Annotated in this window: 68 protein-coding genes and 2 pseudogenes (1 of these 70 running past the window's edge); 18 read left to right on the plus strand and 52 right to left on the minus strand. The window is 39.6% G+C overall.

Annotated features, from left to right (window positions below; all coding sequences use genetic code 11):
- Positions 1-481, minus strand: the 5' portion of a protein-coding gene (locus tag BST97_RS08040) for a tetratricopeptide repeat-containing sensor histidine kinase (RefSeq protein ID WP_169711554.1). Its footprint begins 1013 nt before the window's first position; 481 of the gene's 1494 nt are visible here — the first part of the coding sequence; it begins with the start codon at positions 479-481; its stop codon lies beyond the left edge, outside the window.
- A gap of 672 nt (positions 482-1153) precedes the next feature.
- Here BST97_RS08040 and BST97_RS08045 point away from each other — a divergent pair.
- Positions 1154-1504 (plus strand): hypothetical protein, encoded by a 351-nt coding sequence (locus BST97_RS08045; protein WP_085766752.1) that lies wholly within the window; start codon positions 1154-1156, stop codon positions 1502-1504.
- A gap of 190 nt (positions 1505-1694) precedes the next feature.
- On the opposite strand, the gene BST97_RS08050 is transcribed toward BST97_RS08045, so the two are convergent.
- From BST97_RS08050 to rpsL, 39 genes and pseudogenes are all read right to left on the minus strand, one after another.
- Positions 1695-2222 (minus strand): hypothetical protein, encoded by a 528-nt coding sequence (locus BST97_RS08050; protein WP_085766753.1) that lies wholly within the window; start codon positions 2220-2222, stop codon positions 1695-1697.
- A 141-nt stretch (positions 2223-2363) separates the two neighbouring features.
- Entirely contained in the window at positions 2364-4256 is a 1893-nt protein-coding gene (locus BST97_RS08055; RefSeq protein ID WP_085766754.1) for a M61 family metallopeptidase, read from the minus strand.
- Positions 4257-4334: 78 nt separating this feature from the next.
- Positions 4335-5264, minus strand: coding sequence for a citrulline utilization hydrolase CtlX (ctlX, locus tag BST97_RS08060; protein ID WP_085766755.1), 930 nt, complete (start codon positions 5262-5264; stop codon positions 4335-4337).
- A gap of 23 nt (positions 5265-5287) precedes the next feature.
- Positions 5288-6208, minus strand: a complete 921-nt coding sequence (locus tag BST97_RS08065) for a dimethylarginine dimethylaminohydrolase family protein (RefSeq protein ID WP_085766756.1) — start codon at positions 6206-6208, stop codon at positions 5288-5290.
- Between the two features lie 167 nt (positions 6209-6375).
- Complete coding sequence (locus tag BST97_RS08070) at positions 6376-7662, minus strand: citrate synthase (protein WP_085766757.1); 1287 nt, start codon at positions 7660-7662, stop codon at positions 6376-6378.
- Between the two features lie 255 nt (positions 7663-7917).
- Positions 7918-9204 (minus strand): phosphopyruvate hydratase, encoded by a 1287-nt coding sequence (eno, locus tag BST97_RS08075; protein WP_085766758.1) that lies wholly within the window; start codon positions 9202-9204, stop codon positions 7918-7920.
- A gap of 4 nt (positions 9205-9208) precedes the next feature.
- On the minus strand, positions 9209-10318 hold the full coding sequence (gene carA / locus BST97_RS08080) for a glutamine-hydrolyzing carbamoyl-phosphate synthase small subunit (protein WP_085766759.1): 1110 nt from the start codon (positions 10316-10318) through the stop codon (positions 9209-9211).
- 80 nt (positions 10319-10398) lie between these two features.
- Entirely contained in the window at positions 10399-10869 is a 471-nt protein-coding gene (gene rplQ / locus BST97_RS08085) for a 50S ribosomal protein L17 (protein WP_085766760.1), read from the minus strand.
- A gap of 28 nt (positions 10870-10897) precedes the next feature.
- Positions 10898-11890: a DNA-directed RNA polymerase subunit alpha gene (locus BST97_RS08090; protein WP_085766761.1), complete on the minus strand. Its 993-nt coding sequence runs from the start codon at positions 11888-11890 to the stop codon at positions 10898-10900.
- 22 nt (positions 11891-11912) lie between these two features.
- Entirely contained in the window at positions 11913-12518 is a 606-nt protein-coding gene (rpsD, locus tag BST97_RS08095; protein ID WP_085766762.1) for a 30S ribosomal protein S4, read from the minus strand.
- Between the two features lie 79 nt (positions 12519-12597).
- The gene (rpsK, locus tag BST97_RS08100) at positions 12598-12987 is read right to left on the minus strand and encodes a 30S ribosomal protein S11 (RefSeq protein ID WP_085766763.1); all 390 of its coding nucleotides are present in this window, start codon (positions 12985-12987) and stop codon (positions 12598-12600) included.
- Positions 12988-12999: 12 nt separating this feature from the next.
- Positions 13000-13374, minus strand: coding sequence for a 30S ribosomal protein S13 (rpsM, locus tag BST97_RS08105; RefSeq protein ID WP_085766764.1), 375 nt, complete (start codon positions 13372-13374; stop codon positions 13000-13002).
- Positions 13375-13377: 3 nt separating this feature from the next.
- On the minus strand, positions 13378-13494 hold the full coding sequence (gene ykgO / locus BST97_RS08110; RefSeq protein WP_015361145.1) for a type B 50S ribosomal protein L36: 117 nt from the start codon (positions 13492-13494) through the stop codon (positions 13378-13380).
- A gap of 2 nt (positions 13495-13496) precedes the next feature.
- Positions 13497-13712: a translation initiation factor IF-1 gene (gene infA / locus BST97_RS08115; protein WP_015361146.1), complete on the minus strand. Its 216-nt coding sequence runs from the start codon at positions 13710-13712 to the stop codon at positions 13497-13499.
- On the minus strand, positions 13712-15052 hold the full coding sequence (gene secY, locus BST97_RS08120; protein WP_085766765.1) for a preprotein translocase subunit SecY: 1341 nt from the start codon (positions 15050-15052) through the stop codon (positions 13712-13714). The genes infA and secY overlap by 1 nt, the downstream gene beginning before the upstream one ends.
- A 9-nt stretch (positions 15053-15061) precedes the next feature.
- On the minus strand, positions 15062-15514 hold the full coding sequence (gene rplO, locus BST97_RS08125; protein ID WP_085766766.1) for a 50S ribosomal protein L15: 453 nt from the start codon (positions 15512-15514) through the stop codon (positions 15062-15064).
- Between the two features lie 10 nt (positions 15515-15524).
- The gene (rpmD, locus tag BST97_RS08130) at positions 15525-15704 is read right to left on the minus strand and encodes a 50S ribosomal protein L30 (RefSeq protein ID WP_085766767.1); all 180 of its coding nucleotides are present in this window, start codon (positions 15702-15704) and stop codon (positions 15525-15527) included.
- 11 nt (positions 15705-15715) lie between these two features.
- The gene (rpsE, locus tag BST97_RS08135; RefSeq protein ID WP_085766768.1) at positions 15716-16240 is read right to left on the minus strand and encodes a 30S ribosomal protein S5; all 525 of its coding nucleotides are present in this window, start codon (positions 16238-16240) and stop codon (positions 15716-15718) included.
- Positions 16241-16257: 17 nt separating this feature from the next.
- A complete protein-coding gene (rplR, locus tag BST97_RS08140) occupies positions 16258-16605 on the minus strand; it encodes a 50S ribosomal protein L18 (RefSeq protein WP_085766769.1) in 348 nt (115 codons plus the stop codon).
- Positions 16606-16616: 11 nt separating this feature from the next.
- A complete protein-coding gene (rplF, locus tag BST97_RS08145) occupies positions 16617-17159 on the minus strand; it encodes a 50S ribosomal protein L6 (RefSeq protein WP_085766770.1) in 543 nt (180 codons plus the stop codon).
- A 16-nt stretch (positions 17160-17175) separates the two neighbouring features.
- Positions 17176-17574 carry a 30S ribosomal protein S8 gene (gene rpsH / locus BST97_RS08150; RefSeq protein WP_085766771.1) on the minus strand — a complete coding sequence of 133 codons (399 nt, stop codon included), beginning with the start codon at positions 17572-17574 and terminating at the stop codon, positions 17176-17178.
- A 19-nt stretch (positions 17575-17593) separates the two neighbouring features.
- Positions 17594-17863 carry a 30S ribosomal protein S14 gene (gene rpsN / locus BST97_RS08155; protein WP_085766772.1) on the minus strand — a complete coding sequence of 90 codons (270 nt, stop codon included), beginning with the start codon at positions 17861-17863 and terminating at the stop codon, positions 17594-17596.
- A 3-nt stretch (positions 17864-17866) separates the two neighbouring features.
- Positions 17867-18418 carry a 50S ribosomal protein L5 gene (gene rplE, locus BST97_RS08160; RefSeq protein WP_085766773.1) on the minus strand — a complete coding sequence of 184 codons (552 nt, stop codon included), beginning with the start codon at positions 18416-18418 and terminating at the stop codon, positions 17867-17869.
- Positions 18419-18420: 2 nt separating this feature from the next.
- The gene (gene rplX, locus BST97_RS08165; RefSeq protein WP_085766774.1) at positions 18421-18732 is read right to left on the minus strand and encodes a 50S ribosomal protein L24; all 312 of its coding nucleotides are present in this window, start codon (positions 18730-18732) and stop codon (positions 18421-18423) included.
- 9 nt (positions 18733-18741) lie between these two features.
- A complete protein-coding gene (gene rplN, locus BST97_RS08170; protein ID WP_085766775.1) occupies positions 18742-19110 on the minus strand; it encodes a 50S ribosomal protein L14 in 369 nt (122 codons plus the stop codon).
- Positions 19110-19367 (minus strand): 30S ribosomal protein S17, encoded by a 258-nt coding sequence (gene rpsQ / locus BST97_RS08175; protein WP_085766776.1) that lies wholly within the window; start codon positions 19365-19367, stop codon positions 19110-19112. Before rpsQ ends, rplN begins: the two co-directional genes overlap by 1 nt.
- Before the next feature lie 5 nt (positions 19368-19372).
- Complete coding sequence (gene rpmC / locus BST97_RS08180; protein WP_085766777.1) at positions 19373-19561, minus strand: 50S ribosomal protein L29; 189 nt, start codon at positions 19559-19561, stop codon at positions 19373-19375.
- A 7-nt stretch (positions 19562-19568) separates the two neighbouring features.
- The gene (rplP, locus tag BST97_RS08185) at positions 19569-19988 is read right to left on the minus strand and encodes a 50S ribosomal protein L16 (RefSeq protein WP_085766778.1); all 420 of its coding nucleotides are present in this window, start codon (positions 19986-19988) and stop codon (positions 19569-19571) included.
- An 11-nt stretch (positions 19989-19999) separates the two neighbouring features.
- Positions 20000-20716 (minus strand): 30S ribosomal protein S3, encoded by a 717-nt coding sequence (gene rpsC / locus BST97_RS08190; RefSeq protein WP_085766779.1) that lies wholly within the window; start codon positions 20714-20716, stop codon positions 20000-20002.
- A 6-nt stretch (positions 20717-20722) separates the two neighbouring features.
- The gene (gene rplV, locus BST97_RS08195) at positions 20723-21133 is read right to left on the minus strand and encodes a 50S ribosomal protein L22 (RefSeq protein WP_085766780.1); all 411 of its coding nucleotides are present in this window, start codon (positions 21131-21133) and stop codon (positions 20723-20725) included.
- A gap of 5 nt (positions 21134-21138) precedes the next feature.
- Positions 21139-21417 (minus strand): 30S ribosomal protein S19, encoded by a 279-nt coding sequence (gene rpsS, locus BST97_RS08200; protein WP_085766781.1) that lies wholly within the window; start codon positions 21415-21417, stop codon positions 21139-21141.
- 3 nt (positions 21418-21420) lie between these two features.
- Positions 21421-22244 (minus strand): annotated as a pseudogene (gene rplB / locus BST97_RS08205) (50S ribosomal protein L2).
- 12 nt (positions 22245-22256) lie between these two features.
- The gene (gene rplW / locus BST97_RS08210) at positions 22257-22547 is read right to left on the minus strand and encodes a 50S ribosomal protein L23 (protein WP_085766782.1); all 291 of its coding nucleotides are present in this window, start codon (positions 22545-22547) and stop codon (positions 22257-22259) included.
- A 2-nt stretch (positions 22548-22549) separates the two neighbouring features.
- Positions 22550-23179: a 50S ribosomal protein L4 gene (gene rplD / locus BST97_RS08215; protein WP_085766783.1), complete on the minus strand. Its 630-nt coding sequence runs from the start codon at positions 23177-23179 to the stop codon at positions 22550-22552.
- Positions 23179-23796, minus strand: a complete 618-nt coding sequence (gene rplC, locus BST97_RS08220; RefSeq protein WP_085766784.1) for a 50S ribosomal protein L3 — start codon at positions 23794-23796, stop codon at positions 23179-23181. The genes rplD and rplC overlap by 1 nt, the downstream gene beginning before the upstream one ends.
- A gap of 70 nt (positions 23797-23866) precedes the next feature.
- On the minus strand, positions 23867-24172 hold the full coding sequence (rpsJ, locus tag BST97_RS08225; RefSeq protein WP_085766785.1) for a 30S ribosomal protein S10: 306 nt from the start codon (positions 24170-24172) through the stop codon (positions 23867-23869).
- Between the two features lie 10 nt (positions 24173-24182).
- Complete coding sequence (fusA, locus tag BST97_RS08230) at positions 24183-26324, minus strand: elongation factor G (protein ID WP_085766786.1); 2142 nt, start codon at positions 26322-26324, stop codon at positions 24183-24185.
- Between the two features lie 3 nt (positions 26325-26327).
- Positions 26328-26804: a 30S ribosomal protein S7 gene (gene rpsG / locus BST97_RS08235; protein WP_085766787.1), complete on the minus strand. Its 477-nt coding sequence runs from the start codon at positions 26802-26804 to the stop codon at positions 26328-26330.
- 59 nt (positions 26805-26863) lie between these two features.
- Positions 26864-27238 (minus strand): 30S ribosomal protein S12, encoded by a 375-nt coding sequence (gene rpsL, locus BST97_RS08240; protein WP_055412060.1) that lies wholly within the window; start codon positions 27236-27238, stop codon positions 26864-26866.
- A 227-nt stretch (positions 27239-27465) separates the two neighbouring features.
- Here rpsL and BST97_RS08245 point away from each other — a divergent pair, with 227 nt between their 5' ends.
- The 5 genes from BST97_RS08245 to rlmB all read left to right on the plus strand — a co-directional run bounded on the left by BST97_RS08245 (position 27466) and on the right by rlmB (position 35370).
- Positions 27466-29034 carry a BamA/TamA family outer membrane protein gene (locus BST97_RS08245; RefSeq protein WP_157111544.1) on the plus strand — a complete coding sequence of 523 codons (1569 nt, stop codon included), beginning with the start codon at positions 27466-27468 and terminating at the stop codon, positions 29032-29034.
- A 118-nt stretch (positions 29035-29152) separates the two neighbouring features.
- A complete protein-coding gene (locus BST97_RS08250) occupies positions 29153-32224 on the plus strand; it encodes a SusC/RagA family TonB-linked outer membrane protein (RefSeq protein WP_085766789.1) in 3072 nt (1023 codons plus the stop codon).
- A gap of 7 nt (positions 32225-32231) precedes the next feature.
- Positions 32232-33740 (plus strand): RagB/SusD family nutrient uptake outer membrane protein, encoded by a 1509-nt coding sequence (locus tag BST97_RS08255; protein ID WP_085766790.1) that lies wholly within the window; start codon positions 32232-32234, stop codon positions 33738-33740.
- 16 nt (positions 33741-33756) lie between these two features.
- Positions 33757-34566: a hypothetical protein gene (locus BST97_RS08260; RefSeq protein ID WP_085766791.1), complete on the plus strand. Its 810-nt coding sequence runs from the start codon at positions 33757-33759 to the stop codon at positions 34564-34566.
- Positions 34567-34632: 66 nt separating this feature from the next.
- Complete coding sequence (gene rlmB, locus BST97_RS08265; RefSeq protein WP_085766792.1) at positions 34633-35370, plus strand: 23S rRNA (guanosine(2251)-2'-O)-methyltransferase RlmB; 738 nt, start codon at positions 34633-34635, stop codon at positions 35368-35370.
- Between the two features lie 9 nt (positions 35371-35379).
- Here the strand turns inward: rlmB and BST97_RS08270 are convergent, their stop codons facing one another.
- Together BST97_RS08270 and BST97_RS08275 are read right to left on the minus strand one after the other, a co-directional pair.
- Complete coding sequence (locus tag BST97_RS08270) at positions 35380-35817, minus strand: hypothetical protein (protein ID WP_157111546.1); 438 nt, start codon at positions 35815-35817, stop codon at positions 35380-35382.
- Between the two features lie 41 nt (positions 35818-35858).
- On the minus strand, positions 35859-36530 hold the full coding sequence (locus tag BST97_RS08275) for a rhomboid family intramembrane serine protease (RefSeq protein ID WP_157111547.1): 672 nt from the start codon (positions 36528-36530) through the stop codon (positions 35859-35861).
- Positions 36531-36607: 77 nt separating this feature from the next.
- Here BST97_RS08275 and BST97_RS08280 point away from each other — a divergent pair.
- A pseudogene (locus BST97_RS08280) lies at positions 36608-37887 on the plus strand (replication-associated recombination protein A).
- Here BST97_RS08280 and BST97_RS08285 read toward each other — a convergent pair.
- The 6 genes from BST97_RS08285 to BST97_RS08310 all read right to left on the minus strand — a co-directional run bounded on the left by BST97_RS08285 (position 37884) and on the right by BST97_RS08310 (position 43147).
- Positions 37884-38573, minus strand: a complete 690-nt coding sequence (locus BST97_RS08285; protein ID WP_085766795.1) for a YjjG family noncanonical pyrimidine nucleotidase — start codon at positions 38571-38573, stop codon at positions 37884-37886. The pseudogene BST97_RS08280 and the gene BST97_RS08285 sit on opposite strands and share 4 nt — an antisense overlap.
- Positions 38563-39867, minus strand: a complete 1305-nt coding sequence (locus tag BST97_RS08290; protein WP_085766796.1) for a DUF7033 domain-containing protein — start codon at positions 39865-39867, stop codon at positions 38563-38565. The genes BST97_RS08285 and BST97_RS08290 overlap by 11 nt, the downstream gene beginning before the upstream one ends.
- Positions 39864-40562, minus strand: coding sequence for a RadC family protein (gene radC, locus BST97_RS08295; RefSeq protein ID WP_085768197.1), 699 nt, complete (start codon positions 40560-40562; stop codon positions 39864-39866). The genes BST97_RS08290 and radC overlap by 4 nt, the downstream gene beginning before the upstream one ends.
- 35 nt (positions 40563-40597) lie before the next feature.
- Positions 40598-41359 carry a peroxide stress protein YaaA gene (yaaA, locus tag BST97_RS08300; protein WP_085766797.1) on the minus strand — a complete coding sequence of 254 codons (762 nt, stop codon included), beginning with the start codon at positions 41357-41359 and terminating at the stop codon, positions 40598-40600.
- Between the two features lie 143 nt (positions 41360-41502).
- Entirely contained in the window at positions 41503-42549 is a 1047-nt protein-coding gene (locus BST97_RS08305; protein WP_085766798.1) for an RluA family pseudouridine synthase, read from the minus strand.
- Positions 42542-43147, minus strand: coding sequence for a PASTA domain-containing protein (locus BST97_RS08310; RefSeq protein ID WP_085766799.1), 606 nt, complete (start codon positions 43145-43147; stop codon positions 42542-42544). The genes BST97_RS08305 and BST97_RS08310 overlap by 8 nt, the downstream gene beginning before the upstream one ends.
- Before the next feature lie 132 nt (positions 43148-43279).
- Between BST97_RS08310 and BST97_RS08315 the strand changes: the two genes are divergently transcribed.
- Genes BST97_RS08315 through BST97_RS08325 form a run of 3 tightly spaced genes read left to right on the plus strand, consistent with a single transcriptional unit; the run spans position 43280 to position 46532 of the window.
- Positions 43280-44263 carry a D-alanine--D-alanine ligase gene (locus BST97_RS08315; RefSeq protein ID WP_085766800.1) on the plus strand — a complete coding sequence of 328 codons (984 nt, stop codon included), beginning with the start codon at positions 43280-43282 and terminating at the stop codon, positions 44261-44263.
- Positions 44260-44712, plus strand: coding sequence for a pantetheine-phosphate adenylyltransferase (coaD, locus tag BST97_RS08320; protein ID WP_085766801.1), 453 nt, complete (start codon positions 44260-44262; stop codon positions 44710-44712). The genes BST97_RS08315 and coaD overlap by 4 nt, the downstream gene beginning before the upstream one ends.
- A gap of 50 nt (positions 44713-44762) precedes the next feature.
- Positions 44763-46532 (plus strand): M14 family metallopeptidase, encoded by a 1770-nt coding sequence (locus tag BST97_RS08325; protein WP_085766802.1) that lies wholly within the window; start codon positions 44763-44765, stop codon positions 46530-46532.
- Here BST97_RS08325 and BST97_RS08330 read toward each other — a convergent pair.
- Positions 46529-47116: an NUDIX hydrolase gene (locus BST97_RS08330; RefSeq protein WP_211277424.1), complete on the minus strand. Its 588-nt coding sequence runs from the start codon at positions 47114-47116 to the stop codon at positions 46529-46531. The genes BST97_RS08325 and BST97_RS08330 overlap by 4 nt on opposite strands.
- Before the next feature lie 7 nt (positions 47117-47123).
- On the opposite strand from BST97_RS08330, the gene pyrE reads away from it, so the two are divergent.
- On the plus strand, positions 47124-47777 hold the full coding sequence (pyrE, locus tag BST97_RS08335; RefSeq protein ID WP_085766804.1) for an orotate phosphoribosyltransferase: 654 nt from the start codon (positions 47124-47126) through the stop codon (positions 47775-47777).
- Positions 47774-48160, plus strand: a complete 387-nt coding sequence (locus BST97_RS08340; protein WP_085766805.1) for an orotate phosphoribosyltransferase — start codon at positions 47774-47776, stop codon at positions 48158-48160. The genes pyrE and BST97_RS08340 overlap by 4 nt, the downstream gene beginning before the upstream one ends.
- On the opposite strand, the gene BST97_RS08345 is transcribed toward BST97_RS08340, so the two are convergent.
- The gene (locus BST97_RS08345) at positions 48157-48873 is read right to left on the minus strand and encodes a biotin--[acetyl-CoA-carboxylase] ligase (RefSeq protein WP_085766806.1); all 717 of its coding nucleotides are present in this window, start codon (positions 48871-48873) and stop codon (positions 48157-48159) included. The genes BST97_RS08340 and BST97_RS08345 overlap by 4 nt on opposite strands.
- Positions 48874-48951: 78 nt before the next feature.
- Here BST97_RS08345 and rsfS point away from each other — a divergent pair, with 78 nt between their 5' ends.
- The 6 genes from rsfS to BST97_RS08375 all read left to right on the plus strand — a co-directional run bounded on the left by rsfS (position 48952) and on the right by BST97_RS08375 (position 53814).
- A complete protein-coding gene (gene rsfS / locus BST97_RS08350) occupies positions 48952-49323 on the plus strand; it encodes a ribosome silencing factor (protein WP_085766807.1) in 372 nt (123 codons plus the stop codon).
- Positions 49324-49335: 12 nt separating this feature from the next.
- A complete protein-coding gene (gene ftsH / locus BST97_RS08355; protein ID WP_085766808.1) occupies positions 49336-51384 on the plus strand; it encodes an ATP-dependent zinc metalloprotease FtsH in 2049 nt (682 codons plus the stop codon).
- A 65-nt stretch (positions 51385-51449) separates the two neighbouring features.
- Positions 51450-52076 (plus strand): LUD domain-containing protein, encoded by a 627-nt coding sequence (locus BST97_RS08360; RefSeq protein WP_085766809.1) that lies wholly within the window; start codon positions 51450-51452, stop codon positions 52074-52076.
- Between the two features lies 1 nt (position 52077).
- Complete coding sequence (locus BST97_RS08365) at positions 52078-52896, plus strand: phosphatidate cytidylyltransferase (protein ID WP_085766810.1); 819 nt, start codon at positions 52078-52080, stop codon at positions 52894-52896.
- The gene (locus tag BST97_RS08370; protein ID WP_085766811.1) at positions 52886-53536 is read left to right on the plus strand and encodes a phosphatidylserine decarboxylase family protein; all 651 of its coding nucleotides are present in this window, start codon (positions 52886-52888) and stop codon (positions 53534-53536) included. The genes BST97_RS08365 and BST97_RS08370 overlap by 11 nt, the downstream gene beginning before the upstream one ends.
- The gene (locus BST97_RS08375; protein ID WP_085766812.1) at positions 53536-53814 is read left to right on the plus strand and encodes an acyl-CoA-binding protein; all 279 of its coding nucleotides are present in this window, start codon (positions 53536-53538) and stop codon (positions 53812-53814) included. Before BST97_RS08370 ends, BST97_RS08375 begins: the two co-directional genes overlap by 1 nt.
- Before the next feature lie 268 nt (positions 53815-54082).
- On the opposite strand, the gene BST97_RS08380 is transcribed toward BST97_RS08375, so the two are convergent.
- Entirely contained in the window at positions 54083-54754 is a 672-nt protein-coding gene (locus BST97_RS08380) for a response regulator transcription factor (protein ID WP_085766813.1), read from the minus strand.
- Position 54755: 1 nt separating this feature from the next.
- Positions 54756-55517, minus strand: coding sequence for a sensor histidine kinase (locus BST97_RS08385; protein ID WP_085766814.1), 762 nt, complete (start codon positions 55515-55517; stop codon positions 54756-54758).
- Positions 55518-55975: the final 458 nt, after the last annotated feature.

Raw genomic sequence — 55975 nt, forward strand, 5'->3', positions numbered from 1 at the left:
CGGCGTTCGAGAGATCAAGCATTGATTCAGCGTGACCTAAATCATCTAAAAATCTAGCTGTAAGCTCTGGCTTATCTAGATTTTCTGAAAGATTTAAAGCTTTCTCATAATGAGAAATAGCTAAATTATATTCCTCTAACTTAGTATATACGAGCCCTATATTACCATAAACACCAGCTAAATAGGCAGGATCGTCTGTTAAGGTTAATACTTTACGATAATACTTCAGAGACTTCTCATATTCTACCAATTCTTTTTTTAAAATTCCAAGTATATTATAAGTTCTTATACGAGCGAAGTTCATCCAGCCCGATTCCTCTGAACTGTCCATCATCTTCAACACATTAATAGAACTTGCTTCACTTTCCCTCAACTCGCCTAATTTGTATTCTATGGCAGATTTAATTGTCCATAAATATATTTCAGTATCAATACTTTTAGCAGGTTTTCTTTCAAGGGAATCTAAACTTTTCAGAAGCAACTGATATTGATCTAGTATTACCGTCCTTTCCGAAGTTTCATAGACTTGGTTTTCAATTTTAGTTAAGTGTGAAATAGTGCCCTGTGCTTGACATATTGAGCCTATTAGAAAAAAAAAGTAGGGGAATGTTGATCGCAATGAAATCATTCCCCTAAAATACGATGTGAAATATTTATTTATGTTTTGTATATATCAATTCTCATCCGAATTTTCTTTTGGCGGAGGCGTTCTCATTAAAGTTTCATTGGAATAACTGTCATGTTGCTCATCTAATTCCTCCGTGATTCGTTCTGGAGTGCATGAAAAAAGTGTAGTCATCAATAGTCCGCACGCTAGTAGCATAAAGGGCTTTCTCATAATAATAGTTTTTAAATGGACATACTCGTGGCTGTCCGATTAGTAATCAGATTTTTGAAATTGAAATTAAATTGTGTTGGGGAGATTAATTCCCTCAACCCTGAGAAGTGATAAGGGTCATAAATAAGAATCAACGCCACTTCTCAACCAGCGGTTTTTCTTACTTGACGCCTTACGGCTAAAACCTCGATTACTTGATATCTATGATTTGCGCAGATGAACGAGATTTAGATTACAAATAAACAAGTGTTTTGAGAGATTTGAAAGAAATTTACCAGAAACTAATTGGAAGATATTTTCCGTACTTTTTAGTCGATGAAAACCTCGGTACTAGAATCGCATAGGCTTTTGATTGTTAACGCTTTCGCGAAAGCGGAAACTGAACTCAGAGAAGCCAATATCACAAAAATATCGAAGTATAAAATGGCTGAGCGGGTATCCCATTATTTAACTTCTAATGGTTTTTCCTACGGTTATAGATCTTTGACCAATCTTTACAATGATGCGATGACTGAGGGCCAAATAGTTGTTATCAAGCAAACTCAAGTGATTGAACTGTTATCCATGTATTTAGGATATGAAGAGTTTGCTGAATTCAGGCTCTACACCAAAAAGAATACATCCGATCCCTCCAAAACCAATCATGAACCCGTTGATCCAAACTAGGTGTTTGATATAAATTCTAGGTATGTAGAAAAACATTTTAATGGCTGCGACCTATTAAAACTTCAGCCTCTAGATTTGAAAATAGATTGCATGTGCGGAAGATCCCGGTAACTTCTCAACTCACAAGTTTATGACATAAAATCCGCTCGACTTGAGAGTAGGCTTTGTTCTTCCCTTAAAATAAATTCGTCTAATCAGGGCAATGTTTGTTGAAGAAAAGAATCAGATCAGGCAAATTTTTGTAATTGAACTTACTTCCTTCATCAAACTCTAGTTTGAGGGGTTTGCAAGAGCTCAGGCATGTCAACATATTATTAATCTCAAACTCGCTTTCCAGATAACCTGTGTAGAACAGACTCTCCACATAGAGCCATGAATTTGCTTCGTGCCATTCACGCAATAGGGTGATTTTGCCGCGATCTATGATTTCCATTTCCCTTAAATACCTTGAACCACTAGGTCGTTGTACCTCTACAATTTTATAGATGATAGGCCGTCTATTTTCGAGTTTACCATACGATGAGATGTCTGAAGCCAGTAATTTTTTCTTAGCGCCATTTGGAAGCTTTAAGACATACCTTCGTTCCTTTTGCCAGAAATGGTGATGATCTTTGATTCCCAGAACATAAATAGTATCACCAGATTTTGTTTCAACAAAAGGCTTCAGTACGTCTTCCTGAGCAATAGAAGCCAATGTTGTGAAGAGTAAATAGATCATAATTAAGCTCGTGCGAATCAAATTCATATTTAGCTATTTGTATCCAAACTTAAACGCTCTTTATTTCCAAAACCATTAGACATTTGCCTTAAAAAAAAGGGTCGCAAATTGCGACCCTTTTCAAATAGATTTTGATCTAAATTAGATATTCAACCAGGCTTTTCTGACTGCAATTTGCTCAGCAGTTGCATCTGGGTCTTCAACTAAACTTTTACTTGTTGCCATAGGCGTGGTAAGTGTAGCCTTTCTCTCGATCTTCTTGCCATCACGTTCTATGGTATAAGTAATTTCATCGCCAGCTTTCCATTGAAATACTTGACCTATTACAGTTTGAGCGTTTGCAAGATTCAGATCTGAGCCGTTGATCTTCAGGATTATATCATCTGCCTGAACTTTCTGCTCTCTCCAGAATGAGTTTTCAAGAGCCATAGCGCTGAATTTGATCAACTGGCGCTCGCGATCTGCATCAAAGATGATGTTTTGTCCTCCAGCGAAAATATAAGTAGTCTCCACTTCTTCTTCAGCCAGCATCAAGCCTGCTTTATTAAAAAACTTCTCGTAGTCGATAGGTGTATCACCTGCTACGTGAGTTCTTAAAAACTCTCCTATCGATGGATACGTCATTTTAGTGATTTCCTCGATCAAGGAATCGTCGGCAAAGGGCTTGTCCTTTCCATATTTAGTAGAAAGCTCTTTCATCAAGCTCAACATACTGCGGTTTCCATGACTCTCTTCACGCATCATGATGTCTATGCACATTCCTATCAAAGCTCCTTTTGAATACACGTTGATGTAATTGTCCTTATAAGGTTCTTCAAGAATGTTTTCACTCATTGTAGTAAAACTCATCGCGTCATCATAATTCATGGAACTAGCGATCTTACCCATGATCTCCTGATAGAATTCATCTGGAGTTACAAGTCCTTCAGCAACCTGGAAGTGTTGAGCAAAATACTCAGTAACACCTTCATACATCCACAAGTGCTTTGAGAAGGTGGGCTGATTATAATCAAAATAATGTACGTCTTCTGAATGTACAGAAAGCGGAGTAACGATGTGGAAAAACTCATGAGCAACAACATCTGTCATGCTAGAAGCTAATCGTTCTGAATCCATCATCTCTGGAAGCACTACAACGGTAGATGTATGGTGTTCCAGAGCTCCGAAGCCTTTGGGGGCAGTCTCAGACCCATCTGATAGGTACAGGTAGATATCATAACGAGCTGTGCTGTTGATGTCCCCTAGGTAAGCTTTCTGCGCTTGCATGGTTTTAAACATGTTATCCTTTTGACTAGCAGCAGTGTGAGTTCCATTAGGAGAATAAACGCTTAGGACGATTTTAATATCTCCTACCATAAATTCCTCAACATCGAGCTTCCCATACATCATAGGATTATCTGTAATATCAAAATAACGATCAGCACGATAGCTAGTTGTCATTTTTGAGCCATCTTCAGACATTGATGTTGCCACCTCTTGCAATGCTGATGTACGCACAAAATCAGCTGGAGCGGTAACGTCTAGGTTGTATGCGTTATTTTTAAGAGAATCAAAATACCCTATGAAACCATGAAGGTTTAAAACATAATTTGAATCTTCAATATTCGTTCCTGATGGAGAAAATGGCTGCTCATTCCCTATTCCGCCTGTTTGCTCGATATCAAATGTATCATTTACTAAATAAGTAATGTAATCTAAGTCTTGGGCATTTGCCACAGTCCATGTGTTGTCATCTGCTCTGTTAACAGCCATCTCTTTCCCAGTATAATCATAGGCTACGAGATCGTCCACATATTTACCAAAATCACTCACAGAATAAGTCCCTTGAACAACTCTAGGCAATCTATAAGTAACCATATCTTGAGTAAATCTACCTGGGTTAATCGTGACCGGTAATTTATCATTGACAACCATGGTAAGATCCATGGAAGTCATAATGGGATTTGCCGTGGCAAGATCATTTTTTTTCTGTTTTGTGGAACTACAGCCCGTCAACAATAAAATTGCGAGAACTGAGGAAAATACATATTTCATAAACTAAATTAAGTGGGATAATCCCGTTTAAAATTCAATGATTGGACTGATAGTCTAATTAAATGTTACTAATTACTATCAAGATTTTGGAAGAAAGACCTCTGCCATCATACACCTTACAGATCCCCCACCTAAAGTTTCAATTGTAGTAATGTCTGGATGAATGATCTCATTATAAATACTCAACTTTTGAATTTGCTCACCTGTTAAAGATCTATAAGCTTGATCACTCATCACTAGATAGCGTTCTCCTTTATTATTGTGAACCTGCATCATATTACCTGCAAAAGAGGCTACTTGTTGTTCTGTAATAGCGATCACCTCTTTACCGCTTTCTTTGATGTTTCTCAGAAGGTTTTTCCGTTCTTTTTTATCATCAACACTATCGAGACAAACTACAGCAAATTGCTCTCCCAGCGCCATCATCACATTTGTGTGATATATAGGCATACGCTGGTCACCCACACTTTGATTTGCAGTAAATATTACGGGAGTGTATTCCATATCCTCGCAAAATTCTATCAGCAACTCTTCATGGGCACGATCTGAAAGAGAGCAATAAGCCAGCTCGTTCTGGCGATCCAGCAATAAACTACCTGTTCCTTCTAGATAAACACCCTCTTCCTCTGCGCTGGAGTAATCTAAAACGTTGCTTATTTTAAATCCTTGCTCCTCTAGGGTGTCAAGAACCTCCGGTCTCCTTTCAAGTCTACGATTCTCTGCAAACATGGGATAGAGAACGACGTCCCCATTCTCGTGCGTAGATATCCAGTTATTAGGAAATATGGAGTCTGGCGTATCGTGTTTGTTATCGTCTTCTATGATGATGACGTTAATGCCTTTTGATTGTAACGCTTTCGCGAAAGCGTCAAACTCTTTCTGCGCCTTGCTGTTTTGATCATTGATCTCAGCATCTTCATCTTGGTAAAAATTATTTACGGCAGTCTGTTCATTCAACCGGAAACGCACCGGACGGACCATAAAAACGGTATCTGTAATTTGCTTCATAACTTTAATACTAGAAAGACTTTTCAATCTCTTATCAAAGGTAAGGTGGAACAGCGCAGCAGTCCTTCTTGTTTTGCAATCTCTGCATAAGGTACTTCCTCAACGGTTATGCCGTGGGAGCGCAACCATGTGTTGAGTCTAGTGAAATTACGCTCGCTGATGACCACATCTGGAGCAATGGAGAAAATGTTAGAATTCATGTGAAACATTTCTTCCTTTGTAATCTCAAAACAATTCTCCTTGCCAAAAAAATCTACCAGATAATGATATTCCTCCTCCTGCAAAAATCCATTTTTGTGAATAATGCATTTATCCTTACCAACAGGCTGGAAACAACAATCTAAATGCAAGGCATTACTATAGGGATCTTCATTATCTTTTCTCAAATTGAATGAAACTACTTTCTTCTGTGGAAAAGTTTTTTCAAGCCATTCAATAGCCTCCGGATTAGTCCTTGCGATAATGTAGTCTGCATAATCAGCTCCACGATAGGTACCTACAAAAATATGATCACCATAAAGCATGACGTCCCCACCTTCAATGTGCACTTCCTCTGGAGGCCTGATTACATTTTGAGGATCAATCTGGTCTATAACGTATTGAATGGCATCAATCTCATTCTCCCGATCGGGAAGAATATTAGATTTAACGAACTTATTGTCAATTACAAAACCTATATCGCGCGTGAAAATTTGATTACAATCTTCTATGGTTTTTGGTCTAAAAACCTGAACGTCATATTTTTCAAACACGGCAGCGACAGCAGTCATTTCTTCTACCATATCCACAATCTGCGGATAAGTTCCCTGTTTAATGTGTAATTTACTTTTAGGATCATAAGCATCTTCTAGCGATGGTGTGGGCCCATTACTGGCCGCCGTACCTAGAATAACGCTACGTAAACGTGAGGTCTCATCGTTTACGTGAACATTGATTTTATTCATGCCACAAAGGTAGCGATAACGTTATAGGATGTGAAATAGTAACTGGTATAAATAATAAAAATTCCACCTGCTATAAAGCATTGAAAAATTTAAGTAAAGGAAACAACACAAACCAAAAAACCCCCTGAAAAACAGAGGGTTTAAGTATATATTTTTACTATCAAATTCTATCGCTCAGAAACTTCTTTAAATGCTCTGTGATTTTCTCCTGTATAGATTTGTCTAGGTCTACCTATAGGTTCTTTATTCTCGCGCATTTCTTTCCATTGTGCGATCCATCCTGGCAGACGACCCAATGCAAACATTACTGTAAACATCTCTACTGGGATTCCCATGGCACGGTAAATAATACCTGAGTAAAAGTCTACGTTAGGATACAATTTGCGATCTACAAAATAGGAATCTTCTAGCGCTTCTTTCTCGAGACCTTTAGCAATATCTAGGATAGGATCTTCTACACCTAGGTCACCTAAAACTTCATCAGCAGCTTTTTTGATGATTCTTGCTCGTGGGTCAAAGTTTTTATACACTCTGTGACCGAAGCCCATCAAACGGAAAGGATCCTCTTTATCCTTGGCTTTGGCCATATATTTCTTAGTGTCACCACCATCTTCTTTGATGGCCTCAAGCATTTCCAGTACCGCTTGATTAGCACCACCATGCAATGGCCCCCACAAGGCGTTAATTCCAGCACTTAAACTTGCATATAGACCTGCATGAGAAGATCCTACAATGCGCACAGTACTGGTAGAACAGTTTTGCTCATGGTCTGCATGGAGAATTAATAGTTTATCTAATGCATTTACGACAACCGGGTTGATGTCGTAATTTTTGTTAGTCTTTTTGAACATCATTTGCAAAATGTTCTCCACATAACCTAGATTGTCGTCTCCATAATCAAGCGGCTGACCTGTTCGTTTTCTCAACGCCCATGCTACAAGAACTGGGAATTTACCCATGATCTTAACGATTGCGTTATACATATCATCTTCATTCTCGATATTTACAGATGAAGGATTGAATGCGATTAGAGCACTAGTCAGTGAAGAAAGCACTCCCATAGGATGGGCAGATTTTGGGAAACCGTCCAAAATTTTCTTCACATCCTCATCGACATGAGAATTTTCTTTAATGTCTGAATGGAATTTATTCAGTTGAGATTCCGTAGGCAACTCTCCAAAAATCAATAAATATGCAACTTCAAGAAAATCTGCTTTATCTGCAAGATCTTCAATAGAATATCCACGGTAGCGCAAGATCCCTTCTTCTCCATTCAAAAAAGTGATCGCACTTGTACAGCTACCAGTATTTTTATAACCTGGATCTAGAGTCACGAGACCGCCCGTTACACCGCGCAAAGCCTTGATATCTATTCCTTTTTCATCTTCTGTTCCAGTTATAATAGGAAATTCATACTTCTTCCCATCGAACTCTAAAGTTGCCTTATCTGCCATTTGATTTCTAAAATTTTAACCAATTACGAAAATACGTTACAGCCTTCTTATTTGATAATTTAGGAGCTCCTGATTTACGATTTTAGCATAATTTTTTGTAGAAAAAGATGTATTTGATGGTTTGTATTAAACATCTGTCAAAAATAAAGCCACCCCTTAAATATAGAGATGGCCTGAAAATGATATTTGAATAAAATTTATTGAATGTTACGCTTTCGCGAAAGCGTGCCAAACAACATCAATTCTCATCACATGCTAAAATTGAAACGCCTTTCTACCCGGATAGAAGGCATTTTCAGCTAGTTCCTCTTCTATGCGCAGTAACTGATTATATTTTGCCATACGATCTGATCTAGATGCAGAACCAGTCTTGATCTGTCCCGTAGTTAAAGCTACGGCTAGATCAGCAATCGTGTTGTCTTCAGTTTCTCCACTACGGTGCGACATCACAGATGTATAGCCAGCTTTATGTGCCATATTTACCGCTGCGATGGTCTCCGTAAGTGTACCGATCTGGTTCACCTTGATCAAGATACTGTTTGCAATATCGTTATCGATTCCTTTACTCAGGCGCTCTACATTTGTCACAAATAAGTCATCTCCTACTAGCTGGACTTTATCACCGGCAAGATCAGTAAGCTGTTTCCAACCTTCCCAGTCGTTTTCATCCATACCGTCTTCAATAGAAATGATGGGGTATTTCTCAACTAGATCAGCAAGGTATTGCGCTTGTTCTTGAGAAGATCTTACTTGTCCTTTGTCCCCTTCAAACTTTGTATAATCATACTTACCATCTACATAAAACTCTGCAGCTGCACAATCTAGCGCTATCATCACATCCTTTCCAGGATTGTAACCTGCATTTTTAGTAGCTAATAAAATTGTGTCCAAAGCATCTTCAGTACCATCAAGGGCAGGAGCAAAACCACCCTCATCACCTACTGCAGTGCTCAAACCTCGATCATGCAATGCTTTTTTGAGATGGTGGAAAATCTCTGTCCCCATTTGCAATGCATGTGAGAAACTTTCAGCTTCTACCGGCATGACCATAAATTCTTGAAATGCGATGGGTGCATCTGAATGTGATCCACCATTTATAATGTTCATCATGGGAACAGGTAGTGTTGAAGCACTCATCCCACCGATGTATTTGTAAAGTGGTTGACCCAGTTCTGCAGCAGCAGCTTTTGCGCAAGCAAGAGAAACTCCCAAGATTGCGTTTGCTCCTAATTTTGCCTTATTGGAAGTACCGTCAAGCTCGATCATTTTATTGTCGATAAACGCCTGCTCAAATACCGATACGCCCAGAAGTTCCTCAGCGATGGTTTCATTTACGTTTGCGACCGCTTTAGTCACTCCTTTACCCATATAAGAATCACCTCCATCACGCAATTCAACCGCTTCATGCTCACCGGTAGAGGCTCCTGATGGCACAGCTGCACGTCCCATTACTCCATTTGAAGTCAAAACATCTACCTCTACCGTAGGATTTCCACGGCTATCAAAAATTTGTCTAGCATGTACTTCTATAATCGTACTCATACTTTTAGTTCTTTGGATTGTTAATTAGTGAAATAAAATCGTCAAATAAATATGTGGCATCATTAGGCCCAGGACCTGCCTCTGGATGGTATTGCACTGAGAAACAAGGAGCATTTTTCAACTTGATTCCAGCAACGGTATCATCATTTAAGTGGTAGTGAGTTACCTCTACATTTTCGGTTTTCTCTGCCTCCTCACGGTTAATTGCAAAACCATGATTTTGTGATGTAATCTCACCCTTCCCGGTTAAGATATTTTTAATGGGATGGTTGATGCCACGGTGCCCATTGTGCATCTTATACGTTGAAATTCCTTGAGCTAAGGCAATAACTTGATGCCCTAAACAAATCCCAAACAGAGGTTCTCGAGCAGCGATAATATTTTGAGCTGTCAAAATAGCATCAGTCAAAGGTTGTGGATCACCTGGTCCATTTGAAATAAAATATCCATCTGGCTCAAACATCTTCATCTCTTCAAAACTTGTATTGTACGGAAAGACTTTGATGTACACATCACGTTTTGCAAGGTTTTTAAGAATATTGGTTTTAATACCAAGATCCAAAGCTGCCACTTTATATTTGGCCGATGGATCTCCAAAAAAATAAGGCTCTTTACAACTCACTTGTGAAGCAAGCTCTAACCCCTTCATACTTGGAACATCCTTCAATTGTTGATGCAAAGCTGGAAGGTCATTGACTTGAGTAGAAACAATAGCATTCTGAGCACCATTCTCGCGTATGTAAGCAACTAAAGCTCTCGTGTCAACGTCAGTTATAATTACCAAATTATTTTTAGATAAGTAACTCAGTAAATCTTCATCAGCTAGTGAACGGCTAAAGGTTTCAGAAAAATTTTTGCAGACCAATGCGGAAATCGTAACACCTGACGATTCACTTTCTTCGATTGAAGTCCCGTAATTACCGATGTGAGCATTTGTAGTAACCATAATCTGCCCAAAATAGGAGGGATCGGTAAAGATTTCTTGATATCCCGTTGTACCGGTGTTGAAACAAATTTCTCCAGTAGCGGTACCCCCTAACCCAACTGCCTTTCCATAAAACGTGGCTCCATCATTTAGGATGACAACCGCGGCTTTTTTATCTATATATGCCATAATTCAGAATCAAAAATAACGATAAAAAAAAGGATCAATGCAAGAACATTGATCCTCTAAATAAAGATGAAATGAAGATTTTATTCTTCTTCATTTGTGTTTTCAGTATTTGTCTGTGCTGCCTTTTTAGAACGACTACGTCTGCTTCTACGTGTTGATCCAGATTTTTTCTTCTCACCCACGCTGTATAGCTCGTTAAAGTCTACCAACTCAATCATAGCCATATCAGCATTATCACCAAGTCTATTACCCAATTTAATAATACGAGTATAACCACCAGGACGATCAGCAACTTTTGCAGATACTTCTCTAAACAAGGTTGTCACAGCCTCTTTACTTCTAAGTTTAGCAAAAGTTAATCTACGATTGTGTGTAGTATCTTCCTTTGACTTAGTAATAAGTGGCTCTACATATTGTTTAAGAGCTTTTGCCTTTGCTACGGTAGTATTGATTCGCTTATGCTCGATAAGAGAACAAGCCATATTTGACAACATGGCCTTGCGGTGAGCCGTCTTTCTACTTAAATGATTTACCTTCTTTCCGTGTCTCATTATAATCTATTTATGAACTAGGCTTTACCTAGTCACGGTCTAATTTATATTTTGAAAGATCCATTCCGAAATTAAGACCTTTAACGTTTACCAATTCCTCCAACTCAGTCAATGACTTTTTACCGAAGTTTCTGAACTTCATAAGATCATTTTTATTGAAAGAAACTAGATCTCCCAAAGTTTCTACTTCAGCAGCTTTAAGACAATTCAATGCTCTTACAGAAAGTTCCATATCGACAAGCTTAGTTTTAAGCAATTGTCTCATGTGAAGGCTTTCTTCATCGTATGTTTCAGTCTGAGCAATCTCATCAGCCTCAAGAGTTATTCTCTCATCAGAGAACAACATGAAGTGATGGATTAAGGTTTTAGCCGCTTCGGTTAAAGCTTGCTTTGGATGAATACTACCATCAGTTATGATTTCAAAAACCAATTTTTCATAATCAGTTTTCTGCTCGACACGGTAGTTTTCTATGCTGTACTTTACATTCTTGATAGGTGTAAAGATGCTGTCAATTGCAATAGTACCGAGCGCTGCACTAGGATTCTTATTCTCCTCTGCCGGTACATAGCCCCTCCCTTTCTCTATAGTCAATTCAAGATTAAGGTTAACGCTTTTTTCAGTATTGCAAATCACCATGTCTGGATTCAAAACTTGAAAACCAGAGATGTATCTTTGTAGATCACCAGCAGTAAACTGATCCTTACCAGAGAAAGAAACATTTACTACTTCACTGTCAACTTCATCAATCTGTCTCCTAAAACGAACTTGCTTAAAATTAAGAATGATTTCAGTTACATCTTCAACGACACCTTCGATAGTGGTGAACTCATGATCCACACCTTCAATTCTGATTGAAGTAATTGCGAAACCTTCTAACGAAGAAAGTAAGACCCTTCTAAGTGCATTACCAACAGTAAGTCCATAGCCTGGTTCAAGGGGTCTAAATTCGAATTTGCCTTCAAAATCGGTTGAATCAATCATGATCACCTTATCCGGCTTCTGAAAATTTAATATTGCCATTTGATTACTTTCTTGTTGGTTATTATTTAGAGTACAATTCTACGATCAACTGCTCCTTAATATTTTCAGGAATCTGAATTCTCTCAGGAACTGAAACAAAAGTTCCAGACATGGAAGCTTTGTTGAAAGTTATATAGTCATAAACCTTATCGTTAGAACTAAGTGCATCATCAATCGCAGTAAGTGACTTCGACTTTTCCCTTACAGACACTTCATCACCAGGTTTCAATTGATAAGATGGGATATTTACTAACTCACCATTAACAGTAATGTGACGGTGAGAAACTAGTTGACGTGCTCCGCGTCGAGTACGAGCTAATCCCATGCGATAAACCACATTGTCCAAACGTGATTCACAAAGACCTAGAAGAACTTCACCAGTAATTCCAGTACTTCTTACAGCTTTTTCAAACATCAATCTAAATTGACGCTCAAGAATACCATAAGTATATTTTGCCTTTTGTTTCTCTTTGAGCTGAACAGCATATTCAGACTCTTTTCCACGGCGACGGGCGTTACCGTGCATTCCTGGAGGATAATTTTTCTTCTCCAGCGCTTTACTAGGGCCAAAAATAGGCTCTCTAAATCTACGAGCTATTTTTGCCTTAGGACCTCTATATCTAGCCATTTATAAAAATTTGATACGGTGTACTATGAATTCAGGTCAATATCCTTCGATAGTCTGGTAACCGCAAAGTTAAAATTGATTATACTCTTCTTCGTTTAGGTGGACGACACCCATTGTGTGGTAAAGGGGTAACATCTATAATCTCAGTCACTTCGATGCCTGAGTTATGAATAGTTCTTATAGCACTTTCACGACCGTTACCTGGACCCTTAACGTAAGCCTTAACTTTACGTAGACCTGCTTCATGTGCAACTTTTGAACAATCCTCAGCAGCAAGTTGCGCTGCATAAGGAGTATTCTTTTTAGACCCCCTGAAACCCATCTTTCCTGCAGACGACCATGAAATTACTTCTCCCTTTTTGTTAGTTAAAGAAATAAGGATATTATTGAATGAAGATGAAATGTGTGCCTCTCCAGTACTGTCAACTATAACCTTACGCTTCTTAGCAACTGTTTTAGACTTTGCCATAATGTTTACTTATTATTTAGTTGCTTTCTTCTTGTTAGCAACAGTCTTACGTTTTCCTTTTCTGGTACGTGAGTTATTCTTGGTACGCTGCCCTCTGAGTGGAAGTCCAGATCTATGACGTATACCTCGATAACAACCAATGTCCATCAACCTCTTGATATTCATTTGGGTCTCAGAACGCAATTCACCCTCAATAGTAAACTCACCTATAGCATTACGGATCTTACCTATTTCGTCGTCATTCCATTCATTCACTTTCTTGTCAACACCTACTCCAGTAGATTCTAGAACTTCTTTAGCACGACTTCTACCTACACCGTAAATGTAAGTTAAGGCGATCTCGCCTCTCTTGTTTTTTGGTATATCTACCCCTGCAATTCTAGCCATAGCTTAACCTTGTCTTTGTTTAAATTTTGGGTTTTTCTTGTTGATGACATAAAGACGACCTTTTCTACGAACAATCTTACAGTCAGCACTCCTTTTTTTAATTGACGCTCTTACTTTCATAATTAGTATCTATAAGTGATCCTTGCTTTAGTCAAATCGTAAGGACTCATTTCTAATTTCACTTTATCCCCTGGTAAAAGTTTAATATAGTGCATACGCATCTTACCAGAAATATGCGCAGTCACCACGTGACCATTTTCTAACTCTACTCTAAACATTGCGTTAGATAAAGCCTCAATGATCGAACCATCTTGTTCTATTGCTGATTGCTTCGCCATTATGCTACTTGTTGTTTTCTATTTTTTCCTGATTTTATCAAACCATCATAGTGTCTGTTCAATAAATAGGAGTTAATCTGTTGCATTGTGTCGATGGCTACACCTACCATAATCAAAAGAGATGTTCCACCATAGAATAGGGCCCATGCCTGGGTGACGCCCATTAGAGAAACAACAGCAGGAAATATCGCTACCAATGCCAAAAATATGGATCCAGGAAGAGTTATCTGAGACATAATACGATCTAAATACTCAGAAGTTTCGGTCCCTGGACGGATCCCTGGGATAAAACCACCATTCCTTTTGAGGTCATCAGCCATCTTATTAGTTGGAACTGTAATAGCCGTGTAAAAATATGTAAAGACAATAATCAAAAGTGCGAACACCAGATTATACCAAAAGCCAAAAATATCAGCAAATAAAGCCGCGACTTCTTTAGCCCAGCCTTGTTCAAGTGAACCTAAGGCAGCAGGAACAAACATTATAGCTTGAGCAAAAATAATAGGCATAACTCCAGAAGCATTCAGCTTCAATGGAATATATTGCCTTGCTCCGAAGGCATTCTTTTCGTATCCACCAGTGGCAGTTCTCCTTGCATACTGAACTGGGATTCTTCTGGTCGCCATTACTAACATAACACAAGCCAAGATAATCACCAACCAAATTACGACCTCAATAAGAACAACAAAGGCTCCACCACCATCAGTCCACTGCGTGTTCAATTCCTGAAGGAAAGCTTGGGGAAGAGTAGCTATGATACCAACCATAATTAATAAAGAAATCCCATTACCAATTCCTTTATCAGTAATTTTTTCTCCTAACCACATTGCAAAAACACAGCCGGTGACTAGTATGATGGTACTTATAACTACAAACAATGTCATGTTATCCTGCATCATGTATGCGGATCTAGGTACACCTAGTGTTTCAAGACTTAGTAAATAACTAGGTGCTTGAATCAAACAAATACCGATCGTTAACCACCTAGTAATCTGATTGATTTTTCTCCTACCTGACTCTCCCTCTTTTTGTAATTTCTGCAAATAAGGAATCGCGATTCCCATTAATTGAACCACAATACTTGCAGAAATATAAGGCATGATACCTAAAGCAAACACAGAAGCATTAGCGAATGCTCCTCCTGTAAATGCATTTAAAATACTTCCTATTCCTCCTCCTTCAAAGTTTGATGAAAAACCACCTAACTGAGTAGAATCGATTCCAGGAAGAACTACTTGGGCACCAAAACGGTAAACGAGGAGTAAAGAAAAGGTCATTATAACCCTATTCTTGAGCTCCTCAATCTTCCAGATATTTTTAATGGTTTCGATCAATTTCATTTGATTGGTTTAAATAGTTGTCACTGAACCACCAGCAGCTTTAATAGCCTCAGCAGCAGAGGCCGAAAATTTATGGGCAGTTACATTTACTGCCTCTTTGATCTCACCATTACCTAAAATCTTAACAAGATCATTCTTTCCAACCAGACCAACATTAACTAGATCTTCAAAACCAAAATCCTTCTCTAAACGATTGGCCTCCAAATAAGACTGAATAGTAGCAAGATTAATCCCTTGATATTCTGTTCTGTTGCGATTTGTGAAACCGAACTTAGGAACACGTCGCTGAAGTGGCATCTGTCCACCTTCAAAACCTATTTTCTTAGAATATCCCGATCTTGACTTAGCACCTTTGTGACCACGAGTGGCCGTACCGCCCTTTCCCGAACCTTGACCTCTACCTATTATTTTACCGGCCTTCTTGTTAGAACCTTCAGCAGGTTTTAGATTATTTAAACTCATGTTACAACTTTTATGCCTTCTCTACAGAGACTAGGTGTTCAACTTTAGCTATCATACCAAGAACAGCAGGGCTATCCTCGTGTACACGAACTTGATTCATTTTATGAAGACCTAAGGCTTCAAGTGTTCGTTTTTGACGTGCGGTACGATTGATCGCACTTTTAACTTTTTTTACTTTTAACTTAGCCATTACCAACAATCTTAACCGTTAAAAACTTTTTGAAGAGAAATTCCTCGTTCCTTAGCAATAGCCTCAGGACTTCTCAATTGTAGCAATGCATCAAAGGTAGCCTTAACCACATTGTGGGGGTTAGACGAGCCTTGATTTTTACTTAGTACATCATGAACACCGACTGCTTCCAGAACAGCGCGTATTGCTCCACCGGCAATAACCCCAGTACCTTCAGAAGCTGGCATCAATAGAACTCGCGCGCCACCAAATTTACCTTTTTGCTCATGAGGGATAGTACCTTTTTGTAATGGAATACGTACTAGGTTTTTCTTAGCATCCTCAACAGCTTTTGAAATAGCTTCAGAAACTTCTTTTGATTTACCTAAACCATGACCGACAACTCCATTCTCATCACCTACCACGGTAATTGCAGAGAAACCAAATGCACGACCACCCTTAGTTACTTTAGTTACACGCTGTACACCTACCAAACGATCCTTCAAATCAAGACCTCCTGGCTTTACGGTTTCTACATTTTTATATTTTTGATACATCAAATGTGTGTTTTCGATTAAAATTTAAGGCCAGCCTCTCTTGCACTATCAGCAAGAGCTTTAACGCGTCCATGGTACAAGTATCCGCCACGATCAAAAGCAACAGCTTCAACACCTGCTTTTTGAGCACGATCAGCTATCAACTTACCGACCTCTTTTGCTTGTTCAGTTTTCGCGGAAGCGGAATCTAAATCTCTTGAAGAAGCAGCTGCTAGAGTCTTACCATCAACATCATTAATGACTTGAGCATAGATTTCTTTGTTACTTCTATATACCGCCAAACGAGGGCGAGTAGCATCACCAGAAACAACTTTTCTGATTCTTGACCGTATTTTATTTCTACGAGCTGACTTTGAAAATGCCATAATTATTACTTTTAAGCTGACTTACCAGCCTTTCTTCTTATTTCTTCTCCTACAAACTTGATCCCTTTACCTTTGTATGGTTCAGGTTTTCTAAACTCTCTAATCTTGGCAGCAACTTGACCAACTAACTGCTTATCATAAGATGTCAACTTGACGAGCGGATTCTTACCTTTCTCAGAAACCGTCTCAACTTTAACCTCAGGCGCTATATCAAGAACAATGTTGTGAGAAAATCCAAGAGCTAGATCAAGCTTTTGACCTTGATTGGAAGCTCGATAACCTACTCCAACGAGCTCTAACTCCTTAGTCCACCCTATTGAGACACCGTGGATCATATTATTAATCAAGGCTCTGTACAAACCGTGTTTAGCGCGATGATCCTTGGAATCTGTAGGACGATCAACAATTACTTTGTTATCTTCTACCTTTACATTTACTCCATCTACGGGTTGCGTTAATTCACCAAGTTTTCCTTTAACCGAAACCTCACCGTTATTAACTTTAACCTCTACTCCTGAGGGTATATCGATTGGATTTTTACCTATTCTAGACATAACTTAAATACTTCTTTTAGTAAACGTAACAAAGAACCTCGCCACCTACATTCTCAGTACGAGCCTGTTTATCTGTCATGACTCCCTTACTAGTAGACACAATAGCAATACCGAGACCATTTAAAATACGCGGTAGCTCTTTTGCTCCAGAATACTTACGTAATCCAGGTTTAGACAATCTTTGAAGATCCTTAATTACGGACTCTTTTGTTTCTTTATTGTATTTGAGAGCAATTTTAATTACCTCTTGAGCTTTCCCCTGCTCGAACTTGTAACTGAGGATGTAACCCTGATCAAATAAGATCTTAGTTATTTCCTTCTTAACATTTGAAGCCGGTACTTCTACAACTCTATGACTTGCTCTTACTGCGTTTCTTATTCTAGTAAGATAATCTGCGATAGGATCTGTATTCATAATAAAATTTATTTGCTGATTACCAACTAGCTTTTTTTACTCCAGGGATTAAACCTTTATTAGCCATCTCACGGAACATTACACGAGAAATTCCAAACTGTCTCATATAACCCTTGGGACGACCCGTTAATTTGCAACGGTTATGAAGGCGTACCTTAGAACTATTTTTGGGTAATTTTTGCAACGCTTCGTAATCACCAGCCTCTTTTAGCGCTTTACGCTTTTCAGCATATTTATCCACTAAAGCTTGGCGTTTGCGCTCACGCGCTTTCATTGATTCTTTTGCCATATCTTAATTCTTTTTGAAGGGTAAACCTAATTCTTTTAGCAAAGATTTAGCCTCATTATCAGTCTCAGCAGTTGTAACGAATGTAATATCCATTCCAGAGATCTTATTGACCTTATCAATGTTTATCTCTGGAAAGATAATTTGCTCTGTTATACCTAGATTATAGTTACCACGTCCATCAAAACCATCGGCCTTGATACCTTGAAAATCACGAACACGTGGAAGAGCAACGGTTACCAACCTATCCAAGAATTCATACATCTTTTCACCACGCAAGGTCACTTTGACACCGATAGGCATACCTTTTCTCAACTTAAAAGATGCTACATCCTTCTTAGAAAGCGTAGCAACGGCCTTTTGACCAGTGATAGCAGTGAACTCTTCGAGTGAATAATCGATTAATTTCTTATCAGCAACTGCAGCACCTACTCCACGGCTGAGTACGATTTTTTGTAATTTTGGAATTTCCATGACATTTATGTAGTTGAATTCTTCCTTCAACGACTGAGTCACTTTTTCCTGATACTCCTTCTTGAGCCTTGGTACGTATGACATGATTAAATTACTTCTTTATTTGTTTTAGCAAATCTAACTTTCTTACCGTCTTCTGTACGATATCCAACCTTTGTAGGATTACCGTCTTTATCTAACAGTGTTAGATTTGAAATATGTAATGGAGCCTCCATTTCAACAATTCCACCTTGAGGATTTGAAGCACTAGGCTTTTGATGTTTTGAAACCATATTAACACCCTCTACAATGGCCTTATTCTTTTCACGAAGTACTTTCTTAACTACTCCTTGCTGACCTTTATTCTCACCTGCTAATACCTTGACGGTATCTCCAGTCTTTAATTTTATTTTAGTCATAGTTTATACTTAAAGCACCTCTGGCGCTAGTGAAACAATTTTCATGAATTGCTTATCACGCAATTCACGTGCCACAGGTCCGAAAACACGCGTACCTCTCATCTCCGAAGTAGGATTCAACAAAACGCAAGCATTATCATCAAATCTGATGTAAGACCCATCAGCTCTTCTCACTTCCTTCTTTGTCCTTACAACTACCGCCGTAGAAACAGCTCCTTTTTTAATGTTACCATTAGGTGTAGCCTCCTTAACAGAAACAACAATTTTATCACCTACGGATGCATATCTACGCTTTGTTCCGCCTAATACCCTGATACAAAGAACCTCTTTAGCACCTGTATTATCAGCGACCTTTAATCTTGACTCTTGTTGTACCATTACTTAGCTCTTTCTATGATTTCAACTAATCTCCAATTCTTAGACTTACTCAACGGACGGGTCTCCATAATACGCACAGTATCCCCCTCGTTACACTCATTTTTCTCATCATGAGCCACATATTTTTTAGTCTTAAGAACAAACTTACCATACATGGGGTGCTTCTGTCTTTTGACCTCTGCAACCACGATGCTTTTATCCATCTTATTGCTGCTTACAACACCAATACGTTCTTTACGTAAACTTCTACCTTCCATAACTATTAGGCTTTGTTGTTATTTAATGCTGTGCTAAGACGAGCAATAGTCTTTCTTGTTTTAGTTATCTGAGAAGGATTGTCTAAAGGCGACATTGCATGCATTCTTTTCATTTCTGCATAACTTGCTCTAGCTTCTGTGAGCTTTTGCGCTACCTCCTCTTGAGACAAACCTTTAATTTCTGACTGCTTCATGATAATTTTATTCTTGATAATCGCGAGCCACGATAAACTTAGTTTTTACAGGTAACTTCTGAGCTGCAAGCCTCAGGGCTTCACGTGCAGTTTCTAATGGAACACCAGAAACTTCAAAAAGAATACGACCTGGCTTTACTACCGCTGCCCAATATTCTACATTACCTTTACCCTTACCCATACGTACCTCTAGAGGTTTTTTAGTGATAGGCTTATCTGGGAAAATTTTTATCCAAAGAGAACCTTCTCTTTTCATATAACGAGTAGCTGCGATACGAGCTGCCTCAATTTGACGAGAATTTATGAACTCTGAGTCTAACGATTTGATTCCAAAAGTTCCATAAGCCAACTGGTTACCCCTTCCAGAGTTACCTTTCATACGACCCTTTTGTTGCTTTCTAAATTTTGTCTTTCTAGGTTGTAACATCTTCTATCCCCTTATTTTCTACGTCTGCGGTTATTACCACCTCGACCTGCGTTAGACTTACCTTGCTTCTTAGACATTCCTACAAGAGGAGAAAGATCTCTTTTACCGTAAACCTCTCCTTTCATAATCCATACCTTAACACCAATTCTACCATAAGTAGTGTGGGCCTCTACCAGCGCATAATCAATATCTGCTCTAAAGGTAGATAAAGGGATACGTCCATCTTTGAAAGACTCTGAACGTGCCATTTCAGCACCATTTAACCTTCCGGATATCTGGATTTTGATACCTTCAGCATTCATTCTCATCGCTGCTGCAATAGCCATTTTAATAGCGCGACGGTAACTGATACGATTCTCAATTTGACGTGCAACACTAGCTGCAACTAAGTGAGCATCTAGTTCTGGTCTTTTGATTTCAAATATGTTGATTTGAACCTCTTTTCCTGAAATCTTCTTAAGCTCTTCTTTTAAGCGATCAACTTCCTGTCCTCCCTTACCAATTATAATACCTGGACGAGCTGTTGTAATTGTGATCGTAACCAACTTAAGCGTGCGCTCAATAATAATTCTTGAAACACTAGCTTTTGCCAGACGAGCGTGAATGTATTTTCTAATCTTATCGTCTTCGGCTAATTTATCTCCGTAATCGTTACCACCATACCAGTTAGATTCCCAACCTCTGATGATTCCTAGACGATTTCCTATTGGATTTGTTTTTTGTCCCATTTCTTCTTAGTTAGACGTTGCCGTTTTTGCTTCACCCAAAATGAGGGTCACGTGATTAGATCTCTTTCTTATTCTGTGAGCCCTTCCCTGAGGAGCTGGACGTAATCTTTTAAGCATAGAACCACCATCTACTCTTATCTCCTTAACAAATAAATTTGCTTCAGAAACATCGCCATCCTCGTTTTTAGCTTGCCAGTTTGCGATGGCAGAAACTAAAAGCTTATCCAGCTTTCTCGCAGATTCTTTAGAACTAAACTTCAAGATATTTAAAGCATCCTCAACTCTTTTACCTCTAATAATGTCAGCAACGAGTCTCATCTTTCTAGGAGATGTAGGACAGTTATTCAATTTCGCGATAACCAGGTTCTTGTTCTCCTCCTTGCGTCTGAGCGCAGATTCTTTCTTACGTACTCCCATGACAATTACCTTTTACCTTTATTTTTAGAACCACCATGACCTCTATAGGAGCGAGTAGGAGAAAACTCTCCAAGCTTATGACCCACCATGTTTTCCGTAACATATACAGGGACAAATTGACGACCATTGTGGACAGCTATTGTTTGACCTACGAAATCAGGAGTTATCATAGACGCTCTAGACCATGTCTTGATTACACTCTTTTTACCAGACTCAACATTTTGAGCCACCTTAGCTTCCAGCTTATGAAAAACGTAAGGTCCTTTTTTTAATGAACGAGCCATAACTTATTTCTTTCTACGTTCTAAAATATATTGAGTACTAGCCTTATTTACATCACGTGTACGGAAACCTTTAGCTGGTATACCATTACGTGAGCGTGGGTGACCACCAGAAGCTCTACCTTCACCACCTCCCATAGGGTGATCCACAGGGTTCATTGCTACCGGTCTTGTCCTAGGCCTTCTACCTAACCAGCGACTTCTACCAGCTTTACCACCTACGATTAATTGGTGATCGCTGTTTGATATGGCGCCTATAGTAGCCATACATTCTTGAAGAATCAATCTTGTTTCTCCAGAAGGCATTTTCACGGTCGCATACTTACCATCACGAGCCATAAGCTGAGCAAATGAACCCGCACTACGCGCAATGATAGCACCTTGACCCGGTCTTAATTCTATACAACTGATGATTGAACCTAGAGGTATATTCGCAAGTTTCATAGCGTTACCCACTTCTGGAGCAACATTTTCACCTGAAACTATATTCTGACCTACGGTCAAACCGTTCTGAGCGATCACATAACGCTTTTCTCCATCCTGATAATTTACCAAAGCGATAAAAGCAGTCCTGTTAGGATCATACTCTATGGTTGCTACAGTAGCAGGTATACCATGACGATCACGTTTAAAATCTATCATACGGTAGCGGCGCTTATGCCCCCACCTTTATACCTCATAGTCATACGACCTGAAGCATTTCGACCACCTGAACGTTTTTTCGGACCAAGAAGGCTCTTCTCCGGCTTATCAGTAGTGATGGCGTCGAACCCATTCACAACTCTAAAACGCTGCCCAGGAGTAACTGGTTTTAATTTTCTAACTGACATTGAATGTCTCTATTATAAATTACTATATAAATCGATGGTATCACCATCCTTAAGTTGTACAAATGCCTTTTTAACAGCACCTGTTTTACCAACCTGCATTCCTGATTTTGTGTATTTGGCTTTACGCTCGATACGAGTATTCATAGTCAATACTTTTACCACGTCAACTCCATAAACTCGCTCTACCTCGTTTTTAATCTCAACCTTATTAGCCTTAGGAGACACCACAAAACCATATCTATTATACAGCTCACTATCTCTAGTAGCCTTTTCTGTAATGATGGGTTTTATAAGAATACTCATGACTAGTTTGTTAAATTTTTGACCACTTCTTCTAGAGCATCCTCTAGAAGAACAAGATTTGTTGCGTTTACTATCTTGTAAGTGTTTAATTCTGAATGTGTTAGCACTTCAACACCCTCCAAATTTCGCGAAGACAAATATACATTATTATTTGATCCACCCAACACAAACAAGGATTTTTTATCTACAAGCCCTAAATCCTTTAAAACTGCCACAAAATCCTTTGTTTTAGGAGCATCTATCGAGATGCTATCCAAGACGGTAATATTACCTTCTTGAGCTTTCAAGCTCAAAGCACTTTTTCTGGCTAATCTCTTTTGATTTTTATTCAATTTGAAAGAATAGCTACGCGGTACAGGACCAAAGATTCTACCACCACCTCTAAAGATGGGAGACTTTATGGAACCTGCTCTCGCAGTACCTGTTCCCTTTTGTTTTTTAATCTTCCTTGTACTACCTACTATCTCAGCTCTTTGCTTAGCCTTGTGTGTACCTTGACGCTGATTAGCTAGATATTGTTTAACATCCAGATAAATCGCATGCTCGTTAGGCTCAACACCGAAAACGTCTGCAGAAAGCTCTACTTCACGTCCAGTATCTTTTCCCTTGATGTCTTTTACTGCTACTTTCATTACTTCTGAACGATTACGTAAGAGTTCTTGTGTCCTGGAACACAACCTTTAACTACAAGTAGGTTCTTATCTGCAACCACTTTAAGTACTCTTAAATTTTCAACTTTAACTTTCTCGCTTCCCATCTGACCTGCCATGCGCATTCCCTTGAATACACGAGCAGGATAAGATGCAGCACCGATAGATCCCGGAGCTCTCAAACGGTTGTGCTGACCATGCGTTTGCTGACCTACACCACCAAAACCGTGACGCTTTACCACACCTTGAAAACCTTTACCCTTTGAAGTTCCAGAAACATCTACAAACTCACCTTCGGTAAACATCTCAACCGTGATGCTATCACCTAATTTGTACTCCTCATCAAAACCTTTGAATTCAGCAACTTTTCTTTTGACAGCAGTACCAGCTTTCTTAAAGTGACCCTGGGCCGCCTTAGAAGCATTTTTGTCTGATTTGTCATCGAAACCGAGCTGAAGGGCAGCATAGCCATCCGTTTCTTCAGTTCTGACTTGGGTAACTACACAGGGGCCTGCCTGTATAACGGTACAAGGGATATTCTTCCCGTTCTCGTCATAGATGCTGGTCATACCTATTTTTTTTCCTATTAACCCAGACATATTTATTGATTTAAAATTTATTGAGATCCCGCTTTCGCGAAAGCGGGAATCTTTTAACTCTATCTATTAATTACACTTTGATCTCTACTTCCACACCGCTAGGCAACTCAAGCTTCATCAACGCATCAATGGTTTTTGAAGATGAACTGTAGATGTCGAGTAATCTTTTGTAAGAACTAAGTTCAAACTGCTCTCTCGACTTCTTGTTCACGTGTGGAGAACGTAAAACAGTAAAGATCTTTTTGTGTGTGGGAAGAGGTATGGGACCAGTAACTACTGCTCCTGTAGTCTTCACCGTCTTTACGATTTTTTCAGCAGATTTATCTACCAGCATGTAATCGTAAGATTTTAATTTGATTCTGATTTTTTGACTCATCTGTTGAATATTAATTGTTTCCTTTTGACGCTGCGATTACTTCTTCACTAATGTTTGAAGGAGTCTCTGCGTAATGTGAAAATTCCATAGTAGAAGTTGCACGACCTGAAGAAAGTGTACGTAACGTAGTCACGTAACCAAACATTTCAGAAAGTGGCACATCTGCCTTAACAACTTTTGCACCTGCACGGTCGCTCATGTCGTTAACCTGACCGCGACGACGGTTCAAGTCACCTACGATGTCACCCATGTTTTCTTCGGGAGTTAAAACTTCAAGCTTCATGATAGGCTCAAGAATTACTGCTCCAGCTGCTTTAGAAGCCGCTTTGTAACCCAGTTTAGCCGCAAGCTCAAAAGATAACTGGTCAGAATCCACAGGGTGGAAAGAACCATCCTTAAGTGTAACTCTCATGCTATCCATTTCAAAACCAGCAAGAGGGCCATTTCTCATAGCTTCTCTGAAGCCTTTTTCTACTGATGGAATAAATTCCTTAGGAATGTTACCACCTTTGATCTCATTGATAAACTGTAGACCTTCCTTCACTTTACCATCCTCATCTTCATGAGCTGGCTCCATAGTGAAGACAATGTCTCCAAATTTACCACGTCCACCAGATTGCTTTTTGTATACCTCACGGTGATCTGCAGATCTAGTGATCGCCTCTTTATACTCAACTTGTGGAGCACCTTGATTAACATCAACTTTGAATTCACGCTTCAAACGGTCAACGATAATATCAAGGTGAAGCTCACCCATACCAGAAATAATCGTTTGACCGGAAGCTTCATCAGTTCTAACTTGGAAAGTAGGATCCTCCTCAGCAAGCTTTGCAAGCGCCATTCCTAGCTTATCAACATCAGCCTTTGTCTTAGGCTCTACCGCGATACCGATTACGGGATCAGGGAAGTCCATTGATTCTAGGATGATTGGGTGTTTTTCATCAGACATGGTATCACCAGTCTTGATATCTTTGAAACCAACAGCAGCACCTATATCTCCAGCCTCGATAAACTCGATAGCATTTTGCTTGTTAGAGTGCATCTGATAGATACGTGATATACGTTCTTTCTTACCAGATCTATTGTTCAATATATAAGAACCAGCATCAAGCCTACCTGAATAAGCGCGGAAGAAAGCCAAACGACCAACAAATGGGTCTGTAGCAATCTTAAATGCAAGAGCTGCAAATGGCTCAGTTACGTCTGGTTTTCTAATTTCTTCTTTCTCAGTTTCAGGATTGATCCCGACGATTCCTTCCTTGTCAGTTGGAGAAGGCAAGTAACGACATACAGCATCTAGCAAGAACTGAACACCTTTGTTTTTAAATGCTGATCCACAAATCATTGGAATGATAGACATATCCATTACAGCGGCACGAAGAGCGGCATGCACTTCTTCTTCAGTAATAGAATCTTCATCTTCCATATACTTCTCAAGAAGGTTCTCGTCATAAGCAGCAACCTCCTCAATAAGAAGTCCTCTATACTTACGAGCCTCTTCCTTCATGTCTTCAGGAATATCGATCACATCAAAGGTTGACCCTTGAGTCTCGTCATGCCATACAATAGCACGGTTCTTAACAAGGTCTACGATACCTTTGAAATCTGCTTCATCACCAATGTTCAGTACGATCGGCACAGCATTAGATTTCAACATATCCTTCACCTGTTGACATACAGCAAGGAAGTTAGAACCCTGACGGTCCATTTTGTTCACGAAGCCAATACGTGGAACCTTATAATTATCAGCAAGCCTCCAGTTAGTCTCAGATTGTGGCTCAACACCATCAACTGCACTAAACAAGAAAACAAGACCATCAAGCACTCTTAGCGAGCGGTTTACCTCTACGGTAAAGTCCACGTGACCAGGAGTATCAATAATATTGAAATTATAATCCTTAGTTTCTGGAGTAGGCTGAGCGTTTTCCATCGGGAACTTCCAGGTACAAGTTGTAGCAGCAGAAGTAATCGTGATACCACGCTCCTGCTCTTGTTCCATCCAGTCCATAGTCGCTGCACCATCGTGAACCTCACCTATTTTGTGAGAAACACCCGTGTAGTACAGGATACGCTCCGTAGTTGTAGTCTTACCAGCATCAATATGTGCGGCAATACCTATATTTCTTGTGAATTTTAAATCTCTTTGTGCCATCTTTTAGAATCTAAAGTGAGAGAATGCTTTGTTAGCTTCTGCCATTTTGTGAGTATCTACTTTCTTCTTAACAGCAGCACCTTCTTCCTTTGCAGCTGCAAGAACTTCAGCAGCAAGCTTTGCAGAGAATGATTTCTCGTTTCTCTTACGCGCATAGCTGATCAACCACTTCATTGCAGTAGATATCTTGCGGTCTGGCCTGATCTGCATAGGGATTTGAAATGTCGCACCACCCACTCGACGGCTACGCACCTCTACGTGAGGCATTACATTTGAAAGAGCATCCTTCCACAGCTCAAGAGCCGTTTTTTCTTCGTCTTGATTTTTCTCCTCAACGATATCCATCGCATCATAGAACAATTTAAAGGCAACTGATTTTTTACCGTGCAACATCATCATGTTGACAAATCGAGTTACCAGCTGGTCATTGAAACGCGGATCCGGAAGGATCGGGCGTTTTTTCGCCTGTCTTTTTCTCATTTCTTCTTGTTGAAATTGTTAAATAAAAAGAGCAGCTACTTGAGCTACTCGATTAAAAATTACTTCTTAGGGCGTTTTGCACCGTATTTGGATCTACGTTGTGTACGATCTGCAACACCAGCGGTGTCCAGAGCTCCACGCACGATATGATACCTTACACCTGGCAAATCCTTTACCCTTCCGCCTCTAACCAATACTATCGAGTGTTCTTGCAGATTGTGTCCCTCTCCTGGAATGTATGCGTTTACTTCCTTACCATTAGTAAGACGTACCCTTGCTACCTTTCTCATTGCTGAGTTAGGCTTCTTAGGTGTAGTTGTGTAAACACGTGTACAAACTCCACGACGTTGAGGACAAGAATCTAGAGCAGCCGATTTACTCTTCTTGGTTATCTTAGACCTTCCTTTACGTACTAATTGTGAAATCGTTGGCATATTATAATATTACGCTAATAAATTAATCCCCTTTTTAGGGTCGGCAAAGGTATAAATAAAAAATACTTATTCAAACCTCACTCTCAAATATTTACAATTTATTTTTTATTTCGCGTTTAACCTCTATAAGTCGATCATTCTACGTGCACAAGTTTTTACTTTTCCTAACATCCATAATGCTTATTACCCCAACACTCCTGTCCGGACAAAATCGTGGAGTCAAGGTAATGAAGGTTTCTACCTTTGGCAAAAACCACGTTTCAGAAAACATTATTGAAAAATGTCATGAAGCTAAGGCAAAAAGAAAACTAGACAGCATTCTCACGTCAATACAAGCTAGCGGATTCCTTACGGCTCGACTGAATAAACCCTATAGATATAAGGACACGTTACGAGCAAGAATTGACCTTGGTTCAAAAATCAACGTTGTAGATCTCCAAGAGGTGTTTTTCTTTTCAAATCATTCTTCAGAAAGTACGCTTTCGCGAAAGCGAGACTACCACCTACCCTTCTCAGAATACTTACTCAGAATACAAACCATTGAAGACAGTTTGCAGATGACAGGTGTGTCCTTTTCCAAAATTGAATCAAAAAACATCCAAATCAACGGCGATACGCTAAAAACAAAGCTTCATATCAATACGAGTACTAAAAGATATATTGACGATATCGTAATAAAAGGTCTAAAGAAAACGCCCAAAAACCTAAAGCGGTTCATACAAAGTAGAAAGCTTATATATAATAAGGACAACATTAAGCTGGTAGAACAAGAAATAAATAGTTCAAGGATAGCAAAAATCGCCAGGCCCAGCGAAACTCTTTTCAAAAAAGACAGCACTAAACTTTATGTGTATGTAGAAAAAAGTAACGGTAACAGCCTGGAAGGTATGTTAGGACTCAACAATCCCGATGGTGAAAAAACCCAAATTAACGGCTTTGCCAATCTTGAGCTTATCAATATTCTCAATACAGCAGAAACACTAAAACTAGACTACAGAAATGATGGTAACGATATTTCAACCCTTAATGCGTTTGCATCTTTCCCGTTTTTACTATTCAATAAAATAGGTGCCGACGCCGGAATCACAATCACTAGAAGAGACAGCACCTATCAAAACGAGTCGTTAAAAGCTGGCCTATTTTATCAACCGAGACTCGCCTATACCTATGGATTGAATTATGAATCCCTCAACAGCAATGATTTAAGCTCTAATGACCAATTTGGGACATTTCAAAAAAACGGACTCAATGCTAAGTTGATCCACTCTCGCAATACCGGAGTTAGTTTTGACAAAATACCCGATATCTATTACAACTTGAATCTAGGCTATTATGACAGAATGGTAAATGTTAAAAAAACAAATCAGTGGCAACTTGACGCAACCTTTCAAAAAATATGGCATCTAAATAATAAGAATGAGTTCCTGACGCGGATTAGAGCCTTCCATCTTGAAACGGAAGATTTACTCTTCTCAGAATTAAAACAACTAGGAGGCATACAAAGCATGAGGGGTTTTACTGAAAATAGTATTGATTCCGGTTCTTTTGGAACACTGATGACGGAGTACAGACGTTCTTTTAGCACCAATTTTTATGCTTACACGGTAGCTGATTTTGGCAGATTCGAAGATTTTAGCGCCTCAGAGATGCGAAATATTTATGGTTTAGGATTAGGAGCAGCAATTTTAACACGTTCTGGCCTGCTAAGTTTGAGCGTTGTAAATGGGAGTTTTGACGAAGCTAACCTAGAGCTATCCAGCGTTATAACTCATTTAAACTTAAGGATTAATTTTTAAAAATGTTACCTGAATGTTAAGGGAGGGTTAGTTAAATGCGTAATTAACCAAAAAAAATGTTGCTTTATTAACTTCTTTTTTTGATTTTTGGCACTGGCTAATTCAAATAAATCTAAACATGAAAACAAAATTAAATGGAATTTTGACGCTATTGCTAGCGTTAGTTGCGCAGGTAGCTTTTGCGCAACAGACCGTTACCGGTACGGTGACAGGGCCAGATGGAGGACCCATTCTGGGGGCAACCGTTTTGGTCAAAAACAGTTCTGTATTTGCATCAACTGACTTTGATGGTAAATACACAATTCAAGCGAGTCCAGAGGACATCTTGGTTTTCTCCTACACTGGGTACGACACCCAAGAAATTATAGTAGGTGATCAAACTACAATTGACGTTTCTATGAAAACGTCTTTAGATGAGGTTGTTGTACAGGCCTATCGATCTACGACTACTAAAAGAAGTATTGTAGCGTCTTCTGTAGTAACCGCAAAGCAACTTGAAGACCGTCCTAACGCAAGTGCAATACAGCGTCTTCAAGGTCAGGTTGCAGGACTATCCGTTCAAACTTCAACAGGACAACCTGGTGCTAATTCCCTGATACAGATACGCGGTGTAAGCTCTATCAACGGTAATACTGAACCTCTTATCGTAATTGATGGGATACCAGTAGACGAAGATGTTTTCAGAACTATCAACCCTCTAGATATTGAAAGCACCACTGTTCTTAAGGATGCTGCAGGTACTGCAATTTATGGTAACCGTGGTGCCAATGGTGTGATTGTTATTACAACTAAGCGTGCCGATTTCGACCAAGACCTTACCGTGAGATACACTTCACAAACCGGTTTCACAGAACTTCTAGGGGCTGATTATAATTTATTTAGTGCTCAGGACTACCTTAGATTTGAAAGAGAAAATGGAGTTGGAGCAGGTGCTAATGGTTTTGACAATAGTGGTACTCCATTGACCGATGCTGAAATTGCAGCGTTTAGTGTTAGCGAATCTTGGGAGGATGCATTTTATCGTACAGGCCGTAATACACTGCACAACTTGAACTTGAGCTCAGGTGGTAAAAACCTCTCTCAAGTTACAACGATAGGTTATGTTGAGCAAGAGGGTGCTTTATTAGCGTCGGACCTTCAGAGATTTACCCTGAGAAATAATCTTAATATCAAATCTGAAGATGAGAGATTTACTTCTCAAACTTCTATGCAATTAGGTTTTTCAAAAAACAATTCTCAAACAGAGCCAGATAACGATAGAAATAACTTCATTTACTTCAACTCTATCTTTGGAGCCAACAGAGGTTTACCTTATTTCGATCCAAACAATAGCCAAAATTTAGAGCGTTGGGTTGATGGATTGCAAGCATTTTACTCTCCTTATGTGACACTGGATAACACAAGATTGAACACAAACAAAGAAGACGAGATAAAAATGGTGATAGGAGCAAATAATGCTTATAAGATCACTGATCACATTACTGCTCGTTATAATATTGGTATGGATTACACTCAGGAAAATTATCTACGAGTAGCAGATCCTAATTCAGCTCTTGCAAGAGTACATGCTAGCTTTATCGGCCCTGATGCTGTAGAAGGTTTTCAAACTGAATCATTCTTTAGAGACTTCAGATTCAACAATACCTTGAGCGTTGGATACGAAAACACATTTGGAGCAGATGAAAATGGCGAAGGTGGTCACACTTTCTTAGCAAACCTTTACACGGAATATGTAAAAGGTCACTTTAAATCTTTCAATTATTCTCAAACAGGTCTTAATCCAAGGACTTTTTCACCAGGAAATGGTGCTGGTTTCGTAGCAGATGTAGAGGATAACGATGAATTTGTTCCAACAGTAGGAGCTTCTAAAGCATCTACAGGTTTGTTCTCTTATTTTGGAGAGATCGATTATGACTACGATAACAAGTTTGGAGTATTCGCAGCACTACGACGAGATGCATCTTCTAGATTTACAGGAGATAATACTTGGGGTACTTTCTGGTCTGTGGCTGGAAGATGGAATGTTTCTGAAATGGACTTTATGCAGGATGTTTCATGGGTTAATAACCTTAAAGTAAGAGCCTCTTATGGTACAACTGGAAATGAAAGAATTGCTGGAACTTATTACGGTGCCCTCAATAATTTTAGAACCTTATTTAATACTGGAATTGGTTATGGGGATAATCAAACCTTTTTCCGTTCTCAATTAGGTAATGAATCTCTACGTTGGGAAACTATTAAAACTGCAAACCTAGGTATCGAATTTGGTTTGTTCGAAAATAGACTTCGTTCCACTATCGAAGTATATGATAGAAAAACTGAAGATCTTTTCTTCAACATCTTTGTATCTACACTAGTAACTCCTTCTGGTTCTATACAGGCTAATGTTGGAGACTTGTCGAATAAGGGTGCAGAACTAGCTCTGAACTACGACTTATTCAGAAGCGACCAAGCGGACGGATTTAACTTTACAGTTAATGCTAACATTAACTATAATGAATTTGAGGTTACTAAAATTGATGCAGAAGGTGGATTGATCGACAATGGATCTACTGTTATTCAAGAAGGAGCACAATTGAATGAGTACTTCGTAGTTCCTTATCTTGGAGTGAACCCTGCTAATGGTAACCTCTTGTTTGAAGACATTAATGGAAATCCAACGGAAAACCCAACTCTTGAAGACAGAAGGTTGACCGGTACTGATTCTCAACCTGATTTCCAAGGAGGTTTTGGATTTAATACAAGCTATAAAGGTTTCTTTCTTGAATCTCAATTTGTTTTTATGACAGGACTAGAAAGATTTGACAGCAACTTAGCATCGTACTACGACATAAATGATTTGGGACAGTACCAATTATCTTCAGATCTTGAAAGATCCTGGACACCAGATAATCGTATTACAGATATGCCAGCGGTAAATGCTACAAACCTATCACCTGGTGTAACAAGTGATCGTTTCCTTATCAACTCTAACTTTGTCAGATGGAGATTCTTACAACTAGGATATAATTTTGACAGAGAAATGTTAGAAAAAACTTTCCTACAGAATGTAAGAATTTATGCGAATGGTGAAAACTTAGCTACGTTTAGTAACTGGTTAGGATTTGATCCAGAAAGTACTAGACAATCTGAGTTGAACCGTTATCCGACTCCACGTACAGTTTCTGTCGGTATAGACTTAACTTTTTAAAAAAAAAATGATGAAAAAAATAGTTTTAACTTTTGCAGCGGTAGCTATGCTATTTAGTTGCCAGGATGCAACCGAGATTAACCAGCCCAGTGAGTTCAGTTTTGATGTTGCTTATCAAAACGTAGATGACGTAAAGACTGGTGTTTATGCGGTTTATTCGCAAACCAACACTACGGCAGGTATACAATTCACGTCTCAATTTACTGATGAGTGTGGACTCGGTGAAGCTTCTGGTAACGGTAGCGACACCCACAGGCTGCAACTAAATGTCAATAATACATTTGCAAATGCACTGTTTTCCGGTTATGGGGGTGCTGTTAGAAATGCCAATATCTTTTTCACAGGTGCCGCGGGTGTGACGCCAGAAGGGGCTGATGAAGAAGCCTTGTATAATGAAGCTCTAGGAGAGGTTCACGCTTTAAGAGCTTATGCTTACACCCAATGGATGGCATACTTTGCACAAGACTTGAGCGATCGTAATAGTTTAGCCGTACCAGTATTTGATTTCATTCCTGCAGTAGATTATGCTCCAGAAAGAAATACGGTTCAAGAAGTCTATGACCAGATTCTTTCTGATCTGGAAGAGGCAGAACGTTTACTTACACTTTCAGGAACACCTTACTCAGTAGATTTTGTATCACTCGACTTTGTAAGAGCATGTAGAGCGAGAGCAGCTGCTTATGTAGGTGACTACGCAACGGCTAGTTCAAATGCTCAGGCAGTTTTGAATAATTTCTCTTTACCTTCTACTGCTAGCGAAAGTGATTATAGACAGGTTTGGGAAGACGTCGCTGGCGCTGGTACAGCTAATGAAGTTGTTTTTAAATTCAATAACACTTTAGCGGTGGGTAGTAGCATTGGTCAAATTTGGAACACGAACTCTAGTTCAGTTGCTGGATCTCCATTATACGAGGTTAGTAGAAGGTTATTTAACATACTAGAGAGTAACGAAGCAAATTTTGGAGATATCAGAAGAGATGTTTATGTAGATCCTTCCTCTTTAATTTCACCCGATTATGATAACGATCCTAATCCAAGATTCAATGATATCATTGTAGTGGACAAATACCCAGGAGACCCTAGTATTCCAGGTCTAGTAGGTGGTTATACAAATGATCAAAAAGTGTTCAGAACAGCTGAAATGCACCTTATTCTTGCAGAGGCTGCCGCTGATGCTAACAATCTTTCTGAAGTTGGAAACCAGTTGAAAGAGATACGCGACGCGAGATATACTTCTCAAGAACCTGCACCAAGCTTTGGTACCTCAGCAGAGGCCTTAAGAGAGATTCTTAATGAAAGATATATCGAGCTTGCTTTTGAAGGACATCGATACATTGATCTCAAGAGATTAGGTCGTGAAGCTAATCAAGGTTTGGATAGAAATGAAACAGACTGTTCTTTGTATCCGTCAGCTGAGTGCGATTTACCACCATCTGATTTCAGATTAAGAGCTTTACCGATTCCAGCAGCAGAAAGACGAGCTAATAGTAATATTACTCAAAATGATGACTATTAATATAAAATAGGAAAAGATGAAAAAAATAGTTTATTTATTAGCGGCGGTGGCACTTTTAAGTGCTTGTGACCCACATGAAAATCCTATTTACGATAATGTAAATGGAGGAACCTACTTGAGCTTTAATCGTAGAGCTATAGACGTACCTGTAGATATTGATACGGATAACTTTTCTAGATCACAGGATGTAGTTATTTCTGTATCAACTATTAGTGATACAGATAGAACTTTTACAGTGTCTGCGAGTGACGAGTCTACGGTAGATGCATCTAACTATCAGTTGCCCCAAACTGTAACTGTTCCAGCAAATAGTTATAATGGAACTTTTACTGTAAATTTTCAAGATTCCGATCTTGAAACGGTGGCAGAAACCCTGATCCTTGAGCTGGATGGTGCAGATGCATCATTTGAAACTCCCGTTGTACTCAACGTTTTTCAAGTATGTCCTATTCCAGCGACTTACATGACTGGAGCTTATGAGATTTCGGATAATCAGATTGTATTTAGTAATACTAATTTTGTTACTAGAATCGTAGATATCCAGGCTGGTGCCTCGGCAACTACTCGTCAATTTACGACTAATTGGGGTAGTGCTACAGCACCTATGTTTACCGTAACCTTGAACTTGGTTTGTAACGAGTTGATCTACGCAAGTACAAACTCAACAGGCTTTACCGGAGGTGGTGAGCCAATCGTGATCATGCCTGCAAGTGAGAACGACTCTACTTATGACGTATCTGACGATAGCTTCTTTATCGTAGAATATGATAACCTAGCGGGTTCATTTGGAACATTTGAAGGATCATTTTTCTTGATCAAGCAATAATTTAATTCACTTTATAACTGACCCCAAACCTCACGGTTTGGGGTTTTTTATTTATCATTGCTGACTATGAAAGCACCTCAAAATATTTTCGGAATACGAGCGATCATTGAAGCTATAGAAGCTGATAAAGAAATAGCCAAGGTCTATCTACTTAAAACTGGAGACGGAGTCTTGTTTCAAGAACTTAAGAAACTCTGTACGGCTAGAAATATAGCAACCTCATTTGTTCCCGTAGAAAAATTGGATCACATGGCCAATGGTAATCATCAAGGGGCAGTAGCTACCATTTCACCCGTGTCATTTCATGACTTAGAAGAATTATTGGAAAGTCTGGATCCAGACGATAAAAATGTAATCCTATTGCTGGATGGAGTGACTGACGTAAGAAATTTTGGAGCGATTTTGAGAACCGCAGAGTGTACAGGTGTTAAAGCGGTAGTTATCCCAGAAAACGGATCAGCGCCCGTAAATGCCGCCACTATAAAGACCAGCGCAGGAGCTGCTTTTAATATTACCATCTGTAAGGTAAACCACATCAAAGATGCCGTTTACGTGCTGCAATCCTATGGTATAGCTACCGCTGCAGCCGATGAAAAAGCAGAAAAACTAGTTTATGAAACCAATCTTAACAAATCTATTGCGATCATTATGGGGAGTGAGGAACGCGGTGTCAATCCCTCTACCCTAAAAGTAGTGGATCATCATTTCAAGCTACCTATTAGAGGTTCTATAGCGTCCTTAAATGTATCTGTCGCTTGTGGTGCTATTTTATACGAAGTAGTACGTCAGCAAACTTATTCTTAGATCTTAATACTAATATGGATTAAGTTGAACAATTGCTAAACCAGGTGTATTGTCACATTTATAACTGAGTTCTGCATTTAGCCCTGAACAAGACCCACCATTAAATGTAATTAATCTAACAGAAGAGGTAATAGGACCTCCTGCAACACAATTTTGAGTTGATGAGCCCGTGTTCGCGCAATCTGAATTATCTACAATAAAGAGATTATTATTATAAAATACCCTCGCTGCAATGAATTCAGTTCCCAAAGGAGCATTTAAAGTCACAGTACCACCACCAGGTACGATTTGAGGAATTTCAGAATCAAAATTACAGTTGCTAGAATTATGAACAATTCCTTTTAGTTCAACTTGACAACTTGAGCCATTTGTGAATGTAAGTTGTGTATCCTGAGCCATTGAAAGCCCAAAACATATAATAGCTAATAGTAGAGTAAATCTTTTCATATTTAATTTGTTTATATATAAATATAGCAAATTTATTTTATTCATTCCTCCTCTTTTATTTCTATAAAATTTCCAGACTCGTCGAAGTGCTTCATAAACGGGTCCTCTTCTTCTTTGTATTGTGGCTTCTGCCAAGAATAAATAAGGTCTGAATCGGCTTTTACATTGATCAAAGATGCTATAAGAAGTCCTGAAATGAATCCAGACAGATGTCCTTCCCAAGACATTCCGACTCTTATAGGCAAGACATACCACACCATACTGCCGTAGAAAAAGATCACCACCAGACTTAAGGCCACCAATTTAAAACGGCGCATAAACAAGCCTTTAAAGATCAAAAAGGAGGCAAGCATATAGATGATCCCACTGGCACCTATATGATAGGAGTTTCTACCTATCAACCACGTACAAATTCCTGTCAGTATCAAACCATAGATGAATATGTGCAACGCATCTTTACGATAGAAAACGCGTAGTCCAGTGATCAAACACAAGGCAGGGATCGTATTGCTCCATAGATGATTTAAGTCTCCGTGTAGAAAGGGAGAAAACAACACACCTCTCAACCCTTCCCAAGTTCTTGGTAAAATACCAAAATCATTGAATCTGGATTGGAAAACAAATTCTACAAAAAAGACCAGCCACATTAGACTTATGAATATTAATCCTGGCCTTACAGATTCAAAAATGCGTTGTTTAAATGATTTTTGCACGCAACTATGAATCAAAAGAGAAGCCAACTGATTAAATCCTCGAGTTGTATGACAAAACTTCTACTTTTGTGCCAGCTATGGAAAACACACCTCTCGCAGAACGCCTAAGACCCCAAGATTTAACGCAGTACCTCAGCCAGGAACATCTTGTAGGGGAAAACGGTACCCTCAAAAATTTGATCCTTCAGGGAAACGTGCCGTCCCTTATTCTTTGGGGCCTCCTGGAACTGGAAAAACCACGCTCGCACAGATTATTGCAAATCACAGCAAGCGTCCATTTTTTTCATTGAGCGCAATCAATAGCGGCGTTAAAGACATCCGTGAGGTGATTGACAAAGCCAAAACGGCAAATGGTCTCTTCACCGCAAAAAGTCCCATACTTTTCATTGATGAGATCCACCGTTTCAGTAAATCTCAGCAGGACTCTCTTCTTGGAGCTGTAGAACGTGGCTGGGTGACCTTGATAGGCGCCACTACCGAGAACCCGAGTTTTGAGGTCATTCCGGCGCTTTTGTCTAGATGTCAGGTTTATATTCTTGACGCTTTCGCGAAAGCGGACCTCATCAAACTACTTGAGAAGGCCATCAAAGACGATCCCATCATCTCTAAAAAGCAAATCGAGCTCAAGGAGACCAATGTACTATTGAGAATAAGTGGTGGTGACGCCCGTAAGCTTTTAAACACTTTTGAACTTATTATAAACGGAATAGAAGATCATAAGGTGATCATAACTGATGAACTGGTCAACAAAATGGTCTCTGCTAACCCAGCTCGCTATGACAAAACTGGAGAACAACATTATGACATCATAAGCGCGTTTATCAAGTCTATAAGGGGAAGTGATCCTAATGCAGCCGTTTACTGGCTAGCACGCATGATTGAAGGTGGCGAGGATTTGAAATTTATTGCGCGTCGCATGTTGATTCTTGCTAGTGAAGATATAGGGAACGCAAACCCTACAGCGCTTATTATGGCAAATAATACGTTTCAAGCCGTTTCCACCATAGGATATCCAGAATCAAGAATTATCTTGAGTCAATGTGCCGTTTATCTAGCGACCTCGATAAAAAGTAACAGCAGCTACCTCGCCATAGGAAAGGCGCAGCAACTTGTGAAGCAAACTGGCGATCTATCAGTGCCGCTGGGATTAAGAAATGCCCCTACAAAATTGATGAAAGAACTGGGTTATGGTGAAACCTACAAATACGCTCATGACTACGAGGGTAACTTTGCCCACTACGATTTCCTTCCAAAGGAAATAAGTAAAACCCTTTTATATGAACCTGGCAAAAACCCAAGAGAACAATCCCAACGCGAGTTCCTACAGCGCAGATGGAAAGATCATTACGATTATTAAGAGAAAAACTTTTTGATTTCTGCGAGAGTTTTGACCCTATAAGCTTCCAGGTCAGTAGGTTTATGAATGTCGAAGTAAATTGTTTTCATACCTACTTTTTGAGCCCCTAAAATATCTGCTTCAAAACTATCTCCTATCATCACACTTTCATTTGGTCTAGCCCCCACCCGATTCATGGCGTCGTGAAAAATTTGAGGATCTGGCTTTTTTATACCAGCCTCTTCGGCGGTGAGTGTCAATCCAAAATATGTATCTAACCCAGAACGCTCCATCTTTTGTTGCTGTACCTCGCGAAATCCATTTGTAATACAATGGAGTTCATAATTCTGAGACAAATCATCTAACAAGTCAATACATCCTTCAAACAAATGATTGTAATTAGGCAAATAGGATATATATAAATCTGCAAAGAGATCAATCTGTTCACGGGTAACTGTATAATTACAGGCATCAAAGGCACTTTTAAGCCTATGAAATCGCAAATGCTCCTTCCCGATCTCATTGTTGCGGTACATACGCCAGTATTCTAAATTAAGTGGCTCGTAAATCGCAATAAATTGATCCAGATCAAGTGTTACGCCTTGCTCCTCAAAAATTTGACGATAAGCAAGTTTACTGTTGAGGTCAAAATCCCATAACGTATGATCTAAATCAAAAAAGAGGTATTTGGCATTTTTAAACTTCATAATCTAGGATTTGTTCTAAAATCGTAGTGGTGTGTGTGGATTTACCATTATCAAATTGCGCGTAGTCAAATTGCACGATAAAATTACCATGTGCTCTTTTTACCACATCAAAAAGCTGACTGACAACTATGCGCTGTCCGTTAAGAGTTCTACCAGAGATGCTTTTGTAATGTAACGCATAAGGGTGAATCAACAGTGGCGTCTGTATTTCATAATCCAGATCATAAAAGTAGAAAGGATTACAGGTGCTCGCTCTGAATCCCGGCACGGAATCGTATCCCATACTGTAATCCTCTTTGTACTCAACGTCTACAAGTTCCCTGTAATAGTTGGGCATATCTATACTGGATCTGGCGATCATGACTTTTTTAAGAGGTCTCTTGAAATGATCTTCAAAGATTTTAGTCTCATTAGTAATGTTTTCCTTATCAGGCTCTTTAGAATATCTAAGGCCAACTCTCACATAATCTGCCACGTATTTTGCCAACTCTATCAACCATTTGTTATGATCAAAGTTTCCATAATCCTTACTAGAAACATTGAAAAAGAACATCATTTTTTTGAGGCCTAGGACCTCATGATTTTCTTTTGTTTTGTCCTTGTATAGAGATATAAGTCTACGTTCGTTTTTGTAGGGATCAGGAATTAGTCCAGTAATAGCGTAAAATTGTCTTAAAAGCGTCGCCCATTTAAAATTACTGATAGAATCCCACGCCATGGCAATATTAGCAGCCAGGCCCAAGCCCTGATATTTTCTCAACCGGTCGACTTCAAGATTTACGGTAATTTTTGCAGGCGCTGGTTGTATGTCAGTGAGTTTAGGATAGATTTCCTTTAACTCACAATAAAGTCGCTCGCACCACAAATCAATTAATGGAAGATCAACAAAACCCGCTTTTACAGCAATGGATTCTTGAGCGTCGTATCTGCCTTCTTCATCTTTTACCTGTGGTAAATACTCTTCATACCTGGTAATTAGAAAAAATGCCGCTGAGAAAAGGTCAAAAGGAATACTGCTGCTTTTAGGTGCCGGGAAAATCGCTGGAAGATCATCCCACTTACAGGAATTTACATCGTGAAGTTCTATACCGAGCTCATCCAGCAATCCCATACTCCAGACAAACATTTCATTCCCTAACGGCTTGAGTCCATAAGACATTTTTGCGTCTTCATGTCCTACAAACTTTTGTATGTCTGTCGTGAGCTCATAGGGCTGATTCAGCAACCTTTTGAAGATATGCTTGAAAATATAGTCTTTGCGCGATGTGATTTTTGCGGTATAGATTAAGATCATAGCATATTTTCATCTGCAAAGCTGTAGTAGCCTCTTTGAGTAACAATGAGATGATCCAGGACGCGTATATCCATGGTTTTACCGGCATTGACAATCTTCTGGGTGATCTGAATATCTTGGTTGCTAGGCTTTAAAGTACCACTGGGATGGTTATGAAAGAGCATCAACGCTACTGCTCCACTGAACAAAGCCTCTTGATAGATCATCCTTACATCTACCAGTGTTCCCGTGAAACCGCCTTTGCTAATTTGTTTTTTACCTAAAACTTTATGAGAATTATCCATCAACAAGACCCAAAACTCCTCGTGAGCCAACTCACCCAAAACCGGTTGCATTATCGTATAGCCATCATGACTGCAAGCGATTTTTGAAACACTCAAAGGAGTTTCCATCGCCCTGCGACGTCCCAACTCCATTGCAGCGGCAATGGTGATGGCTTTTGCCTCACCTATTCCCTTGTAGGACATGAGTTGTTTTAAACTTGTTTTACCTAAAGCATCAAGAGAGTTTGAAACATTTTTCAAAATCAATCGACTTAATTCCACGGCACTCATCTTGCGAGTACCACTACCTATTAAAATGGCAATTAATTCTGCCTCACTTAAGGCAGAACTGCCTTTCTGTAAAAGCTTCTCGCGCGGTCGATCATTCTCAGACCAGTCTTTAATGGAAAAATAATCTGCATCTTGCGACATAAGGGCAAGATAAAACATAAACGCTTTAAAAGTGCCTAGCGCACAAAAACAGGTTGATTGCTTTTTTCTGTATATTTTTCTGAGAACGCATAACCGTCTTCAGCAAAGTTCAAAATAGCTTTCTTATTCTGAGCTTTATTGTCCACTAGGTAACGCGCCATGCTTCCTCTCGCTTTTTTGGCATAAAAGGCGATTACTTTCAGTTTGCCATTCTTGAAATCTTTAAATACCGGCTCGATCAATTCCCCTTTCAGTTTTTTCTTGTCGATTGCCTTGAAGTATTCCTTGCTGGCTAGATTAACGACCAGCTCGTTCTTTTTCAGTTCCTTGTTGAGCGTTTCTGTAAGTTGGTCACGCCAGTAGGCATATAAATTTTTCTTTTGACCTATCGCAACTTTGGTGCCCATTTCAAGTCTATAAGGCTGGATCAGATCCAGTGGCTTCAACATACCATAAAGGCCTGATAAAATTCTGATTTGCTGCTGTGCGGTTTTAATCTGCTCGTCAGTCATGGTGTAGGCATCCAGACCGCTGTACACATCTCCATCAAAAGCAAAAAGTGCCGGCCGGGAATTGTTATCCGTAAAATCCATACTGAAATCAGAAAACCGAGCATAATTAAGCGCTGCCAGATTCTCGCTAATTCCCATAAGTTCCGCGAGTTCCTTTTGCGACATTTTTTTCATCACGCCGTGGATCTCCTTGATACCATCTTTGAATTGCGGTTGGGTAGATTTAGGAGTAGGTAGTGCAGAACTGTAATCTAAAGACTTAGCTGGCGAGAGCAATATTTTCATGATAGGTTTTATGCAAAAATAGCGTGCAAGCTCCTTGCTTTCTCTAAAATCTAGTTAAGGCTAAATTTTGAGCTGGTGATTCTTTGATATCTCGCTTTCGCGAAAGCGTAAACTCAACAAACCTCTTCTCTATAATAATCGATTCAAGATCCCGAGAGGCTATTTGAGGCGTAGGACCTCCATTTTTCAATACACCGAAGCATGTCTTCTGGAATGGGCGACTCAAAAGACATTCGCTCGCCTGTGTGTGGATGCTGAAAACCCAAGGTTCTCGCATGCAGTGCCTGACGAGGCAGTATTTTAAAGCAATTATCCACAAATTGCTTGTATTTAGTAAAGTTAGTCCCCTTTAAAATGTGATCACCGCCGTAGCGCTCATCGTTGAATAAGGTATGACCTATGTGCTTCATGTGCACCCTGATCTGGTGGGTGCGACCGGTTTCCAACTTGCATTTTACCAATGTCACATAACCCAAATCCTCAATTACCTCGTAATGGGTTACAGCCGGCTTTCCTTTGTCAGCGTCATCGCCGCTCCATACCGTGTTTTGCAACCTGTTTTTGGGGTGCCTGCCGATATTTCCCTCTACGGTTCCTTGTTTTTCATCAAATGAACCCCAAACGATCGCGATATATTCTCGCTCGCTGGTTTTATTAGCAAACTGATCAGAGAGATGCGCCATGGCGTGCTCAGTTTTTGCGATGACTAGAAGGCCGCTGGTATCTTTATCTATACGATGTACCAGCCCAGGTCGATCGCTACTGTTATTGGGTAAATTTTCAAAATGGTGAATCAGAGCGTTGATCAAAGTTCCCGTATAGTTCCCATGACCGGGATGCACCACCATGCCAGCAGGTTTGTCTACGATCACAAGATGATCATCTTCATAAATGATGTTCAACGGGATATCTTCAGCAATCAGTAGATTCTCATGCGGCGGATGCTCTAAAAGCACACGTACCTCATCGCCAGCTTTCACTTTATGGTTGGACTTTACCACTTCTCCATTCACCCAAACAGCGCCATTTTTTATATTCTGCTGGATTTTGCTGCGCGTTGCGTTCTCAATAAAGTTCATTAAAAACTTATCTACGCGTAGCGGTTTCTGGCTTTCGCCGGCGGTGAACTTATAATGCTCGTGAAGGCTATTATTTTCTGGGCGTAATTTTGGGGAGAACTCTTCACTCATCGTTATCCATTCCTATTCCTGAATCTCGATCCATACTCCCTTGACGATTAGGGTTACCATCTCCTAAGACCAGATCTATTTTTGATGTTTTCTTGAGTTTTTCCCCTGGTTTCACTTCTCTACCTTTATACTTCATTTCCAAGACCATATCTAGCGATACATCAGGCTTGTAAATTATTTCACCTACTTGCAAGCCTAAGGCTTCTAAAGTAGGAACTGCTTGCCTTTTAGTTTTAAAAACAAGATTAGGAACTACGACTAGACCGTATCCGCTTGCGTTGATTTTTATGTAAATCTGTCTATTTTCCTTCACAAAGGTATCTGCCGCTGGATCTTGCTCAATGACCGTACGTGGCGGATAATCTGGATTGTAGCTGGAGCTGTCTATAATCTTGCGGCGCAAATCCAGTTCTTCTAGTTTTTCATCTACCTCACTCAGCGTCATACGTTCTAAATATGGTACTTCAATACGCTGGTCATGATTAGTATACCACCCCAACCAAAACAGGTAGACAAAACAAAGAACCACCACCAGAACAATGGCGAGAGCCACCTGAATCCAGAATGTCTTGGTAAACATGAATCTAAAGAAATTCATAACTATACTGAGCTTAAATACCTATATAATCAGTTAGATTGTAGGTAAAATTAATTTTCAAAGATACTAATAGTACTCTACCTTGTGGAGTCAACTTCACTAACTTTGTCTTATCACCTAAACTAAAGGTACATGAAAAATATTGCCATACTCATGGGTGGATATTCCAGCGAGTGTGAAATAAGCTTGCGCAGTGGCGCTGTAGTTACAGAAGCGCTCGATAAATCCCTTTACAATTGCTATCCTATTTCTATTGTGAAGGAGGGATGGTTCTACACCTCTAGTAATGGCGAGAAACATTATATTGATAAGAATGATTTTAGCATCACCCTGAATGGTGAAAAAATAACATTTGATTGCTGTTATAACACTATTCATGGTACGCCAGGTGAAGACGGTAAACTTCAAGCCTATCTGGAGTTGCTGGGCCTTCCACAAACTTCGTGCGATTCTTATGAAAGCGCCATCACCTTTAACAAACGGGATTGTATCGCGGTTTTGAAACCATGGGATATCAAAACAGGTGATCATATCTACATCAATAAAAATGATGAAATCGACCTTGACAAAATTGTCGACCGTGTAGGTTTGCCTTGTTTTGTGAAGGCAAATCGCAGTGGTAGTAGCTACGGTGTTTCAAAAGTCTACAGTGAAGAAGAAATGCAAGACGCCCTAGATTTTGCCTTTCAGGTAGATCATCAAATTATCATTGAATCTTTTCTGGAAGGAAAAGAGGTTTCAGTTGCCGTTTATAAAATAGGTGACGAAATCAAAAGCTTCCCTCCTACTGAAATCGTAACTGAAAATGATTTTTTTGATTACGAAGCTAAGTACGAAGGAAAAAGTAAGGAAATCACACCTGCTCGTATCTCTGAACGTGAACTTAAAAAGCTTCAGGAAATCAGCAAGAAGGTTTATCAAGTTCTAGAATTAAAAGGTATCGCTCGAGCTGACTTTATCTATCACAGAGGCAGACCTCACTTTATTGAAATGAATACCAATCCCGGTATGAGCAAGGAGAGTATCGTTCCACAACAGGTTGCCGCCGCAGGCTTTTCTCTTACCCAGATCCTAACCGAGGTTATTGAAGATTGCATCAAAAGAAACAAATCATGAAGAAAGCTGTTTTCCCAGGAAGTTTTGACCCCATAACTCTAGGCCATTTTGACATTATCGAGCGCGGGTTGGGGTTGTTTGATGAGATCATCATTGCCATAGGTGTGAATGCTGAGAAGAAGTATATGTTTGATTTGGACTTACGCAAATCATTTATAGAAGAAGCCTTTATCAACGAGCCTAAAATAAAAGTGATGACTTATGAAGGCTTGACTATAGACTTCTGTCAGCAGAACGGTGCACAATTTATTTTGAGAGGACTGCGCAATCCAGCCGATTTTGAATTTGAGAAAGCTATTGCGCATACAAATCGCAAGCTTTCTCAAATAGAAACTGTTTTCTTGCTCACCAGTTCTGGAAAAAGTTACATTTCCTCATCCATCGTGAGAGATGTGATCAGAAATAATGGAGATTATACAGGTCTGGTACCACCTACTGTAAGAGTTTGAACTCAAACCAGCCCAGATTTGAATTTCTTTAAACACCAAACCTTGACAAAATGACTCGTTATTTATTACTACTTTTTGCTCTGACCTTATTTTCATGCGGCAAGGAGGAATCAAGTGATGTTTTTATACCTGCCGGTGGGGATGAAGGCAAAGAGTTCATCACTCCATTTGAAAAAGGTAACGGCAACCAGACTGCTACTTATGAAGAGACCATTTCTTTCTATCAAAGGCTTGCCGATAACTTTTCCACCGTAAAAATTGAAGAAATAGGAATTACTGACAGTGGAAAACCTCTCCATCTGATCACTTATTCTAAAAATGCAGTCGACTGGGAGCAGCCCTATGAAGATCGCATAAAAATTCTGGTGAATAATGGCATACATCCAGGCGAGAGTGACGGTATAGATGCTACCATGATGCTTATAAGAGATCTCGCTGCAGGCAAAATCAACGCTCCAGAAAATCTAATTTTCAGCACTATTGCGATTTACAATGTAGGTGGATCTTTAAATCGCAACTCCACAAGCAGAACGAATCAGAATGGACCTGAATCTTATGGATTTAGAGGCAATGCCAGAAATTTTGACCTCAACCGTGATTTCATCAAAGCAGATACCCGCAACGCATTTGCTTTTTACGAGGTGTTTCATAAAACGTATCCGGACCTTTTTATTGATAATCATGTGAGCAACGGCGCAGACTATCAATATGTGCTTACGCATTTGTTCTCGCAGCATTCAAAAATGCCTAATCCTGCGGGTAAATACATAAAAAACAAATTACAGCCTCAACTTGAGGAGCGACTCAAAAAGAGAGACTGGGACATAACGCCATACGTCAATGTCTTTGGCCGTACTCCTGATTCTGGTTTTTCACAATTTATGGATCATCCCAGATACTCGACGGGCTATACCTCGCTGTGGAACACCTTAGGCTTGATGGTTGAAACCCACATGCTCAAGCCATATAAAGACCGGGTTGAAGGTACGCGGGTTTTAATGGAGGAGATGATTGCTCTGGGAACACAAAACATGGAGCAGATCAAGAAGGTGCGTATTGCTTCTTTGAACAAAGACAAACAGCTGAAGAGATACCCTTTCAATTATGTGTTAGATACCACAAAAGTTGACTCGCTAGACTTTAAAGGTTTTGAGGGAATCATTTCTAAAAACGATGTCACTGGCAACGATCTTCTCACCTACGATCGTACCCAACCTTTCACTAAAAAAGTTCCTTATTTCAATTATTTCAAGGCTTCAGACTCGATTAAAATCCCAGATTATTATATCGTTCCTGCAGGTCAGTGGGAAGTTATCGATCGCTTGCGGGCAAATAAAGTTCAAATGGAGGTTGTAGGAAAAGACAGTACACTTAAGGTTAACTCTTATAAAATCAAATCTTACCAAACATCGCGCAACGCTTATGAAGGTCATTACCCTCAAAACAGCGTTGAAGTTAAAGAGATGGTTGAGAGGTTACGCTTTCGCGAAAGCGATATCCTAATCACAACGCGACAACCTGCCATCAGGTACATTGTAGAAACTCTGGAACCACAAATGGCAGACTCGTTTTTCAAATGGAATTTCTTTGATACGATCCTTCAGCAAAAAGAGGGATTTTCGACTTATGTATTTGAGCAAACGGCAAAAGAGTTATTGAAGCAAAGTGAGAGCCTGAAAATTGAGTTTGACAGCCTCAAAAAAGCAGATAAAGAGTTTGCCAGAAGCAGTTACAGACAGCTGGAATGGCTGCACAAACGCTCTCCCAACTACGAGAAAGCACACTTAAGCTATCCGATTTACAGATATTTCAAAAACTAGTCTGGAAATAATTGCCTGATGTTAGCGTAGCTTTTTTCCAAAGCTAGGGACATCATGTCTTTACTTAACCAGACTGCTTTGTCGATTCCCTCTTTAACTTGAGGGTGCAATTCACCGTCATAATCGGTCTTCATGATGTACCAGTGCGTGAGCTTGATGCGCATGTCAGATTTCCAAGAAAAAATGTGGTAAGTATGCCCTAGATACCCCTCAATAGTTAGATTTTTAACGCCCGTCTCCTCCTCAACTTCTCTTATAGCTCCATCTTCCAGTGATTCTTTTTTCTCGACCTTACCTTTAGGCAGATCCCATTTCCCATTGCGGTGAATGAATAAAAAATCGTTGTCAGCATTTGTAACAAGACCACCTGCAGCAGTCACCACAGGTAATAACTTATGGAATCTAGGTAATAGCTTTTTAGGATTTCTTGAATAGAGTGCGACCTTGTTCAACTTCCCTTTCTGAATTTGTTTAACTATTTTTTTAAGATCGACATTCTTAATCTTGAGTATCTTATGATCGGGAAACGCAGTTTTGTCTGAAGTCAATATTATTGGGACTTCTTTGACGAAAACTTTATACATTTGAGCCATGGTTAGAGATAAGGAAATCGCGAGTAAAACCGCGGAATTGTTGTTGCAAATTAAAGCAATAAAACTGCAACCACAAGACCCTTTTACATGGGCAAGTGGTCTTAGGTCACCTATTTACTGTGACAACAGAATAACGCTTTCCTATCCACCTATCAGAAACTTTTTGAGAGAGCACCTTGCAGACACTGTCGAGGATCAATGGGGAAAACCAGACGTAATTGCTGGAGTAGCCACAGGAGCCATAGGTATAGGCATGCTGGTTGCAGACTATCTTAATCTTCCTTTTATCTATGTACGTCCAGAACCTAAAAAACATGGCCGTCAAAATCAAATCGAGGGTCATCTTGAAAAAGGTTCTAGTGTCGTGGTTATAGAAGACCTCATCAGCACTGGTAAAAGCAGTTTAAATGCCGTTGAGGCTCTCAAAAATGCTGGCGCACAAGTAAAAGGAATGGCGGCGCTCTTCAGTTACGGTTTTGAAGATACCGTCAAGAGATTTAAAGACCTAAGCTTTGACCTTTACACACTCAGCGATTACGAGCAACTGATCACTAAAGCTAATCAAATGGGCTATCTCAATGAAGAAGAAGCCCGATTATTATCAAGCTGGAGAAAAGATCCAGCAAACTGGAACCAAGCACTCATTTCATGAAACTAGAAAGCCGCAAAGTAAACACCTCAAAATCACCAGAGGAATTATTCCATTTTTTGACATCTGCTGAAAATTATCAGCAATTGATGCCTGAGAACACAAAATTTGAAGCTTACGACAGCGAGAAATTTTTATTCGGTCTTAAAGGCATGCCTGAGATCAAGCTAGTCATCAAAGAAAAAATCCCTTATTCAAAAGTGGTACTGGGCTCAGCGAGCGATAAACTCTCCTTCACCCTTACTTGTGATATTGAACAAATGGGCGAGGAGTCTCAAGCGCAATTGTTTTTTGAAGGTGACTTTAATGCCATGATGGCGATGATGATCAAAGGACCGCTTAATAAGTTTTTAGAGACACTAGCCACTGGTATCGAGAAGCTCTAGAAACTAGTATAATCCCACTCAAGTTCCTTGAGATCATAACTAGACAGTTTGCCTCCCACTTGGAGTACAAGCTTACCACTTGGATCAGTCCCTATTACCATTGCCGTGAATTGCATACCGTTTTTGGAAAAAACCAGTTCTCTATTAACGCCTAACAGTTGAGAAGTGTACAATTCATCGATTTGCTCTGGCTCACGGTGGTCTTTAAAGAAACAGTTAATAAACGAGTTTAAAAACGGGTCGATTTCAAAGTTTTGACCAGTTAGTTCACTAATTGAGCTTGCATGAGGTAGCTCATCAAATTCCTTCTGGTTGATGTTGAGACCTATTCCTATAATGGAATGTGACAGTCTGCCTTTTTTGAAGATATTTTCCACAAGAACACCACCGATTTTTTTCTTTGCTGACAGAATGTCGTTAGGCCATTTGATCTTAACATCGAGTCCTGAAACAGCAGCTATGCATTCGGTTAGTATCACGCAGGTTTTTTGATTGATCTGAAAGGCATTCAGGTCGTCCAGATTATCTCGCAACGTACTGAACATAAGGTTCTTTCCTGGTTCAGACTGCCATATAGCACCTCTTTGACCTCTCCCTTTTGTCTGGTGAGTTGTGTAGACCGTAAAGCCATTAGGTAATACGCTTTCGCGAAAGCGAGATCTCAAAACATCACTCGTAGAGGTAGTGGCATGTAATTTGACGACATTTTTCAACTTTGAGGTCTCGTTTAGTACACATTTAGTAGTCGGGCTTCAAAAAAAGAATAAATTTGTTAAAGCAAAAAATTTTTAATGACTAAAGAAAAGGTTTCCGCAGACGTTCTCATAGCTCTTATCATAGAAGGTATCGAAGAAGTCAAGGGAAATGATATAACCATTCTAGACCTAAGAGATATCGAAAATACCGTGACTAGCTATTTTATCATTTGCAACGGTACCTCAAATACACAGGTCAATGCAATTGTGAACTCAGTACAACGTACGGTAAGCAAAAAAATTCAAGAAAATCCATGGCACACAGAAGGCTCAGATCAAGCTGAGTGGGTGCTCATTGATTATGTCAATGTCGTTGTGCATGTTTTTCAGAAACATATTAGAGAGTATTACGACTTAGAAAGCCTATGGGGCGATGCTAAGACAACCACCATAGAAAGTTCCTATTAAAGAAAACACATCATGTCTCAAGATAAAACTCCAAAAGGTGGAAAGCGACCGGTTATGCCAGGTGGCGGTAAACCTAAATTCAATATATGGTGGATCGTTGTTCCTATTGTAGTCCTATTTCTAGGCTATAGTTTGTTCAACAACACCTTCAATGCCCCTAAAAAAACAACCTATAATGAATTCTTTGACTTTCTTGAGGACGGTGAGATAGACAAGGTTGTTGTCGTAAGCAATAAGCGTATTGCTAGAGTATTTCTTACAGAGGAGGCAAGAAAACTCCAAAAGCATAAGAATGCCAGACGCGATAACGGCATTAACAACGTTCCATTACCGCAATACAGTTTTGAATACGGTGATCAGGAAACTTTTGAACGGGAGCTGAAAGAGACTATTCAAGAAAATAATCTTGAAACTGAGTATGTTTTTGATTCAGAAGATGAAAGTTTATGGAACTTACTGGGAACCATTCTCCCATTTGTGATCATCATAGGAATCTGGATCTTCTTAATGCGCCGCATGAGTGGTGGCGCCGGCGGTGGTGCTGGAGGCCAGATCTTTAATATAGGAAAAAGTAAGGCTAAACTTTTTGATCAAAAGACAGACATCAAGACTACTTTCAAAGATGTCGCTGGTCTCGAAGGCGCTAAAGAAGAGGTCCAAGAAATAGTAGACTTCCTTAAAAATCCTGACAAATACACCTCGTTAGGTGGTAAGATCCCTAAAGGAGCCCTACTGATCGGTTCTCCGGGTACCGGTAAGACACTTCTTGCCAAAGCTGTTGCAGGTGAGGCTAAGGTTCCTTTCTTCTCTCTTAGTGGATCTGATTTTGTGGAAATGTTTGTAGGTGTAGGCGCAAGCCGTGTAAGAGACTTATTCAAACAGGCTAAAGAAAAATCTCCTGCTATAATTTTTATAGATGAAATTGATGCCATAGGTCGCGCTAGAGGTAAATCAAATTTTTCAGGTTCTAATGATGAGCGTGAGAATACGCTGAACCAGCTATTGACCGAAATGGACGGTTTTGGTACAAATACAAATGTTATCGTTCTAGCAGCAACTAACCGAGGAGATATTCTGGATAAAGCGTTGATGCGTGCGGGTCGCTTTGATCGTCAGATTTATGTGGATCTTCCAGATGTAAGGGAAAGAGAACAAATATTTGAGGTGCATCTACGCCCCTTGAAAAAGGTGGATAATGAATTGGATACAGCTTTCCTCGCAAAACAAACTCCTGGTTTCTCAGGGGCTGACATTGCCAATGTCTGTAATGAGGCGGCTCTTATCGCTGCTAGAAAAGGTAAAAAAGCGGTTGATAAACAAGATTTCCTAGATGCGGTAGACCGTATTGTAGGTGGTCTTGAAAAGAAAAACAAGCTTATTACACCATCTGAAAAGAAAACAATTGCTTATCATGAAGCGGGTCATGCCACGGTGAGCTGGATGACAGAGCATGCTGCACCATTGATAAAAGTTACTATAGTGCCTAGGGGACAATCACTAGGTGCTGCATGGTACCTTCCAGAAGAACGCCAGATCGTGAGACCAGAACAAATGCTGGACGAGATGTGTGCAACCATGGGTGGTCGAGCTGCAGAAAAGGTGATATTCAACAACATTTCAACAGGTGCTTTAAGCGATCTAGAAAAAGTAACTAAGCAGGCACGTGCTATGGTAACCATTTATGGTTTGAACGAAGTAGTGGGAAATATTACTTACTATGACTCCAGCGGCCAGCAAGAGTACAGCATGACAAAACCTTACAGTGAAGAAACTGCTGTAACCATAGATAAAGAGATTTCTAAGATCATAGAAGCTCAGTACCAAAGAGCAATCAAGATACTCGAAGAGAATAAGGATAAACTCACTGAACTGGCAGAGCTGCTTCTTGAGAAGGAAGTGATCTTTAAAGACGATCTAGAAAAGATTTTTGGTAAAAGGCCTTTCATAAAAGAGCAACCTATCGCTTTAAAATCTTCTACCCGATCTATTCCCATGGAACCAGAGGTGATTGAAGAGTCTGAAAAGTTAGAGCAAAAAGAAGATGATAAGACTGCAGAGTAGGGCATTGCTAGTAAACTAGAAGTCCCTATATTTACCTAAGGTCAAAATGAAGCAGGCAATTGCCTATGAGTTTATTTAAGAAGTTATTCAATCTTTCTCAAAAGCCAGAAGAAAAAACTCAGGAGAAGACTCCCGACGAGCGCTCTAAGTACATGCCGGAGCAACCTGATCTCCCTGTAGATGAGCGTTTCATACACCATTTTACACGATTGGGAGGTCGCTTCTTATATTGTCTCAATCAAGATGAAGTAGACCATAACTTTAAAAATATTATTAAAGAACACGGCTGGGAAAATTCTGCTGCCTTCTGTCCTGATGCAAATTTGAAAGAAAGATTTGATGACTTAGATCTTGATATTTCATGTAATAACCTTGAGGCAGACATGTTGATATCTCGATGTGAATACATCATCGCAGACACAGGTGCTATACTATTCTCTTCAAATCAAGTGAAGCAATTCAAAACTTTTGAATTGCCAGACACCTATGTTATTTTAGCAAGTACGAGTCAGATAGTGGAATCTATTGGTGAAGGTTTAAGAGGTATTAAAATCAAAAATCAGCGTGATATTCCTACAAATATCACGACACTTAAACATTTCAAAAAAAACGAGCACAGCGACGACAAGGATCTAATGACTTATGGTGCTGCCCACAAACTCGTTTATTTGCTTTTATTAGAAGACTTGTAATATGCGGGAACTTCTAGTAAGATCCGTTTCAGGAATAGTCTATGTATCATTAGTTGTACTCAGTGCACTTTATTCTCGCGATGTATTCATCGGTTTGTTTTGTGTATTTGCATTTATCTGCTTGATAGAATTGATGCCCATGATACGCTTGAGGCAATGGTTGATTTATCCAGTGCTTCCTCTTGCTTATTATTTTATAGTGTGGCAAGGAGTTTCACAGAACATTGTTCTCGTTTTGCTTGCTGCAACGATTTTGGTCAACATCTATCTAATCAGAGATCTGGTGTTAGTCAATAGAATTGCTCTTTTCAACACTAAGAAACACATCATCGCACTATTGTATTTGATAGGAAGCAGCCTATTCCTTGCCTTGATTCCCGATGTGGTCCCAAACTATCAACCAGAGTTGTTGATTGGAATTTTTGCGATCATCTGGGTCAATGATAGTTTTGCCTACTTAATTGGAAAAAACTTTGGCAAGCATAAACTGATGAAACGCATTTCTCCCAAAAAAACTATCGAGGGTTTTGCCGGAGGTCTTATTATGGCCATGGCTGGCGGTGTAGGTCTTTACTTTTACCTTCATCATCAAGGTCTAGATCAATATGGAATTTGGGACTGGATCATCATTGCATTTGTAGTAGCTTTATTTGGGACCGTCGGTGATTTGATCCAATCAAAAATCAAGCGACAGGCCGCTGTAAAAGATAGCGGTAGCATCATGCCAGGTCATGGAGGAATTTTTGATCGTATGGACAGTATTATCTTTGCAGCACCATTTGCATATTTAACCTTTACTATAATAAACCATGTTTCATAAAGAAGGAAAGGCGTCCATACTCATTGCATTAGTCGTTCTGGCAATTCTGACCGTAGTTGCTGCCACGATCACTATGCCGGAGTGGCTATCCATTCTTTTGATAAGCATAGGTGTTGCGTTTCTTTGTATTATTCTTCAATTTTTCAGGAACCCAAAACGAGTTTCAGTTGAGGACGACACTACTGTGGTTTCTCCAGTAGACGGCAAGGTGGTCGTCATTGAAGAAGTTCATGATAAAGAATATTTTGATGGTAAGCGCATGATGATTTCCGTGTTTATGTCACCTATAAATGTGCACGCTACGAGGTATCCTGTAGCCGGTAAAATTGCCTACAGTAAATACCATCCTGGTAAATATTTAGTGGCTTGGCATCCAAAAGCGAGTGAGGAGAATGAACGCACTACCGTGGTCATTGATCACAACAACGGTAAAAAAGTCATGTATCGACAAATCGCTGGCGCACTCGCAAAGCGCATCATGAATTATGCTAAAGAAGGAGATACCGTAAAGCAAGGTTTTGAAAGCGGATTCATTAAATTTGGTTCTCGGGTGGATGTTTATCTTCCTACTGATGCAAAAATTGAAGTCGAACTCAACCAAAAAGTTAAAGGAGCATCCTCTATCCTAGCAAAGTTTTGATGCAGGGAAAAGAACTGGACATAGCATTTGAAGAAGCCTTCCAAAAGGCCTCTCAAGAAGAGCAGAGTCTCGTACCACCTGATCTTCAATTACATCTTTATGCTTATTACAAAAGAGCGATAGACGAGCCTTATGTCAGCAATCGCAGTTTTGAATCCAATGATTTACGCAGCGCATTCAAGATGAACGCCTTGATCCAAGTGCAAAATATTTCTCGTTCAGAAGCCAAGCGGCGCTACATTGAGATGATTGAGGATCTTTATCCTAAACCTTGGTGATTTAGGTATTAGTTGCTGGTTGTAAATTGGTAGTTGCCAATTTACCTCTTCAAACCTTTGTCATGGTGGACAAGCGTAGTAAGTCCAGTGCAGCTGTAGAGTCAGCATCTCAAAAAATAGAACTCTAAGGTATTTAAAATCAAGACATTAAAAATGAGACTCTGAATCCCTCCTACCGTCGGGTTCAGAGTAACAGTTTGGATTTAAGTACAATTAAATTTGATTCCGCTTTCGCGAAAGCGTAACCATGATAAGCTCTACAGATTCATTAATCATGCAGAAATGGATGCGTTAACTTATAATGGAAGGAATACAGCACTAGTCCGACTTTGGAGCGCACGTCTAGTTTTTGGAAGAGTTGGGAACGGCAGGCGTCCACGCTTTTTATGGAAAGGTTCATGTGATCTGCTATTTGCTGGTACGTGTACTCATTATCGTTACAGATTAGCTCTATAAGCTGCAACTCGCGATTAGTAAATTGCTCGCGCGCTCTTGACCCTAGGCTTTCTACTGTGGTCTTATTGCGCAACAGCTTCAGGATCTCCTCAAAATTGTCGTAACCATGCTCGTGAACACGATTGATCGTGCTTACCAACTCATCGAGATCGCAAGTCTTGTTCAGAAACCCTCGTGCTCCTACTTCATAGGCATCGATCTTTATTCCCTGATCATCGTGCTGGGTAAGAATGATGCATTTGATGGAACTGTTTTGGTTCTTAAGTTCCTTGAGCACTTGAAGACCATTCATCATGGGCATGGAATAGTCGAGTAGAAAGACATTGGGTTTTTCTTCAAGTTCTTCCACTTCTTTGACAAAACGCAGCCCATTCTCATATTCTATGGTGACTTCAAAATCCTCATTCATTTCCAGCAATTGCTTGAGGCCGTTACGCACAATCTTATGATCATCTACAATTCCTACGCTGATTTTTGAAGCCATTTTATTCCTGTTTTCTCAAAATGGTCGTGGTACCTTGTTGCTTTTTTGAATCTATCTTGAGTTCATAATTGATCAACGATGCCCGCGACCTCACATTTTCAAGACCATTTGAATCAACTTTTGAATCTATGTCAAAGCCTACTCCATTATCGATAAAAGTAAAGATAGGAAGATCAGGACTTTTCAATCTTACGACAAATTCTGTTGCTCGGGAATGCTTCAACATATTGTTGAGAAGTTCTTGGAAAATGCGATAAATGATTACCTTTTCCTCGGTGGAGAAATTGAAGGCTGCCGGTTGCTCCATCTCGCTCTTGAAACTAATATGCTCCAGTCTTTTCACACGTTGCAATTCTTCATTGATGGCTTGCACTAGAGATAGTTTTTTTAATGAGTTGGTCGTAAGGGAATGACTTAGGTTCCTTAAATTATGTGATATATCGCGTACGGTCTCCTTTATGGGTTGTAGTGCAGCTGTCATTTCAGGATTTTTTTGCTTGAGCTGCTCCACTTGCAGGTTGAGCACGGTAAGTCGTTGTCCCGCATCGTCGTGAAGATCAAGAGCGATATTGTTCAAGGTTTCTTCTTGTGCCTCCAGAGCCGCCTGGTTGACCGCTTTTTGCTGTTCCAATTGTTTTTCAAATAGCAGCTGGTTGTATTTTTTGATTTTAGAGACGTAAACTTTTATTAGGATGGCGCAGAAAAGGATCGCCATGCAGACGAAGAGGAATGTGATGATGATTCCTATGGCGATGTCAGTCATTGATTAGACTTGTTAAGTTTTGTAAAGCTAACTGCAAACACCATCAATAGAGTATAGTATACTATGCTTCCACTATAGGACATTACTTCATATAAACCTATTCCAAAAACCTCTTCACTTCTCAATTTACTATCTCTGAATGCAAAAATGAACGACATGCTACAAAAAAAAAGTAAAGGGGCAGAAACAAATGCAAATTGTCTATGCTCAAAGAAATCTAGAGCCTCGTTTTTTAGTTTGGAAAAACATACTATTAGAAGAACCACGATATATGTTAACGAACTAGATATGAAAGAAAAATACAACAAACCTTCAGTTTCAATTAAAAGTTTATCAATAATGTAAAACGCAACATAGCCTGCAGGAATAAAAACACGACAATATTTTAACTTAAAAATATCAACTGCGATGTAAAGCCATAACGTTTGATGTATCAAGAAGTATAAATTGTAATAAAT

Origin of the sequence: Nonlabens spongiae (assembly GCF_002117125.1) — a bacterium.
In the GTDB taxonomy this organism is placed as follows: Bacteria; Bacteroidota; Bacteroidia; order Flavobacteriales; family Flavobacteriaceae; genus Nonlabens; species Nonlabens spongiae.

Bases quoted from the DNA above. Each gene is read 5' to 3' on its own strand.
- BST97_RS08045 (WP_085766752.1), top strand. From the start codon at position 1,154: ATGAAAACCTCGGTACTAGAATCGCATAGGCTTTTGATTGTTAACGCT.
- BST97_RS08050 (WP_085766753.1), bottom strand. From the start codon at position 2,222: ATGATCTATTTACTCTTCACAACATTGGCTTCTATTGCTCAGGAAGAC.
- BST97_RS08055 (WP_085766754.1), bottom strand. From the start codon at position 4,256: ATGAAATATGTATTTTCCTCAGTTCTCGCAATTTTATTGTTGACGGGC.
- ctlX (WP_085766755.1), bottom strand. From the start codon at position 5,264: ATGAAGCAAATTACAGATACCGTTTTTATGGTCCGTCCGGTGCGTTTC.
- BST97_RS08065 (WP_085766756.1), bottom strand. From the start codon at position 6,208: ATGAATAAAATCAATGTTCACGTAAACGATGAGACCTCACGTTTACGT.
- BST97_RS08070 (WP_085766757.1), bottom strand. From the start codon at position 7,662: ATGGCAGATAAGGCAACTTTAGAGTTCGATGGGAAGAAGTATGAATTT.
- eno (WP_085766758.1), bottom strand. From the start codon at position 9,204: ATGAGTACGATTATAGAAGTACATGCTAGACAAATTTTTGATAGCCGT.
- carA (WP_085766759.1), bottom strand. From the start codon at position 10,318: ATGGCATATATAGATAAAAAAGCCGCGGTTGTCATCCTAAATGATGGA.
- rplQ (WP_085766760.1), bottom strand. From the start codon at position 10,869: ATGAGACACGGAAAGAAGGTAAATCATTTAAGTAGAAAGACGGCTCAC.
- BST97_RS08090 (WP_085766761.1), bottom strand. From the start codon at position 11,890: ATGGCAATATTAAATTTTCAGAAGCCGGATAAGGTGATCATGATTGAT.
- rpsD (WP_085766762.1), bottom strand. From the start codon at position 12,518: ATGGCTAGATATAGAGGTCCTAAGGCAAAAATAGCTCGTAGATTTAGA.
- rpsK (WP_085766763.1), bottom strand. From the start codon at position 12,987: ATGGCAAAGTCTAAAACAGTTGCTAAGAAGCGTAAGGTTATAGTTGAC.
- rpsM (WP_085766764.1), bottom strand. From the start codon at position 13,374: ATGGCTAGAATTGCAGGGGTAGATATACCAAAAAACAAGAGAGGCGAG.
- ykgO (WP_015361145.1), bottom strand. From the start codon at position 13,494: ATGAAAGTAAGAGCGTCAATTAAAAAAAGGAGTGCTGACTGTAAGATT.
- infA (WP_015361146.1), bottom strand. From the start codon at position 13,712: ATGGCGAAGCAATCAGCAATAGAACAAGATGGTTCGATCATTGAGGCT.
- secY (WP_085766765.1), bottom strand. From the start codon at position 15,052: ATGAAATTGATCGAAACCATTAAAAATATCTGGAAGATTGAGGAGCTC.
- rplO (WP_085766766.1), bottom strand. From the start codon at position 15,514: ATGAGTTTAAATAATCTAAAACCTGCTGAAGGTTCTAACAAGAAGGCC.
- rpmD (WP_085766767.1), bottom strand. From the start codon at position 15,704: ATGGCTAAGTTAAAAGTAAAAAAAGTTAAAAGTGCGATCAATCGTACC.
- rpsE (WP_085766768.1), bottom strand. From the start codon at position 16,240: ATGTATCAAAAATATAAAAATGTAGAAACCGTAAAGCCAGGAGGTCTT.
- rplR (WP_085766769.1), bottom strand. From the start codon at position 16,605: ATGGCATTTTCAAAGTCAGCTCGTAGAAATAAAATACGGTCAAGAATC.
- rplF (WP_085766770.1), bottom strand. From the start codon at position 17,159: ATGTCTAGAATAGGTAAAAATCCAATCGATATACCCTCAGGAGTAGAG.
- rpsH (WP_085766771.1), bottom strand. From the start codon at position 17,574: ATGAATACAGATCCTATCGCAGATTATCTTACTAGAATAAGAAACGCA.
- rpsN (WP_085766772.1), bottom strand. From the start codon at position 17,863: ATGGCAAAAGAATCAATGAAAGCGCGTGAGCGCAAACGCCAAGCTTTA.
- rplE (WP_085766773.1), bottom strand. From the start codon at position 18,418: ATGTCATACGTACCAAGGCTCAAGAAGGAGTATCAGGAAAAAGTGACT.
- rplX (WP_085766774.1), bottom strand. From the start codon at position 18,732: ATGACTAAAATAAAATTAAAGACTGGAGATACCGTCAAGGTATTAGCA.
- rplN (WP_085766775.1), bottom strand. From the start codon at position 19,110: ATGGTACAACAAGAGTCAAGATTAAAGGTCGCTGATAATACAGGTGCT.
- rpsQ (WP_085766776.1), bottom strand. From the start codon at position 19,367: ATGGAAGGTAGAAGTTTACGTAAAGAACGTATTGGTGTTGTAAGCAGC.
- rpmC (WP_085766777.1), bottom strand. From the start codon at position 19,561: ATGAAGCAGTCAGAAATTAAAGGTTTGTCTCAAGAGGAGGTAGCGCAA.
- rplP (WP_085766778.1), bottom strand. From the start codon at position 19,988: ATGTTACAACCTAGAAAGACAAAATTTAGAAAGCAACAAAAGGGTCGT.
- rpsC (WP_085766779.1), bottom strand. From the start codon at position 20,716: ATGGGACAAAAAACAAATCCAATAGGAAATCGTCTAGGAATCATCAGA.
- rplV (WP_085766780.1), bottom strand. From the start codon at position 21,133: ATGGGAGTACGTAAGAAAGAATCTGCGCTCAGACGCAAGGAGGAGAAC.
- rpsS (WP_085766781.1), bottom strand. From the start codon at position 21,417: ATGGCTCGTTCATTAAAAAAAGGACCTTACGTTTTTCATAAGCTGGAA.
- rplW (WP_085766782.1), bottom strand. From the start codon at position 22,547: ATGAGTATTCTTATAAAACCCATCATTACAGAAAAGGCTACTAGAGAT.
- rplD (WP_085766783.1), bottom strand. From the start codon at position 23,179: ATGAAAGTAGCAGTAAAAGACATCAAGGGAAAAGATACTGGACGTGAA.
- rplC (WP_085766784.1), bottom strand. From the start codon at position 23,796: ATGTCTGGGTTAATAGGAAAAAAAATAGGTATGACCAGCATCTATGAC.
- rpsJ (WP_085766785.1), bottom strand. From the start codon at position 24,172: ATGAGTCAAAAAATCAGAATCAAATTAAAATCTTACGATTACATGCTG.
- fusA (WP_085766786.1), bottom strand. From the start codon at position 26,324: ATGGCACAAAGAGATTTAAAATTCACAAGAAATATAGGTATTGCCGCA.
- rpsG (WP_085766787.1), bottom strand. From the start codon at position 26,804: ATGAGAAAAAGACAGGCGAAAAAACGCCCGATCCTTCCGGATCCGCGT.
- rpsL (WP_055412060.1), bottom strand. From the start codon at position 27,238: ATGCCAACGATTTCACAATTAGTACGTAAAGGAAGGTCTAAGATAACC.
- BST97_RS08245 (WP_157111544.1), top strand. From the start codon at position 27,466: ATGAAGGTTTCTACCTTTGGCAAAAACCACGTTTCAGAAAACATTATT.
- BST97_RS08250 (WP_085766789.1), top strand. From the start codon at position 29,153: ATGAAAACAAAATTAAATGGAATTTTGACGCTATTGCTAGCGTTAGTT.
- BST97_RS08255 (WP_085766790.1), top strand. From the start codon at position 32,232: ATGATGAAAAAAATAGTTTTAACTTTTGCAGCGGTAGCTATGCTATTT.
- BST97_RS08260 (WP_085766791.1), top strand. From the start codon at position 33,757: ATGAAAAAAATAGTTTATTTATTAGCGGCGGTGGCACTTTTAAGTGCT.
- rlmB (WP_085766792.1), top strand. From the start codon at position 34,633: ATGAAAGCACCTCAAAATATTTTCGGAATACGAGCGATCATTGAAGCT.
- BST97_RS08270 (WP_157111546.1), bottom strand. From the start codon at position 35,817: ATGAAAAGATTTACTCTACTATTAGCTATTATATGTTTTGGGCTTTCA.
- BST97_RS08285 (WP_085766795.1), bottom strand. From the start codon at position 38,573: ATGAAGTTTAAAAATGCCAAATACCTCTTTTTTGATTTAGATCATACG.
- BST97_RS08290 (WP_085766796.1), bottom strand. From the start codon at position 39,867: ATGATCTTAATCTATACCGCAAAAATCACATCGCGCAAAGACTATATT.
- radC (WP_085768197.1), bottom strand. From the start codon at position 40,562: ATGTCGCAAGATGCAGATTATTTTTCCATTAAAGACTGGTCTGAGAAT.
- yaaA (WP_085766797.1), bottom strand. From the start codon at position 41,359: ATGAAAATATTGCTCTCGCCAGCTAAGTCTTTAGATTACAGTTCTGCA.
- BST97_RS08305 (WP_085766798.1), bottom strand. From the start codon at position 42,549: ATGAGTGAAGAGTTCTCCCCAAAATTACGCCCAGAAAATAATAGCCTT.
- BST97_RS08310 (WP_085766799.1), bottom strand. From the start codon at position 43,147: ATGAATTTCTTTAGATTCATGTTTACCAAGACATTCTGGATTCAGGTG.
- BST97_RS08315 (WP_085766800.1), top strand. From the start codon at position 43,280: ATGAAAAATATTGCCATACTCATGGGTGGATATTCCAGCGAGTGTGAA.
- coaD (WP_085766801.1), top strand. From the start codon at position 44,260: ATGAAGAAAGCTGTTTTCCCAGGAAGTTTTGACCCCATAACTCTAGGC.
- BST97_RS08325 (WP_085766802.1), top strand. From the start codon at position 44,763: ATGACTCGTTATTTATTACTACTTTTTGCTCTGACCTTATTTTCATGC.
- BST97_RS08330 (WP_211277424.1), bottom strand. From the start codon at position 47,116: ATGTATAAAGTTTTCGTCAAAGAAGTCCCAATAATATTGACTTCAGAC.
- pyrE (WP_085766804.1), top strand. From the start codon at position 47,124: ATGGTTAGAGATAAGGAAATCGCGAGTAAAACCGCGGAATTGTTGTTG.
- BST97_RS08340 (WP_085766805.1), top strand. From the start codon at position 47,774: ATGAAACTAGAAAGCCGCAAAGTAAACACCTCAAAATCACCAGAGGAA.
- rsfS (WP_085766807.1), top strand. From the start codon at position 48,952: ATGACTAAAGAAAAGGTTTCCGCAGACGTTCTCATAGCTCTTATCATA.
- ftsH (WP_085766808.1), top strand. From the start codon at position 49,336: ATGTCTCAAGATAAAACTCCAAAAGGTGGAAAGCGACCGGTTATGCCA.
- BST97_RS08360 (WP_085766809.1), top strand. From the start codon at position 51,450: ATGAGTTTATTTAAGAAGTTATTCAATCTTTCTCAAAAGCCAGAAGAA.
- BST97_RS08365 (WP_085766810.1), top strand. From the start codon at position 52,078: ATGCGGGAACTTCTAGTAAGATCCGTTTCAGGAATAGTCTATGTATCA.
- BST97_RS08370 (WP_085766811.1), top strand. From the start codon at position 52,886: ATGTTTCATAAAGAAGGAAAGGCGTCCATACTCATTGCATTAGTCGTT.
- BST97_RS08375 (WP_085766812.1), top strand. From the start codon at position 53,536: ATGCAGGGAAAAGAACTGGACATAGCATTTGAAGAAGCCTTCCAAAAG.
- BST97_RS08380 (WP_085766813.1), bottom strand. From the start codon at position 54,754: ATGGCTTCAAAAATCAGCGTAGGAATTGTAGATGATCATAAGATTGTG.
- BST97_RS08385 (WP_085766814.1), bottom strand. From the start codon at position 55,517: ATGACTGACATCGCCATAGGAATCATCATCACATTCCTCTTCGTCTGC.